The following is a 54405-nucleotide window of genomic DNA, read 5'->3' on the forward strand; positions in this document are numbered from 1 at the left end:
ATCACATGAACTTCCTGATGATGGCGGCGCACGATACCATCACCTCGTCGGCAAGCTCGCTGATCTGGCTGCTGGCGCGCCATCCCGAATGGCAGGATCGCATCCGTGCCGAACTGCTCGAGCACGCGCCTGCCGGCACGCCGATGCCTTATGATTCGCTGCCCAATCTCGAGCTCACCGAAATGGCGTTCAAGGAAGCGCTGCGGATGATCCCGCCCGTGCCCTCGACCCCGCGCCGCGCGCTGCGCGATTTCGAATTCGGCGGTTATCGCATTCCTGCAGGGACCCCGGTCAGCATCAGCGCGGCCTTCACCCACAAGCAGGAAGAGCATTGGCCCGAACCGCACCGGTTCGATCCGATGCGTTTCACCGCGGAAGCCACGCGCAACCGGCACAAATATGCCTGGGTGCCGTTCGGCGGCGGAGCGCATATGTGCCTGGGGCTGCACTTTGCCTATATGCAGATCAAGGTGCTGCTGCATCATGTGCTCAGTCAGCACCGGATCGTTACCGAGCCCGGCTATGCCCCCGAATGGCAAGCCTGGCCGATCCCGCAGCCGCGCGATGGGCTCAAGGTGCGCTTCGAGCGGATCTGACCGGCCGCAGCACACAAAACACTTCGTCACCCCCGCGAAGGCGGGGGTCCCGCTTCTGCGCGACGGTCGGTGAAGGTAGCGGGATTCCCGCGTTCGCGGGAATGACGATGAAGAAAACGGGGTTGCCTGTCGTGACCTCTGCGCTAAACGCGCACGCAATCGCAACAGGAGACGCCCGAAATGCCGCAGCTTGTCCTTATCCGTCACGGCCAGTCGCAATGGAATCTGGAGAACCGCTTCACCGGCTGGTGGGATGTCGACGTGACCGAAAAGGGCGCGGAAGAGGCGCGTGCGGCCGGTCGGCTGATGCGCGACAAGGGGCTCGATTTCGATATCGCCTTCACCTCGCTGCAGACCCGCGCGATCAAGACGCTGAACCTGGCGCTTGAAGAGATGCAGCGGCTGTGGCTGCCGGTCGAGAAGGACTGGCGGCTGAACGAGCGCCATTATGGCGGGTTGACCGGGCTCGACAAGGCCGAGACCGCGGCCAAGCATGGCGACGAGCAGGTCCATATCTGGCGCCGCAGCTTCGATATTCCGCCGCCGCCGCTCGACGCCGGATCGGAATTCGACCTGTCGAAGGATCGTCGCTATGCCGGGATTGCCATCCCCAATACCGAGAGCCTCAAGGACACGATCGCACGCGTGCTGCCCTATTGGGAAAGCCGCATCGCGCCCGAGCTCAAGGCAGGCAAGCGCGTGATCATCTCGGCGCATGGCAATTCGCTGCGCGCGCTGGTCAAGCACCTGTCGGGCATTGCCGATGATGCGATCACGGGCCTCGAAATCCCGACCGGCCAGCCGATCGTCTATCAGCTCGACGACAATCTGGCCGAGGTCGAGCGCTATTATCTCAGCGAGCGCTGAGGCCTACGATCAGGCGAAATGCGCATCATAAAGGTCGATCTCGGCCAGCAGATGCGCTTTCGCCGCCTCGTCGAGGAATGATCCGGTGAAGCTGTTCGCGGCGAGCGTGCGCAGCTCGTCGCGGCTAAGGTCGAGCGCTGAGGCGATCGCACGGTAATTCTCGTTCACATAGCCGCCGAAATAGGCGGGATCGTCCGAATTGACGGTTGCGCTGATCCCCGCGTCGAGCATGCGCTTGACCGGGCTCTGGGCGATGTCGTCGATCACGCACAGCTTGAGGTTCGACAGCGGGCAGACGGTCAGCGTCATGCCTTGGTCGGCGATCCGCTGGACCAGCCCTGCATCCTCGAGCGCGCGGTTGCCATGGTCGATCCGGTCGACGTTCAGGATGTCGAGCGCTTCGTGGACATATTCGGGCGGACCTTCCTCGCCAGCATGCGCGACGACCTTGAGCCCCAGCGAGCGAGCGCGGGCGAAGACGTTGCGGAATTTCGACGGCGGATGACCGACTTCGGAGGAATCGAGACCGACCCCCGCGATCCTGTCGAGATAGGGAATCGCCTCGTCGAGCGTCGCCTCGGCGCTGGCTTCATCCAGATGACGCAGGAAGCATAGGATGAGGCGCGACGTAATCCCCCATTGCTTCTCGCCATCGGCGAGCGCGTCGGAAATGCCGGTGATGACATCGGCAAAGGGCACGCCGCGTTCGGTATGCCCCTGCGGATCGAAGAAGATCTCGACATGGCGGACATGGTCGGCATGCGCGCGCTCGAGATAGGCCCAGGTCAGGTCATAAAAATCCTGCTGCTTGAGCAGCACGCCCATGCCTTGATAATAAATGTCGAGAAAGTCCTGCAAATTACTGAAATTATAGGCCTGTCGGATCTCCTCGACGCTGCCGAACGGGATGGCGACGCCATTGCGCTGCGCCAGATCGAACAGCATCTCGGGCTCGAGCGAGCCTTCGATATGCAGGTGGAGTTCGGCCTTGGGCAGGCGGGCGATATAGGCGTCACGCTGATCGGGTGTCATGCGATGAGGTTATGCCAAGTGGTGTGAAAGGGCGCAATTCCCATCGCCAACTTTCGTCACCCCTGCGCAGGCAGGGGTCCCGCTATTCCCACCACCGCCGACAGGAAGCGGGATTTTCGCGTTCGCGAAAATGACGATTGGATGAGCGCCCTTCATTCCCCCAAGATGATCCCCGCCCCCGGCTTGTGTGCGCGGATTTCTTCGACGCTGAGGCCAACGATCTCGTGCGGGAAGACCAGCCACTGCTCGGTCTCGTGGACGAAATAGTCGGGGGTCATGTCGGTCTGGTTGCGCGAGGGCTTGTAATAGACCGTCGCGATCCGCCAGTCATGCGGCATGTTGTAGCGGCATTTGGCGGCGAGTTCGTGGATGAAGGCCTGGATCGATTTGCCGCTGTCGAAAACGTCATCGACCACGAGCAGCCGGTCCTCGGGGCTCAGCGTGTCGACCAGATAGCCGAGCGCATAGACGCGCACGTCCTTGCTCTGCTGGTCTATGCCGTAATAGCTCGCGGTGCGGATGGCGATATGGTCCGCGTCGACGCCATGATATTCGAGAAGCTCCTGCACCGCGATGCCGACCGGCGCACCGCCGCGCCAGATGCCGACGATATGCGTCGGCTGGTACCCACTCTCGATCACCTGCATCGCCAAGCGATAGCTGTCCTCGAGCAGGCTATTGGCGCTGATATAGTGTTTCTGGGTAGTCATGATTGCGGGCCCCGGTCGCGAGATGCGTCCCGCCTTCATGCCAGCCGCCCCGCCCCGGTCAAGCCCTGCCGGCGCGGGTGATCACGACAGCCGCGATGGCGAGCAACAGGATCGCACCCGCCTCGAACAGGATCTTGTCGGGCGCCATGTCCTTGCCCTGGAGCACGATCAGCCGCGCGAGCGCGGTGATGGCGATGAAGATCGGATAGACGAAGGGCGATCCGCGCCCGGTGTAGAAGACCGCGATCATGCCGATAACCTCGGTATAGAGGAACATCAGCAGGATATCAGCGAGCGAAATGGTGCGCGCCGCGATGATGCCTCCGACCTCGATCCCCGCCGCCGCCATGGTCATCAGCGCGACCAGCACCAGCAGCAGATGCTCGATCAGATGGAAACCGCGCACCGCCAGGGTGTCATCGCCAAGCCGCGGGTTGTTCCCGTCGGGGCCAGATGGATCGGCCGGTTCCGTCATGCCGAAGCGTAACATGCGCGCGCTGCTGCGTCAGGCGTTAATCCACCATCGGATGGCATAGGCGACCGTCCCGACCACTCCGACCGAGATCAGCCAAAGCGCAGCCATCCATCCGAGCTTCTGGCCGAGCGGGCGGGCATCGCCGCGATCGGGATCGTCGCTGTTGCCGAGCATCAATGATAGCCCTCGTCCCCCACCTTGCCACGGAACACCCAATAGGCCCAAGCGGTATAGCCGATGATCAGCGGCACGATGAACAGCGTGCCGACCAGCATGAAGGCCTGGCTGCTGGGGTGCGTCGCCGCGTCCCAGATCGTCACCTCGTCGGGGACGACATAGGGGAACATGCTGATGCCGAGGCCAATCATGCCGAGCAGGAACAGCCCCAGCGTCAGCAGGAACGGCGCATAATCGTGCCGCTTCTGCAGCGAGCGGAACAGCAGGAAGCTGATGACAGCGACGAGCAGCGGCACCTGCGCCGAGAACAGCACGCTGGGAAAGGTGAACCAGCGCGCGAAATACTCGGCCTCCAGAAACGGCGTGTAGAGGCTGACCGCGCCCAAAGCGACGAGCGTTGCCGGGAACAGCTTCCAGCTCATCCGGAAGGCATGGTCCTGCACCGCACCTTCGGTCTTCATGAGCAGCCAGGTCGAGCCGAGCAGGCCATAGCCGATCACTGTGCCGATGCCGGTCAGCACCGAATAGGCGCTCAACCAGTCGAGCCAGCCGCCCGCATAGGCGCGCCCCTCGACCTCGACCCCCTGCAGCAGCGCGCCCAGCGTCACGCCTTGCGCAAAGGCGGCGACGAACGAGCCCGCAGTGAAAGCGAAATCCCAGAAAGGCTGGTGATTGGGGTCGCGCCAGCGGCCCTCGAATGCGACCCCGCGCAGGACAAGTCCCAGCAGCATCGCGATGATCGGCGGGTAGATCGCGGGCAGGATGATCGCATAGGCGAGCGGGAACGCGGCGAGCAGCCCTCCCCCGCCGAGCACCAGCCAGGTCTCGTTACCATCCCAGACCGGCGCAACCGAATTCATCGCCTTGTCGCGCTCCGCCCCGCGCCCAAGCGCCGGAAAGATGATACCGATGCCGAGATCGAAACCGTCCATCACGACATAAGCGAACACGGCGAAGGCGATGACGAACGCCCAGACGATGGTGAGGTCGATATTCATGCGCCCTCCTCCATCATCGTGCCGCTTCGGCCGCGTTGTGTGCTGTCGGCCGAGGCAGGCGTGATTCCGGCGCTACGCAGCGGGCCGGAGGCGGCCGCTTCCTCGTGCCCGGTGGCGGGTTTGCTCATCAGCTTCAGGATATAGGCGGTGCCTGCGCCGAACATGATGAAATAGGTCAGGATGAACGCAACCAGCGAGGCGCCGACCGCCGGTGCGGCAAGCGGTGAGACGCTGTCCGCCGTGGTGAGCAGGCCATAGACGGTATAGGGCTGGCGTCCGACCTCGGTCGTGATCCAGCCCGCGATGACCGCGACGAAACCCGATGGTCCCATAACGATCGCCAGCCGGTGCAGCCACGGCCAGTCGTAGAGCCCGCCCCGAACCCGCGCGAGCAGGCTGAACAATCCGATGCCGAGCATGGCAAAGCCGATGCCGACCATCACCCGGAACGACCAGAACACCATGCCGACCGGCGGGCGCTCGGCTTCGGGCACGGTATCGAGCCCGTTGAGCGGCGCGTTCAGATCATGCTTGAGGATCAGCGAAGAGGCCTTGGGAATTTCAATCGCATAATCAACGCGCTGCTCCGCACTGTTGGGAATACCGAACAGGATCAGCGGCGCGCCATCGGGATGGCTCTGATAATGGCCCTCCATCGCCATGACCTTGGCAGGCTGATGCTCGAGCGTGTTGAGCCCGTGCATGTCGCCCGCAAAAATCTGCAAGGGGGCGACCAAAGCGGCCATCCACATCGCCATCGAGAACATCCGCTGCGCGCGATGATCGGCCTTGTTCTTGAGCAGGTGGTAGGCGCCGACCGCGCCGACGACGAACGCGGTGGTGAGGTACGCCGCCATCACCGTATGGACGAGCCGATAGGGAAAGCTGGGGTTGAAGATTATCGCCAGCCAGCTTTCGCCCGGCACAAACTGGCCGTTGGCCGCGATTTCATAGCCGGTCGGCGTCTGCATCCAGCTGTTGACGCTCAAGATCCAGAAGGCCGAGATGAACGTCCCGACCGCGACCATCAATGTCGCGGTGAAATGCAGCTTGCGCCCGACCTTGTCCATGCCGAACAGCATGACGCCGAGGAACCCGGCCTCGAGGAAGAAGGCGGTGAGCACCTCATAGGCCATCAGCGGGCCGATCACCGGGCCTGTCTTGTCCGAAAAGACCGACCAGTTGGTCCCGAACTGATAGGACATGACGATGCCCGAGACGACGCCCATGGCAAAAGCGATCGCGAAGATCTTGCGCCAGTATTTGAACAGGTCGAGATAGGTGCTGTCGTTCGTCTTCAGCCACAGACCTTCCAGCACCGCGAGATAGCTGGCGAGCCCGATCGAAAAGGCCGGGAAGATGAAATGGAAGCTCACCGTGAAGGCGAACTGGATCCGCGCCAGCAATAGCGCGTCAAAACCGTCGAACATCGGCGCGATCTCCCGTCTCGCTCCGCCGCCGAACCTGTGGCGGGGCTAGCCGACCAAAGACTGGCCGGTCCCTGTCACATGCCTATGACAAGGGGCAGGATGCCACAATGCGACAGATTGTCCAAGCGCGCGCCGGCGCGCCGGCTCAGGCTTTCAGATATTTGGCGAAATGCGCCAGCGTCCGCTCCCAGGCGAGTTTGGCCGCCGCCTCGTCGTAACGCGGGGTGGTGTCGTTGTGGAAGCCATGGCTGGTGCCGGGATAGAAATGCGCCTCATAGACCTTGTTGTTTGCCTTGAGCGCCGCTTCGCAGGCGGGCCAGGTGGCGTTCACCCGCTCGTCATTCTCGGCGAAATGGATGAGCAGCGGTGCCTTGATCGCGGGGACCTCCTCGGGCTTGGCCTGGCGTCCGTAGAACGGTGCGGCCGCTGCCAGATCAGGATAGGCGACGGCCAGCGCATGGCAGACGCCGCCGCCATAGCAGAAGCCGGTGACGCCGACCTTGCCCGTGCTCTGCTTGTGATCGCGCAGGAATTCGAAGCCGGCGAAAAAATCCTCCATCAGCTTCGCAGGATCGAGCGAGGCCTGCATCGTGCGGCCCTCGTCGTCGGTGCCAGGATAGCCGCCCAATGACGTCAAGCCGTCAGGACCGAGCGCGAGATAGCCCGCCTTGGCCAGCCGCCGCACGACATCCTCGATATAGGGGTTGAGCCCGCGATTTTCGTGCACCACCAGCACGGCAGGCAGCTTGCCCCTGGCATCGGAAGGCCAGGCCATCAGACCTTTCACGGTGCCATGACCCTCGGGGCTCTTGTACTCGACCCGCTCGGTGCGGATCGCCGGATCATCGGGCGCGACCTGCTGCGCCAGCGCGTAATCCGGGCTCAACTGGCTCAGGATCATCGCACCCGTCACGCCCGCAGCCGCATAACGCCCCGCTTGCCGGATGAATTCGCGCTTGCTCAGCTTTCCGTGCACATAGCCATCGAAGATCTCCAGGATATGCGGGTCGAAATCGCTGGCGCGCATCCGGCGGGGGCTGACGGTGTCGGTCATGGAAATCCTCTCTCGATCAGGCAGGTGGCAGGTCGCCAAAGGCTGCAAGCGCGGCGCGGGCGATTTGTTCCCCCCATTCCTGCACGAAATGGCCGCCATCGGGAATGATCATCGGTTCGGGGCAGCCGCGAATGATCGCGCGCAGCCGCGCCATCGGCTCGGTGCCCAGCACGGGATCCGCCGCGCCAACGGCCATGAAGCTCTCGCCCGACCAGCGCTCGGACCAGAAGCGCGCAGCCGCCTTGCCATGCTCGACGCCCGGCATGTCGGGACTGACGGGCACCAGCGCGGGGAAGACCTGCGCACCAGCCTTGTATTCGGGCCCCGGATAGGGCGCGTCATAGGCAGCGATTTCCTGCTCGGTCAGATGCGGCGTGCCGCGCGCGATGATCCGCCCCACAGGCAGATCGGGCGTCGAGAGCGCGTAATTCTTCCACGCATCGAAGCCCGGACCAGGGCTTGTCCCCTGCCCGATCCCGGTGTTCATCACGATCAGGCGCGACAGGCGCGCCGCAAAACCGTCATCGACCGGCAGCGTCAGCCCCAACAGCCCGCCCCAGTCCTGTACCACCAGCGTGATGTCCCGGAGGCCCAGCCGCTCGACCAGCCGCAACAGATAGTTGCGGTGAAAGTCGAAGCTATAGTCCTCCCGCCGCACCGGCTTGTCCGATCGCCCGAAGCCGAACAGGTCGGGCGCGACCACCCTCGCCCCGCTTTCGAGAAACACCGGGATCATACGGCGGTAGAGGAAGGACCAGCTCGGCTCGCCATGCAGGCAGAGGAACGTGCGGCCCGCATCCGCAGGTCCGGCGTCGATCCAGGCGGCGCGCAGGCCCTCATAGCCGGGCAGATCATCAGCATAATGCACGGGATAATCGAAATCCGGCACATCGGCGAAGGCCTCATCCGGGGTGCGCAATGCTTCGATTGTCATGATCGCTCTCCTTCAGCTTGTCTGTCCGTCCTGTTTCGCGCCCCGATGCCGCGGCGTTACCGATCGGCGGAGTGGATGCTAGACCGACCGGATTTGGCAGTAGACCGATCCGTCTATGCACAAAAAACCCCGAAAAATCAGGCTATCCGCGATCCACCATGGTGCAAAGCATATCCGTGACCAGTGTGACGGGCGCCGCATCGTGACGGCTGCGGGCGAGCACCAGCGCCCCTTCCTGCGCCGCGATGATCGTCGCGGCCATGTCCCGCGCCCGCGCCACCGCGACACCTTCGGCCATCAGCCAGCGCGCTAGGCGCATCTCGATCCGCTGATAGGCGATGCGCACCGCCTCGCTGAGCGGTCCATTGGCCCCGCCCTGTTCCTGCCCGATCACCGCCAGCAGCGAGCCATCCAGCCAGTCGGTCCGCTGCAGCCAGGCTGCCGTGACCTCGGAAAGACGGCGCAAAAACCCAATCATATCAAGCCCGCTGCCGGATAGCCGATCGATCGCGGCAAGCGAGGATTCCGCTATCCGGGTGACACAAGCCTCGGCCAGTTCGGGTTTTCCGCCCGGGAAATGATGGTAGAGCGAACCCTTGGGCGTTTCCGACAGCGCCAGAATCTCGGCCAGGCCGATCGCATGATAGCCGCGCTGCTGGAAAAGGCGGGTCGCGACGCTGATCAGCCGCTGACGCGTGGGGTGCATGTCGGATGCCCCGTCGGCAGGGCCGGAAAGGGCGGCAGGATCGAGCAAAAAGGCGAGCATAGACCGACCAGTCTAGCGGCGGCTGCATGCCTGTCAAGCGGAGCCCTTTCTGGCCCTCATCGCAGCACTCGAACCGCCTCGCTCTAGCTCTCAGAACCTGCCAAAATGCGTGCATATTCCGTTAACCTTTGCTCTTGGCGCGTTTACTTTTCGGTAATTTGTTGGCGACCCGTGGTCACAAATCGGTAAGCCCAAGTTAAAATCAGAATAATGGGGCGACCGGTCCAAGACCGCCGGGATAAGCAATCAGGGGTCTTTCCAATGACTGACCTAGAAGCCAGCTCAGGGAGCGGGCGCAAGGCTCTGTTTTTACATACCTATTTTCAGGCTGCCGAGAAGTTAACAAAAGATAAATCCAGCCATTCTATCTGTTAACCTAGGTTTCCGGCTCCTTGACGAGTTTGGCTGGACCGAGCGTTCCGGCGCAAGCGGCTCGCAAACCGGATTTTCTGGTCCACCTGGTCCATTAACCTTTTGTCCATCGACCGGACGGTCCATTTGCCCGCTTTCCGGGTCCAAAATGGGCTCTGCTGACACCCGACACCCCCTTTGCGAGACCGGAATCGGTCGTTGGGACCGTGCATTTCGGCAGGTTGGGCTGGACCGTCCGGTTTGCCGCCCGACCGGACGGTCTCCGGAGAGCGCCACAATTGGACCGGTCGGTCCACCAGCCGTGTCTTTCGGTCGCCACCGCCAATCGGCCCAACGTCGCAGCCAGCCGCCCCACCCGTTCGGCCATTGCAGCGGGCCGTCAGCATGATACACCCAAAGCAGGACCCGGGGCGCCGACAGGGTCCACAACCAGGGGGCCACAGCATGACGCAATCCGATCGCCACATCACACTCGACGCCATTCGCGGCTTTGCGGTCATGGGCATCCTGCTGCTCAACATCGTCGGCTTTTCGATGCCCGACGCGGCCTATGTGAACCCGGCGGCCTGGGGCGGCACCGATCCGCTCAATGCGGGGGTCTGGGCGGTCAATTTCGTGCTGTTCGACGGCAAGATGCGCGGATTGTTCAGCGTCCTGTTCGGTGCGAGCATGCTGCTGGTGATGCAGCGCGCCGAGGCGGCAGGGCAGAACCCGCGCAGCGTCCACCTTAACCGCATGGCCTGGCTGTTCGTGATCGGAGCCGCCCATTTCATCCTGCTATGGTGGGGCGATATTCTGGTGCCTTATGCGATCTGCGGCACGCTCGCGCTGTTCTTCGTGAACAAGGACGTGAAGCAGCTGCTGCGCTGGGCCATCATCCTCTACGTGCTCTATTTTCTGCTGAGCCTGGTGATGGCTGGCGGCGGCTGGACGCAGGCGATGCGGGCAGCCGCACCGGGTGCGGATGCCGAACTGGTCAAGGCCTCGCAAGAGATGCTGGCAAGCTTCGGCAAGCCCGGCACCGAGCAGATCGCCGAGAGCCTCGACATCTATCGCAGCGGCTGGGCGGAGATCATGCGCGAGCACCTCTCGATGTTCCCGGAATCGCTGATCAACACGCTGTTCTTCTTCACGATGGATACGCTGGCCATGATGCTGCTGGGGATGGCGATGCTCAAGAGCGGCTTCATCCTGGGTCTCTGGCTGCCCGCGCTCTACAAAAAGATAGCCCTGCGCGCCTTTGCCATCGGCATCCCTCCCATGATCGCGCTGGCCGTCTGGGTGATGCTCAGCGGCTACGATACCGTCATCACCTTTGCCGCCTTTTTCAGCCTCTCCTTCCCCTTCCGCGTGGTCATGACCGTGGGATGGGCCGCAGGCCTGCTCTGGCTGGTGGTGACGCACCGTGACACTCCGTTGATCGCCCGCGTCGCGGCGGCGGGACGCGCGGCGTTCAGCAATTATCTCGGCACCAGCCTGGTCATGACGTTCATCTTCTACGGCTGGGGTCTTGGCCTTTTTGGCCAGATCGACCGCGCCACCGCGATGCTGTTCGTTTTCGCCGCCTGGGGAATCATGCTCATTTGGTCGAAGCCGTGGCTCGAGCGCTACCGGTTCGGGCCGGCCGAATGGCTCTGGCGGTCACTGGCCCGCAGAAAGCTGCAGCCGATGCGTTTGCGATAGAATCGCAAAAAGACTGTTGCGATGCGTTCTCAATATCGCTATCTCGGCGATCACAGGAGAGACGCATGGTTGTTTGCATCTGCAATGCGATTCGGGAACAGGACTTGAAGGACGCTCTGCGCGATGGCGCGGCCCGCCCGGCAGAGGTTTACGCCCGGCTCGGTCGGCGTCCCAAATGCGGCCAGTGCCTCTCGTTTGCGCAAAGCATTATCAGCCGGGAAACTGCGACCGCCTAGCAATAGCCCGCCAAAATCCGTCTAAAATTCAAGTATTTCCCGCGCTGCAGCGGCTTCCCTTCCCTAAAAAACGGCGCTATTGTGCGCTCCTGAAATCATCACACCTGCATGGCCCGGGACGAGCCAGCCGGTTACAGGAGTATCATCATGAAGGGCGACCCCAAGGTCATCGAATTTCTCAACGACGCGCTCAAGAACGAGCTGACGGCGATCAACCAGTATTTCCTGCATTCGAAGATGCTGGCCAACTGGGGCATCAACAAGCTCGCCAAATACGAGTACGAGGAATCGATCGACGAGATGAAGCACGCCGACAAGCTGGCGGATCGCATCCTGTTCCTCGATGGCCTGCCCAATTTCCAGCTACTCGGCCGCCTCAAGATCGGGGAGACGGTAGAGGAAATCCTGAAAGCCGACCTGGCGCTCGAGAACGAAGCGATCCCGCTGCTCAAGGAAGGCATCGCCTATTGCGAGAGCGTCCGTGATTACGGCACGCGCGACCTGCTCGCCTATATCCTCAAGAGCGAGGAAGAGCATGTCGACACGATCGAGGCGCAGTTCGACCTGATCGAACGCATGGGCATCCACAATTATATCCAGCTTCAGTCGAGCCCGGTCGAGGATTGACGAAAACGCGCGCTGCGCGGCGGCTCAGACCCCGCCCGCAGCGCCTTCGCGGCGAGCCAGGCCTTGGAACCGATCGGACGCCCGATGGACTCCGCCTTGCGCAGCGCAGCATAGCTCATCGCTTCATCGAAGGGCTCGCCCAGAAACGCCGCGAAATCACCCACTCGTTCGAGCGCAGGCGCGACCTTGATGACGTGGTCGTCCACACCCGCCAGATGCGCCGACGCGCTCGACCAGCGCCAGCCTTCCGCCCGCTCGACCAGTCGCGCGCGCACCGGGTTGAACGCGATATAACGGAAAGCATGATGCAGATGCTCCTCGTCCATCGCGACGGATGAAAACCGGCCCTGCCACAGATGCCCGGTCGTGCGCAGGCGCGCGTTGATATAGCCGGCATAATGGCGATGCACGAACCGGAAGGTCCGCCGCAATCCGTCCACATCTTCAGGCACGGCGATGATGTGGACATGGTTGGGCATCAGGCAATAGGACCAGATCGCGACCCGCGCCTGCCCAGCGGCTTGCGCCAGCAGATCGAGATACAGCGCAAAATCGCCATCCTCAAAATACGTCCGCTCCCGCCGGTTACCACGCTGCGTGATGTGGTGCGGGATGTCCGGAAGGACGAGGCGAGGTAGGCGGGCCATGATGCAGCAAGGCTAACTCAGATTGCGGGGCCCTTCAATTTGGGGGTTAGTGCACCTGTCACCGTAATTCTAATTCCGTAATTCCCAATATCAATTTGGCGCACTGTCACCGTAATTACATTTCAAAATTATAACTCCCTTACCTATTTCATAAACACCTATCGCTTTGAATTTAAACTCAATCCTATCAAATGGGGGATAAACTACTGCTTTTACGCCATTTCTTTCATCATCAACCACGGCGAACCTGACCTTGACCAAATTTATTTTATAGTAGTCACCCTCAGCTATACCGTCATACCAATAGTACCTGGCGTAATCACTCTTATTCAATTCACATTTGCTCAAATCAACCTCATTGTCAATCTGAAGAGCGTCCGCTAGGGTTATTACAAAGGGCGCATCTTCTGCCCCAGTAATTGTAGCCAAAATTGCAGGAGCAAGATAAATTAACAACGAAATTTCCTTCTATGAGATTCATCAATACCTGCCGACCAACAGCCCTCGACGCGTTCGTAGAAACATTAAGTAGTCTGGCATGTTTGTATCCGCAATCGACGGTCGAAACGCGTTAGCATAATTTCCAGGATGGGTATGAAACCTTGCAACAGGGAGGCCGCCGCCATCCATTTTCAAGTACTTTATAGTGGCAAATATTGAAACAGGCCTCCCTAACTGTAACCCGGTTGAAGTTCCATGTTTTGCATCCTTTCCAGGAACATACCCCGGAGAACCATTGCGATAACGATATATCCAAAAACCCTGCTCGTTGCCGCTTCTGATAGTATTTGCCCACGATTCTTTCATTCTCGATGTTACCCGAGCATCAGACAAAATATCTCGAGCGAGTTTCTGGTCACTCGAGGTCAGCGGCTTGAAATCCGTCGGACAGTCGTCGCCGGCACATTTTCCTTCAATGGCTGATCTCACTTCATCTAGAATACGGTTTGTAGCTCGCTCTACTTGCATTCCCATTAACGCACCGTCCGAACCAGTCGTGAAACCCCCAGTCGATTTGCAACTACCATCATCATTTTCAATGAGCGACCCGGTGCACGTCCCACTCGGATCAACAGAATTGACCGGATCATTCCCCACATAAGCATACAGATTGATCTGGTCCTCATAGCCGATCGGATCGGTCTGCAGGAACCGGCCCAATGTCGGCGAGTAGATGCGGGCTTTGTAATGGTACATGCCCAGATCCTCAAGCCAGGCTTGGCCCGTATACTGGAACCGCCCGATATTGCCCGTGCCAGGGATGCCGTATTCATCATAGCGGTTGATCGCGATGGTATTGCCCCAGCCATCGGCAATCGCGGTGACCGAGCCCTGGTGGTTGGTGAACAGGAAGCGGCGTTCGGATGCGCTGATCCCTGCGCCCTCGAACCACACCTGCAGCGTATCTGCGCCCTGCCCATGCACATAGCGCTTGAGCATATTGCCCCACTGGTCATATTCCGCGACCAGCGCATCGCCGTCGTAAAGGAACCTGCGGAATTCCTTTACCCCGTTGACCTCCCACAGGCGGCCGAGCGGGTCATACGCCCGTCTCCCGCGCAAATTCGCGATGGACCCGCTGTGCATCGCCGGTTAACCTCACGGTTAAACAGAACCGAGAGGGATTTGCCAGAATGACCGAAGCCGCCGAGATCGAACGCGAAACCACGAACGCGGATGCCCCGTTCGTCCGCCCGGACGTGGCGATGATGCTGGCGATGATGTCGGCAGCAGGCGCGCCTGCGATGAGCGAAATGGTGCCCGCTGACGCGCGCGAAGCCTATCGGATGATGCGGTTCATGGGCGATGCCGATCCCACGCCGCTGGCCATCATCCGCGACCTGACCTGCCCCGGACCACAGGGCGATATTCCGCTGCGCTATTACGACGCGCGCGAAACCCGCGAGGCGGGGCCGGCGATCATGTTCTTCCATGGCGGCGGCTTCGTCATCGGCGACCTCGAAACACATCACCCCTATTGCACCGAGCTCGCCGCCAAGCTGGACTTGCCAGTGATCGCGGTCGACTACCGCCTCGCCCCCGAACACCCCTTCCCTGCAGCACCCGAGGATTGCGAGGCGGCGGCGCGCTGGTTGGCGGAAAACGGCAAGGCGCTGGGCCTCGATATCACGGGCCTGGTGTTTACCGGCGACAGTGCGGGCGGAAATCTGACAATCGTGGTTACCCAGGCGCTGGTCGCTCGGCCCGCGGCCGTGCCGGTGATTGCCCAGGCCCCGCTCTATCCGGTCGTGGATTCGAGCCAGACCGGCGGGTCGTTTACCCAGTTTGCCGAGGGTTATCTGCTGACTGCAGACACGATGAACTGGTTCACAGACAATTACGCCGCGACGCCGGGCGATGTTCGCAACGACTGCATTCTGGGCGATCTGGCGACCCTCCCGCCGACGCTGCTGGTGACCGCCGGGCTCGATCCTCTGCGCGATCAGGGCCGTGATTTCGCTGCACGCTGCGTCAAGGCGGGTGTCGATGTCACCTATATGGAGATGCGCGGAACGATCCACGGCTTCATCTGCCTGCGCAAGGGCATTCCCTCGGCGCAGGACGATTGTGATGCCATCTTCCGCGGCATGAAGGCGATGCTGAACCGGTGAAACAGCGGCGCGCGATGGCCAGACGGACACTCCTCGCGGCGATCGCGCTGCTCGCCCTGCCCTTTGCCTTGCCGGATTCCGCAATTTCGCAAACTGCTCCACAGGTTCGCAACGCGCCCGACTTTGCAGACATCATCGGTGCCTATCGCGCACAGCGGACGACCGATCCGGAAAGCTGCTGTACCTATTCGGCCTCGGTATTCGGGCGCGAGGTGCAATTTCACGTCTTCGATACGTTCGAGCCCGCGTATGAGGCGAAGAACGACCGACAGATGATCGTGGAATTCGTGCCCAAGGGCGAAACGGTGGAGACCTGGACCCGGATGATCACCTTTTCAGAGTTCAAGGGTCCGGGCAGCGCCCCGGTTTCCACTGCCGAAATGCAGCAGCGCTTCTTCAACACCGGCCGGGGTTGCGAAGTTGCGAACTTCTCGCGCGTGATCGCCAGCGGAAGACTGGCCAACGGCGCCGAATACAACCTTTCCAGCAATGGCTGCGGCTCGACCGCCGCCGGCGGCTATCCCGGTGCCGTATCAGGGCGTGGCGAGCAGTTCATCGCGCTTTTGCTGCGGGACGATCAGAATGTCGCCGTACTCCACTATGCCGAGCGCGGCGCTGGATTTCACGCCGACAAGCCGCCGATCGGCGATGCTGCGGTCGAGGCGCTGATGAGCCGCTTTCGCTCCATCGCATTTTGCCGCAGCAAGGCGGTCAGCGGCGATTGCTCCATTGCCTTTTCCGCCCGCTGACAGCTAAGGCTGGACGCATGAGCGAATTTGACAGCCTTCCCTATCGTCCGTGCGCGGGCATCATGCTGGTGAACCAGGGCGGCAAGGTGTTTGTCGGCCAGCGGCTCGACAGCATGGTCGAGGCCTGGCAGATGCCGCAGGGCGGTATCGATCCGGGGGAAGAGCCGGAAGCAGCCGCCTATCGCGAGCTCGGCGAGGAAACCGGCATCGCACCGCATCTGGTCGAGGTCATCGCGCGTTCGCGCGACGAGCATCTCTATGATCTTCCGCCCGAACTGATGGGCAAGATCTGGGGCGGAAAATACCGCGGCCAGCGGCAGATGTGGTTCCTGATGCGATTCATGGGGACCGACGCGGACATCAATATCGAAACGTCGCACCAGGAATTCCGCAGCTGGCGCTGGGCCGATCCGGACAGCCTTGAGGGACTGATCGTGCCTTTCAAGCGACGGTTGTATCGCGCGGTGGTGGAAGAGTTCCGTCCGCTGATCTAGGCTCTCGGCTCGTTCTATCGACGGGAGGTCCCAAACAGATGCTGTTGCGCAGCGCCCTGACCAGCGCTTTTGTGCTGTGCGCCTGCGCGGCGCTTCCGCTGGCAGCGCAAACGCCCGAGCCGGTTGCAAAGCTGATCGATACCGCGTTGCAATCGGGCGATGCCGCAGGGCTGGACGCCGTCGTGCGCTATGCCAAGCAGGCCTATCCCCAATCTGCCGAGGCGATCGATGCCCAGGTGGCAGCCTTTCGCGCCGCCAATGCAGCCCCCGCGCCGACTCCAGCTCCAGCCTCTGACCCGGCGCCCGTCGTGACTGCCGCTGCCGAGCCCAAGACCGAACAGGCCAAGGTCGAGCAGGCAGCCGCCGTCAAATATTCGGGCGAAGGCGAGCTGGGCGCGTTCACCACTACCGGCAACGCCCCGGGAATCGGGCTGGCGGCGGGGCTCAAGCTGGTGGCCGAGGGCGAGGATTGGCGGCTGGGGCTGCTCGGCCGCGCCGACTATCAGGAAACCAGCAACGTCGTGGTGCGCGAGCAATATCGCGTGAGCGCCGAGCCCAATTACAAGTTCAACCAGCGCGGTTACGTCTATGGCCTGGGCCAGTACGAGCAGGATCGCTTCCAGGGCTTTCACGCGCGCTACAGCCTGTCCGGCGGCGTCGGCTACAGCATCCTGACCGGCGAAAATGCGCAACTGAGCGTGAAGGCCGGCCCCGCCTGGCGCTTCACGCGGCTGGTTACCGGAATGGATGAGTCGGTGCTGGCGGGTCTGGCCTCGGTCGATATCAAGCTCAAGCTGACCCCGACGATCCAGCTGACCGAAGCCGCCAGCGCCTATGTCGACGAGGAGCGCAGCACGCTCTTTTCGGTCGCCGCGCTCGATTCGCAGCTGATCGGCAAGCTCAAGGCGCGGCTATCCTACACCATCCAGTATGAATCGAACCCGGCGCTGGGCCGCGCGCCTACCGATACGACGAGCCGGCTGACGCTGGTCTATGGATTCTGATCGCGATCAGCGGCCGCCGCTGGCGACGATATCGACTTCGGTTCCGCCATTGGCCATGGGCTTGAGGAACAGCACATAGGCTGCATTGCCCTTGGTCCCTCCGAGAACATGATCGCCGCCGTGCAGCTGATATTCCGCAGAATAGCCACCGCGCTTCGCCTTGGTCCAATAGAAGTCGACGACATTCCTGACTGCCGCGGGCGTAGTGAAATTGACCACCCGGATGTTGCACTGGCCGTTGGCGACGCCGGCGGCTTCCTTGACGTTGGCGCGCGGATAGACCGCGAAATCGGCGGGCATGCGGCTCGCCCAGGTCATCGCGTAATCGAGCTTGCCCTGACATACGCCATTCTGCTGGCCGGCCTTGGCACCCAGCGTGCTGCCCTGATTGCAATCCTTGCAATCTTCGGTGGCCACCTTGGTCGGTTCGGGCGCCTTGATCAGCCCGCGCGGACCGATAGCCGCTGCGACAGCCTTTTCGGTCGCCGCGAGCTGGCCCTTGGCCGCCCCTGCCGACGGAACCGAACCATCGCTACCTTCGCCGAGCACGGCATTGCGATTGGATTTGTCGACCAGATCGGGGTCCACCAGGATCTGGTCTTCCAGCGCGCCCTTCATCGCAGGATCGGCCGCATCGGCCAGCAGCGCTGCGTCCTCGTTTTCCGCTGCCTTGTCACCGGCATTCTGGCACGCGGCCAGCGTCAGCGCGGCAGCGCCCAGCGCCAGCAGGTTGCGCGTCGTCGCGAAGGAAAGTCGGGCCATGGCTGATATCCTGTACAAGATCGGCTTCATGCCTCTCCATGCCAGAGAAGGCGTTAGCGTTACGTTAGCCATGCCTTGCGGCGTGCGAAACTGTCCCGCGCAAAGAGGGTTAACCCGCGCGCTTTGGCATGCCAGACCGTCCCAAATCGGGATTCATCGTTAAGTCGTTTCAAAACCGGACAAATTTCTTCCGGTTTTCCTGCCACTCAGCCTTGGTCTGACCATAGCGGTCGACCGGATGGTCCTGATAAGGCTCCGGCAACCGGGTTGGCCCCTGATTGTAAGAGCCCAGACGTTCGGCAAGCGCGATCGAGCCCTTGTTGTCGGGATCGATCGTGTGAATGATGCTGTCCCAGCCGAGCAGATCAAAGGCGTAATCGATCGTGGCGACGGCGGCCTCCAGCGCATAGCCCTTGCCGGCATGGCTGCGCAGGACGCCCCAGCCGACCTCCTCGCCGGGCCAGCCATCGGGATACCAGGGGCCGACGCGGCCGATCCATTCGCCGGTGTCGCGCGTGATCAGCGAGAACATCGCATATCCACGGATGTGCCAGGCACCCGCCATCGAGCAGAGACCGCGCCAGGCGACTGCGCGCGGCTGAACCCCGCCCAGAAAGCGCATCGTCTCCTCGTCCGCGCAGAATTCGGCCCAGCGCTCGAAATCCTCCGGACCCGGTGGGCGCAGGATCAGGCGTTGGGTTACCAATATCGGTCCGTTTATCATCGCGCCCTCCCGTTTTGTCCGTCTGCCGGGATAGGCAGGGGCTGACAGCTTGGCAAGCGCGGCGCACAAGCGAAACCCCTCCCCGCCTCGCGGCAAGAAGGGGTCTCCCCGTTCACCCTGCCGCGAACATGCGGCAGGAGCGACACCTCTTAGCGGCAGCGGAAGCCGTTGCCGCTGTTGCGATCGATCGAGCGACCCAGCAGCGCTCCGGCGATGCCGCCGATAACCGCACCCGTGGTGCGATCACCGCGGCCCGCAATCTCGCTACCGGCCAGAGCGCCCGCTGCGCCACCGATCAGCAGACCCGTGGTGCCGTTATCGCGGCGGCAATAATAGCGGCCATCATCGCCGCGCCAGGCCCGGCCGTTCCAGCCGCGCGCCTGGCGGCGGTCGAAACGACGGTCATAGCGGTCATCCCAGCGGTCGTTGCGGCCATAGCCACGGTCGTAGCCACGACGGTTCCAGTCATCGTCATAACCGCGCCACTGATGGGCAACCGGCGCGCGATAATCGACGCCATAAGACTGGGAAGCGCTGGGCGCGTAGCTGGCGACCGGCGCTGCCATGGCAGGGGCGGCCGAAATGGTGACTGCACCGGCGGCGGCAGCAGCAAGAATGAACTTCTTCATGATCTGTCTCCCTTGAGACCGGGACAGCGCCGATTCGCCATCCGTTGTGTTCATATTTAAGGGAGTGAAACTGAACGGACCGTGGGAAGGCTGTTCATCTGCCAGCAGGTTTTGATGAAGGGTGCGCCAGTGCATGCAATGTAAGGGCGGATCCATATTTCGTCACCCCCGCGAAGGCGGGGGTTCCGCTTCAGCTGCCCAAAGCTCGGAAAAAGCGGGATTCCCGCGTTCGCGGGAATGACGTGGAAGGGCGAGGAAGGCTGGTGCCCCCTCGCCCCGCTCGCTCACTTCTGCGGGCAGATCAGGAATTTCTCGCCGGTCGCCTTGGCATAATAGCGTGCCACGACATCCGCCTGCAGCGCCTCTTCCAGCGAAAGCTCATCGGTATAATGGCTCGCAAAGGTGGTCTTCAGCTCGTCGGCGACGCGCGCGCGAAGCCGCATGGCGACCTCGACACCTGCCTTGGCGAGGAAATTGGGAAGCAGCCAGCCACCGACGCCCCAGGCCATGCCATAGCCGCGGCTGAGCACCGTCGGCGACGTGTCGAGCCCGCCGTAAAGATAGACCTGCTTGTGATTCACCGAACCGTAGATGCTGTAAGCGCCGGGCGTCCGCGCCGCTGCGCCCTCCATCGCGGTCAGGATGTTCGAGGCGAGATTGCCGCCGCCGGTCGCATCGAAGGCCAAGGTCGCGCCGGTGGCGTGAATGGCATCGGTCAGGTCGGCCATGAAGCTATCGCTGCTGGAATCGACGATATGCTTCGCGCCCATGCCGCGCAGCAGCTCGGCCTGTTCGGGCTTGCGCACCACATTGACCAGCTCGACGCCATCAGCCTGGCAGATACGGTTGAGCATCTGACCGAGGTTGGAGGCGGCCGCAGTGTGGACCAGCGCACTATGGCCTTCCATCCGCATCGTCTCGATCATCGACAGCGCGGTGAGCGGGTTGACGAAACACGATGCGCCGTCGCGCGCGGTGTGGCCGTCCTGCAGCACCAGGCACATCATGGCAGAAGCCTTGCGATATTCGGCATACATGCCGCCGCCCATCACCGCGACGACCCTGCCGATCAGGCTTTGCGCATACTCTCCCGATCCTGCGGCGACCACGGTGCCCGCGCCTTCATTGCCGACGGTGAGCGCCTGACCGATGCGCGCCTTCATCACGCCCATGCCCTGAGGCGAGACCGGCGCCGTCAACTTCGTATCCTTGCCGCTACCGCTGCTCGTCGCCTTGGCCATGCTGGCCCAGCCGAACATCACGCCTTGGTCCGACGGATTGATCGGCGTCGCCTCGACGCGGATCAGCACCTCGTCCTCGCCCAGCTCGGGCATGGGCTTGTCGACCAGTTCCATGGTCAGCTCGCCCTCGGCGCTGACGGTCGAGATCATCTGCTTGTAGGTTGACGGAAGCGTCATGGCACGGCCTCTCTCTAAAGGGGTTGTTGTGTGATGCTCCCATGTGCCAAGCCTTGGACGACAAAGCCACCCATGACGCGCAGAAAGTGCCTTTTCCTTGCCCCGGCTGATCCTGTTCAACAAACCCTATGGTGTGATCTGCCAGTTCAGCGGCGATGGATCGCGGCCGACCCTGGCCGATTTCATCGACGTGCCCGGCGTCTACCCCGCCGGTAGGCTCGATCAGGACAGCGAGGGGCTGGTGCTGCTCACCGATGACGGCAGGTTGCAGGCAAGGATCGCCGATCCCCGCCACAAGCTCGCCAAGACCTATTGGGTGCAGGTCGAAGGGGCGATCAGCGACGAGGCACTTGCGAAATTGCGAAGCGGCGTGGCGCTCAAGGATGGCATAACGCGCTCTGCCCTCGCCCATCGGCTCGATCCGCCCGATCTGTGGCCCCGCGACCCGCCGGTGCGCTTTCGCAAGACTGTGCCCGATGGCTGGATCGCGCTCACGCTGCGCGAGGGGAAGAACCGCCAGGTGCGGCGGATGACGGCGGCAGTCGGCTTTCCGACACTGCGGCTGGTGCGCTGGCAGGTGGGCGACTGGACGCTGGAAGACCTCGCGCCCGGCGCCTGGCGGGCGCTCGACGTCCGCTGATCGGCGGCTCAGTCGTCCTCCTCAAAGGCGATAGCACCACGATTGGCTAGGTCGAGCAACAGCGCCACCACTGCGTCATCGATCTCGCCGACCTCGATTTCATGATTGGCGCACAAGGCCTCGGCAAAGCGTGCTGCCGCGCCGGTGCAGGGATAGGATTCGCCATCGACGAACAGCAGCAACCCGTCGTCTTCACGCACGAACACGAACCGGCTTGCGAAGTTGCGAAGCACACGGCGCCGCTTGGCCGTCTCGCGCACCTCCGCCATGGTCAGCGGCACCTCGGGGCTCCAATCCATGTCCGGATATTTGGGGGCGCTGTTGAAAGCGCCGAACCAGCGGGCAAATTCGGTGCGATCGGCGAGCTTTTCGAGCACCATCGCCTGCAATCGCTCCAGCGCCTCGCCGGTGATCTCCCCGGGGTGCGCCTGTAACGGTAACATGGGATCGGAATAGCGGTCGTCCTCGCCCAGCCCGTCGAGCACATGATCGCTCCAGCCGGTGATCAGTTCGGCCTGCGAAGGCGCGCGAAAACCGATCGACAGCGTCATGCAGTCATCGTCGAGCGCAATGCCGTCATGCGCGACGCCCGGCGGCACGTAAAGGATGTCACCAGGCCCCAGATCGTACACCGCCTGCTCGTCGAACTCCGCCAGCAGCCGCAGGTCCTGATGGGACCGCAATGGCGTTGCGTCGTCGCAATGCTGCCCGATCCGCCAGCGCCGCCGCCCTCGCCCCTGGATCAGAAAAACGTCATACTGATCGAAATGCGGACCGACCCCACCACCGGTCGTGGCGAAACTGATCATCACATCGTCGATCCGCCAATCGGGCACGAAGCGAAATTGCGAAAGCAGCGCCGCGACTTCGGGCACCTGATGATCGACCGCCTGCACCAGCAGCGTCCAGGGCTGTCCGCCCAGGTCCGCAAAGCGCTCAGCATCGAACGGCCCCTGCTCCAGCGCCCAGTTTTCCGGGCCCTGCTGCACGATGAGCCGCGATTCCACCTCGGGCTCGCACGCCAGCCCCGCGAGCTCGTCCGGATCGATCGGGCATTCCCATTCATTCCACGGATTGCAAATCAGCAAAGGCGCCTGTTGCCAGTGCGAGGCGAGAAAGGCGGCGGGATCGAAGCGGGCAAGTTTCATGCGCCTCCCATTTCAGCGCTGCGTACCGACGTCCAGCTATTTCACCCCAGAAGATCGTGCTTTTTCAGGCAGTGGCGCAGCTGGTCATAGCTAAGGCCGAGCGCCTTGGCGGTCTGGCGCTGGTTGTAGCGGTGGCGGGCGAGCGCGGCCTGCAATATCCGCTTCTCATGCGCATCGACCGCGCCGCGCAGATCGTCGATCGCGTCAAAATTGAGCGTGTGCTCCATCGTCGCGCGCACGCCTGGATCGGACAAGGCGGCGTCGATCACCTCGTTGCAGGGCGATTGCCCGCCTGAAGGCGCGCCCGAGCGCGTCATCGGCTTGGGTTTCCACGGCGATTCGAACGGATCGAACACGATATGGTCGACCGGCCGCTCGAAATCGTCCCAGCGATAGACCGCACGCTCGACGACATTGCGCAGCTCGCGAACGTTGCCGGGCCAGTCGTGCCGCTGCATCGCCTCGGTCGCCATCGGGCCGAACCCGGGCCAGCGGTCCCAGTCGAGCTCTGCGGCCATGCGCCGCCCGAAGAAATCGGCGAGCACCATCACATCGCCTTCGCGCGCGCGCAGCGGCGGCAGGGTCACCACCTCGAACGACAGCCGGTCGAGCAAATCGGCGCGAAAGCGGCCCTTGTCCACCAGCTCGGGCAGATGCTCGTTGGTGGCCGCGACGATGCGCACATCGACCTTGATCGAGCGCGACGAGCCGATGCGCGTCACCTCGCCATATTCGACCGCGCGCAGCAGACGCTCCTGCGCGCCCATGCTGAGCGTCGCGAGCTCGTCGAGAAACAATGTGCCGCCATCGGCCTCCTCGAACCGGCCCTGGCGCGCGCGCGTCGCGCCGGTGAACGCACCGGCCTCGTGCCCGAACAGCTCGGCCTCGATCAGCGTCTCGGGCAGCGCGGCGCAATTCAGCGTGATCAGCGGGCCATCCCAGCGCGACGACAGGCGGTGGAGGCGCTCGGCAATCAGCTCCTTGCCCGTGCCGCGCTCGCCGATGACCAGCACCGGACGGTTGAGCATCGCCGCGCGGCTGGCGCGTTCGACCGCGTCCAGAAACGCCCCTGATTCCCCGATGAACTGACTGCCCCGTTCCATGCACCAAGAGATAGTGCAAATTCCCAACTGGTGGCAATCCTAACCAACAGCTTCGTTCATGAAAATTTTCAAACCATTGATATTCCATTATTTTTCAAATTGGCACGCTCTCTGCAACGCTTTGGACAACACCGACACAAGGCGGTCCAAGGGAGAAAGACAGTGAAAACCACCAACGCTTCGAACGCGAACAGCCAGGATCAGGACAATGTCCTCAAGTCCACGCTGATCACCACGGTCGCAGCACTGGCGCTGATCACCACGCTGTTTCTCACCGCCTTTGCGAGCATCGAGGCTGCCGCCTCGCCCGTCCATCATGATGGAGATGCCCGCGCACTCGTTTCCGTCCGGTACCTTGCCTGACGGATTTGGCCGGGACGCTTACCCCCCCCTTGCCCCGTCCCGGCCAATCACTTTCCACTAGAATGCAAAAGGGGGTAAGGTGGACGCCGGATCCAGTCCGCCTGAATTTACGAAACGGAGTTTTGGCCATGGGAATTTTCTCTCGCACCCGCGATATCATCGCAGCGAACGTTACCGAACTGCTCGACAAGGCCGAAGACCCGGCAAAGATGATCCGCATGATCATCCTGGAAATGGAAGAGACGCTGGTCGAAGTCCGCGCTTCGGCTGCCCGCACCATTGCCGATCAGAAGGAAATGAAGCGGCATGTGAACAAGCTGGAGCAGCTGCAGGCCGACTGGACCGACAAGGCGGAACTCGCGCTGTCCAAGGACCGCGAAGACCTGGCCCGCGCCGCTCTGCTCGAGAAGAAGAAGGCTGCCGATATGGCCGATCAGCTCAATGTCGAAATCGCGGTGCTCGATGATGCCCTTCGCGCTTCGGAACAGGATATCGCCAAGCTGCAGGCCAAGCTGCGCGAGGCACGGATGCGCCAGAACAACATCATGAGCCGCCTGGAAAGCGCCGAAAACCGCGTCAAGCTGCGCACCATGTACAATGGCGACAAGGTTCGCGAGGCTTTCAGCCGCTTCGACCTGCTCGAGCGCCGCGTCGACATGGCCGAGGGCCGCGCCGATGCGCTGGGCATGGCCGAGGATGAGCGGAGCGAACGCAAGGCGCTCGGCCAGCGCAGCCTGGACGACGAATTCGCCGCGCTCGCCGACAGCGACAAGGTCGACGAGGAGCTCGAAGCCATGAAGCGCGCGCTGAAGAAGGAGGGCTGAGGCGATGGAAGATATTCTGGTTCCCATCTTCGTCGTCGGCATGTTGTTCATCGGCCTGCCCTGGCTGATTTTCCACTATATCACGAAATGGAAGACCGCCGCGACATTGACCAATTCGGACGAGCACCTGCTTGAAGAACTGCATGCGATGGCCCGCCGTCTGGACGATCGCATGGACACGGTCGAGCGGATCATTTCCGCCGACAATCCCGACTGGCGCCCGGCGCGGCTGACCAGCTCGGACGACCAGGACGACTATGGCCTGGAACAGGTTGAGCGCCTGCTGAAGGAAAGGGTGAGGAAATGAGCCGGCTGGACAAGTATAAGTATGACGCCCCTGCTCCGCGCAAGACGAAATTCTATCGCGACAAGCAGAACGGCAAGTTCATGGGCGTGTGCGCCGGGATTGCCGACTATACCGGGATCGATGTGGTCTGGATCCGCGTTGCGGCGGTCCTGCTGACGCTGATGACCGGCTGGGCACTGGTGGGCTATTTCGCCATGGGCATGTTCGCCGACAAGAAGCCCGCGCATCTCTATGCCGACGACCAGGATCGCAAGTTCTGGCAGGGCGTGCGCCAGTCGCCCACCCGCACCGCGCGCGACGTCAAGGCCCGGTTCCGCGAGATCGACCGCCGCCTGGCCGATGTCGAGCTGTTCTACACTGCCAAAAACACGCGTCTGGCCGACGAGATCGAAAGCCTGCGCTGATCAAGGCCGGGCACAACTAAAAGGTATCAGGAGAATATCATGAGCTGGGGTGGACCGGGTTTCGTCCTTACGATCATCATGCTGTCCATGGGAGCCTGGGTCATCACCACCTGGATCCGCGCCAAGCATGGCTATCCGCTCGAGGATCAGTGGACGGGCAAAGTCATTGAACGAAGCGATCCCGACGCTGATCGAAAAATATCGCTGCTCACCAATGAAAACGAGCAACTGACAGGCAAGATCGGACGGCTGGAAGAGCGGATCGCGGTGCTGGAACGCATCGCCACCGACGCCAACAGCTCCAGTGTTCGCCTGGCCGATGAAATCGAACGCCTGCGCATCGAGAAGGACCCCGCATGACCGAGAAGATGATGTTGTTCCAGACGCTGGGCCCGATCATTTCGATCGTGGTGGCCATCGGCACCGCCGGATGGGTCGCCAATACCTGGCTGCGGATCAAGAATGGCTATCCGCTGGAAAGCAGCTGGGGCAAGCCGATCTATCCCAAGGCGGACCTGGAATCGGTCGAGCGGATCAAGCTGCTGAGCCAGGAAAACGCGCAGCTGCGCGCCGAACTGGGATCGATCAAGGACCGTCTGGGCAATGTCGAGCGCATCGTCACCGATGATGCGCACCGCCTGACGCACGAGATCGAAGCGCTTCGCGACAAGCGGGCCAATTGAGCAACACTCGAGGATAACGGGAGGTCATCATGCCGGACTGGGTTGTGTTTTTCATGATTGTCGTCGGCCTGCCGGTTCTGGTTGGCACGATGGGCGATGCCTATAAGCGGCACCTGAAGTTCAAGGAAAAGCAGCTCGAGGCGTTCAACAAGGAAACCGCGGAAAAGGCGGCACGCTATGCGGCCCAGACCGAGCGGCTCGAGCAACGGGTGCGGACGCTCGAACGGATCATCACCGATGGCCGCAGCGACCTTGCCCAGCAGATCGAGGATCTGCGCGACGCTCCGCTGAACTGACAGAATATACGGGGGTTTTTGAAATGTTCGATCTTGATGCGCTGCTGGTCCTCATTCCGCTGGCTCCGTTCATGCTGGGCGGGCTTGCGATCTGGACCAAGCATCAGCGCAAGACATTGGAATTGCAGATCGAACTGGCCAAGGCACAGGCCGCAGTCCGACCGCCTGTCGATGACCGAACGGAGCAGCGCTTGCGCACGCTCGAGCGGATCATCACCGATGGTCGGGGCCGCGACGACCTATCCCAGCAGATCGAAAATCTTCGCGCCAAACAGCTGAGCTGACAGCAAGGGATCACAGAATGTTCGACAATCCTTTTTCCATGGTCGTCGCGATCGTCTTCATCGTGATGATCGCGAGCGTGCTGAAGGCCCGGTACAAGGCGCAGCACGGCATCGTCGAGGACGCGATGGGCAACCAGAAGCGCACCACCCTGGCGGACAATGCCGAAACGCAGCGGCTACGCGAAGACGTCCGCGCTTTGAAGGAGCGCGTTCAGGTGCTGGAGCGCGTGATTACCGATCAGCGTCAGACCAGCGATTTGAGCCTTGAAATCGAGAAGCTGCGCGACCGCTGAGGCGGACACGCACATCACCAACCGGGCGGCGGGGGCCGTAAAGGGAAGAAGATGGAAAGCGCCTATCTGTACATGACCGTGGCAATGTCGGCCTTGCTTGGGGTTGCCCTGGTATCATCGACCATGCTGCGCGGCTGGCGCGAATGGCTGGCGTTCAAGCGCCACGAAATGGAGGCGCATGCGCCGCGCTATGACGGCGGTTCGCCCTCCACCCATTCGCGGATCGAGATTGCCGATCTCAAGGAACGCATCCGCAAGCTTGAAGCGATCGCCGCCGGCGTGGAATTGTAATTTGTGCGCGGCGGGGTGACTTTGCCCCGCCGCCTCGCTATCTGCGCGGCCATGACGAGCGCACCTGCAAGCATTGCCGATCTGGCGGAAGAATACGAATTTCTCGATGCGGATGACCGCTATCGGCTGATCATCGATCTGGGCCGCACGCTCGATCCGATGCCCGATGCGCTCAAGACCGACGCGACGCTGGTCCGGGGCTGCTCGGCCTCGGTCTGGGTCTATCCCACAAGGCTCGACGACGGCCGACTGCATTTCCTTGCCGATAGCAACGCCGCGATCACCAAGGGCATTATCGCACTCGTGCTGCTCACCGTTCAGGACAAGTCACCGGATGCCGTCGCGAGCGCGGATATCGAAGCCGCGCTCGCCCCGTTCGATCTCAGGAACCAGCTTTCGTCCAACCGAACGCAGGGCATCCCCAACATGATCGCCCTGATCCGCGAGACGGCGGGACGTTATACGGGTTAGCCTGTGGCCTGCCCCTTTCGTCACCCTGAACTTGTTTCAGGGTCCATTCATCGTCTTGGAGCTTCGGCTGATGGGGCAAGATGGATCCTGAAACAAGTTCAGGATGACGGGTTGTGGCCGAGTGCAGTTTGACGCCTCGACATCTCGACACCATATAGCCGCCCATGAGCACCGCCTTCGACACTCCGCCCGTCCATTTCACCCTTCCCGGCCAGGATGCGCGCGGGCGGTTTGTGCGGCTGGACAGCGTGCTGCGCGAGATCCTCGCTGCGCACGATTACCCCACCTGTATCAAGCTCGTCCTCGCCGAGGCGATCACCATCTGCGCGCTGATCGGGTCGCTGATGAAGCAGGATGGCGGTCAGGTGACCATCCAGGCGCAGACCGAGGGCGGCATCGTCGAGCTGCTGGTCGTCGATTATCGCGGCGGCGAGCTGCGTGGCCATGTGCGGTTCGATGCCGAGCGACTGGCACGGCTGGGAGCAAACCCTTCGCTGTTCGCGCTGTTCGGCAAGGGCTATCTCGCGCTCACCTTCGACCAGAGCTTTGGCAAGGGCCGCTATCAGGGGATCGTGCCATTGGACGGGGATTCGCTCGCGCAGGCGTGCGAGAGCTATTTCACCCAGTCCGAACAGGTGCCGACGATGATCCGTATCGCGATCGAGAGCGATGCCACCGGCTGCCGCAGCGCCGGGTTCTTGGTCCAGCATCTGCCCGAGGGCGAGGAAGGCCGCGAGCGGCTGCACGTGCGGCTCGACCACCCCCAATGGGAGCATGTCTCGATCCTTGCGGGGACGCTCAGCCATGGCGAGATGCTCGACCCCAACTTGAGCGGTCGCGATATCCTGTGGCGGCTATTCCACGAGGAGGACGAGGTCCGCACGGTCGATGGCGCGCCGCTGGTCAAGGGCTGCCGCTGCAATATCGACCATATCCGCGATGTCATCGGCCGTTTCCCGGCTGAGGAACAGGCCGAGATGGTCGGCGAGAGCGGCACGATCGCGGTCGATTGCGCGTTTTGTTCGCGCATCTTCCATATCGAGCCGGTCACGCCTGCAGGCTGATCGACGCATCATCTGCGTCGCAAACCCGCCACAATTATCGGATGATTTTGCCATCATCGCGGGCTAAGACTGTTGCATTGCCTGGGGCAAGAAACCTGAATCGGGTCGCACGCCATTGACTGTGCCTGCCGCGCTGAACGGCAGGAGCCAACGACAGGGTTTACCCGAATGAATGCTTCCCCCACCCTTTTCAAACTGCTTGTCGTGCCCGCCATCGCGCTGGGGCTTGCCTCGGTTTCCACGCGCGCCGAAGCGCCCGAACTGGCGATGCTCGGCAAGCTGCAACCGGGCTTGTGGAACCTGAAGGAACGTGGCAGCACCGATGCCAGCGACAAGCTGTGCGTGCGCGATCTGCGCAAGCTGCTGCAGCTGCGGCACCGCGACCAGCAGTGCAGCCGCTTCGTCGTTTCGGACCTTCCCGATGAGGTAACCGTGACCTATCGCTGCCCCGGCGGCGGATCGGGCCGCACCACGATCAAATATGAAGGCCGCGGGCTGATCCAGATCGACTCGCAGGGTATTGCGCAGAACTCGCCCTTCGCCTTCGCCATGGAAGGCCGTTATGCCGGCGCCTGTGACGGCTGATCGTTAGCGCGGCTGCACCATTTCTTAACCATCGCCGGGTTATGACCGTCGCGTGCCGGACTCGGTACGCTTTCCTCCATTCAGGTCGAGAGACCTCACTGGGCCGCCGGACCTGTCCGCGCGGCCCGATTTTTTTTGAATTGCCCGCACCGCGGCGGCGCAATATGCGCGAGGCATGACTGATCTGCGAAAAACCGCTGTCGTGCTGCTTTCCGGCGGCCTGGACTCCATGGTCTCTGCCGCCCGAGCCAAGGAGCAGGGCTTTGACGTCGCTGCGCTGACCATCGATTACAACCAGCGTCATCGGGTGGAAATCGAAGCTGCGCGCACGATTGCGGCACATATCGGCGCGGTACGGCATATCGTGCTGCCGCTCGATCTGCGCCAGTTCGGTGGATCGGCGCTTACCGACGATATCGACGTGCCGAAGACGGGCGTGGGCCAGGACATTCCGGTGACCTACGTGCCCGCACGCAACCTCATCTTCCTCTCGCTGACGCTCGGCTGGGCCGAGGCGCTGGGCGCGCGCGACATCTTCATCGGCGTCAACGCGCTCGACTATTCGGGCTATCCCGATTGCCGTCCCGAATTCATCCAGGGCTTCGAACGGCTGGCGGACCTTGCCACCAAGGCGGGCGATCAGGGCGAACCGTTCACCATCCATGCGCCGCTGCAATATCTGGGCAAGGCCGAGATCGCGGCCGAAGCGGTGCGACTGGGGCTCGATCCGGCGATGAGCTGGTCCTGCTACGACCCGCTGCCCGATGGCCGCGCCTGCGGCTTGTGCGACAGTTGCCGCCTGCGCAAACAGGGTTTTGCCGATGCCGGGTTGACCGACGGAACCGTGTACGCGGCTTGAAGCACCGTGCATTCCCGCGCTCACGGGGATTCCGCTTTTGCGCAGTCGCTGAAACAGGTAGCGGGCCCCCCGCCTGCGCGGGGGTGACGGCAAAACGTCGCGGATTTACTCCGCGATCGAGCCTTCGAGCTCCGGTTCGGCAGGCCTGGGCGCCGGTGGCGCTGGCCTGGGTCTCTCGGCAGGCTCAGCTTCCGCATCCACCGCCGCCGGTGCGACCGGCGCGGCAACACCCGGAACCGGTGGCAGGTCCGATGGATCGGCGAGCGGCGCGTCGTTGGGCAGCAGATCCAGATCGGGCAGTTCGTCGCTGATCGTGCCTTCGGGGGTGCTGCCCTGCGCGACCGCGGTCTTGTCTGCGGCTTCCTTCTGGCAAGCGGTCAAAGTCAGCGCCGCCAGCGCAATGGCAAGGACTGCAGGCTTCAGCGTCATTCGGTTCCCTTTCCGTTGGCCCCGCTTTGGCATGCGCCGCCCAAAGCTGCAAGAAACGCGTCCCGGTGCTTCTCCAGTGCTGCGTCGAGATCGGCCATCGTGGCGTTCACCCCCAGATCGGCCAGGCTAGTCACCGGATATTCGGCAATGCCGCACGGCACGATGCCGCCGAAATGCGCGAGATCCGGGTTCACGTTGACCGCGAAGCCGTGCATCGTCACCCAGCGGCGCACGCGGACGCCGATCGCGCCGATCTTGGCCTCCTGCCCAAGCCGATTGTCGGTCCAGATGCCGACGCGCCCCTCGGCCCGGCGCGCCGACACGCCCAGATCCGCCAGCGCCGCGATCACCCAGCCCTCGACCGCATGGACGAAACAGCGCACGTCCTTGCCGCGCCGACGCAGATCAAGCAGCACATAGCCGACGCGCTGGCCCGGCCCGTGATACGTGTAGCGCCCGCCGCGCCCCGTATCGAAGACCGGGAATTGCCGGCTCAGCAACTCGGCCGGATCGGCACTGGTGCCTGCCGTGTAGAGCGGCGGGTGCTCCAGCAGCCAGAGCAGTTCGCCCGCCTCGCCGCGCTCGATCGCCTGGTTGCGCGCCTCCATCTCGGCCAACGCTTCGGGATAAGGCGTCAGCCCGGACGACACGCGCCATTCGGGGGCTGCGATCGCCCCGGTTTCGACATCGCTCAAGCCTGGTGCCATATGTCCTGCCCATTGACGCGACGGATGGTGCGGCAAATGCCTTGCGCAGCATCCGTACGGCGTTTAGCGCAGGCCTTTAGTCGCTTTAGCCAGTGAGGCCAATCCCGCCATGACACGCAAGCTCGATCTTTCCGGCTGCTGGAACGACGTGATGCAGCTTTTCCGGACGCATCGCGAACTCCTGCTCAGCGTGGCGGGGGTGTTCATCCTGCTGCCCGGCCTGGCTTTTGCCATGTTCGTGCCGCCGCCGCAAAGCCCGCCCGATGCGGATCTGACGACGATCTATGCGAACATGCAAAGTTTCTACCAGGAGAATTTCGGCTGGATCATCCTTATCGGGCTGTTGAACGGTTTTGCCACCATCGTCATGCTGGTGCTGATGCTCGATCCCAGTCGCCCCAGCGTCAGCGAGGCGATGCGGCGCGGATTTTCGATCATCCTGCCCTATTATGCGATGGGCGTGCTGAGCGGCGTGCTGACGTTTCTCGGCTCGCTGGCATTCATTCTGCCGGGGATCTACATCTTCGTGAAGCTGATCGTCGCAGGACCGGTGATGGTGGCCGAGCGCGCCCACACGATCATCGCGCCGATGCGCCGATCCTGGGCGCTCACCAAGAACAATAGCGGGCGCATCTTGGTCTTCCTGCTGGTCGTCGCGGTGACAGCATTCTTCGTCTATATCACCAGCGTCACGGTGTTCGGCATCGTCATCCGGCTGGCTCTTGACGGCGAAATTGCCGGGACGCTGGTCACCCTGGTCGACGCGGTGATCAGCATGCTGCTGACCGTGCTGATGGTGTGCGTCTATGCCGGCATCTATCGCCAGCTCGCCGGCCCGGGTCCCGAGGATATTGCACGCGAATTTGCCTGACCGGGTGGAAACTCGGCACATGCTCCCTAAGTTGCCGCCATCACGATCAAAGGGGTTTTTCAACATGCGCGCATTTGCAATTTCGCTTTCCGCTCTTGCCCTCGCCACCGGCTCTGCTGCGATACTGGCCGAGGCCCCTGCCCTGGCTGCGGACGCCGGCAAGATCGCGATCGGCGGCAAGGCCCCGATGTTCACCACTACCGGGGCAAAAGCGGGCAAGGCCTACAAGCTCAGCCTCGCCAGCGAGCTGAAAAAGGGCCCGGTTGTCCTGTATTTCTTCCCCAAGGCCTTCACCAGCGGCTGCACCGCCGAGGCGCATGAGTTCGCCACGCGCATGGCGGACTTCAAGAAGGCGGGCGCGACCGTGATTGGCCTGTCGGCGGACGGGATCGACGAGCTCAAGAAATTCTCGACCGAGGCCTGCCAGAGCAAGTTCACCGTCGCCCAGGCCACGCCCGCGATGATCCAGGCCTATGGCGTCGGACTTGCGGGTCGCCCGAACATGACCGGACGCACCAGCATGGTCGTGGCTCCCAACGGCCGTGTCACCTTCGTGCACGACGACATGGACTATCGCGATCATGTCAAACTGACGCTCGGCGCGGTCCAGTCGATGGCCAAGAAAAAGGGCTGATATTCGTGCGTGACCGGCGGGAGCTGCCGCGCTAGCGTCGGCCCCATGAGTTGGCAGGAAGAGATCGACGAGCTTGCCCGGCGCCGTGCGCTGGCCGAGAAAATGGGCGGGGAAGACAAGGTCGCGCGGCAGCATGCGCGCGGCAAGATGGACGCGCGGGCGCGGATCGACGCACTGCTCGACCCGGGTAGTTTTCGCGAGATCGGCAAGATCGCCGGGCGCGGCAGCTATGATGAAAAGGGCGATCTGGTCGATCTCGCTCCCTCCAATTTCATCTTCGGGCGCGGCGATGTCGAAGGCCGTCCTATCGTCGCCAGCGCCGATGATTTCACGGTGCGCGGCGGTGCCGCCGATGCGGCGCTGCACCGCAAGTTCGTCCAGTGCGAGGCGATGGCGCACGAACTGCGCCTGCCGCTGGTGCGCATGATCGATGGCACCGGCGGCGGCGGATCGGTCAAGACGCTCGAGACGATGGGTTATACCTATGTGCCGATGGTGCCGGGTTGGGAGCATATCGTCACCAATCTGGAAACGGTGCCGGTGGTCGCACTGGCGCTCGGCCCGACCGCTGGCCTGGGCGCGGCGCGGACGGTGGCGAGCCATTATTCGGTGATGGTCAAGGGGCTGTCGCAGCTGTTTGCCGCCGGTCCCGCCGTCGCTGCCGCGATCGGCGAGACGGTCGACAAGGAGCAGTTGGGCGGCACGGAGATCCATTGCCGCAACGGCGTGGTCGACGAGGAGGTGGCGAGCGAGGCCGAAGCCTTTGCTGTCGCGCGGCGTTTCCTCAGCTATCTTCCTTCCTCGATCGACAGTCTGGCAGCGCGCACGCCTTGCGACGATCCTGCGGACCGGCGCGAGGAGGCGCTGCTTTCCGCCGTGCCGCGCGATCCGGGCCAGGTCTATGCTATGCGCCGCGTGCTGGCCCAGGTGTTCGATCACGGCAGCGTGTTCGAGATGGGCCGCCGCTGGGGCCGCGCGGTCATTACCGCATTCGCGCGCCTCAATGGCTGGCCGGTCGCCGTACTGGCGAGCGACCCCAGCTATCTGGGCGGCTCGTGGGAGGCGAAAACCAGCGAAAAGGCCGAACGCTTCGTCAAGCTCGCCGATCAGTTCCGCCTTCCGATCATGCATCTGGTCGACAATCCCGGCTTCATGATCGGCGCCGATGCCGAGCGCGCGGGCACGATCCGCTATGGCGTCAACGCGATGAACGCAATCTATCGTGCCAGGGTGCCGCTGGCCTCGGTCATCGTCCGGCGCGCCTATGGCATCGCGGGTTCGGCCATGTCGAATGCCGAACGCTTCCAGTATCGCTTTGCCTGGCCCAGCGGCGACTGGGGATCGCTGCCGATCGAGGGCGGGGTGGAGGTTGCCTACAAGTCCGAGCTTGAAGCGAGCGCCGATCCTCAGGCGCATCTTGCGGCGATCCGCGCCCGGCTCAACAAGGTGCGCAGCCCGTTCCGCAGCGCCGAGCATTTTTCTGTCGAAGATATCATTGATCCGCGCGACACGCGGCCGTTATTATGCGAGTTCGCGGACCTAGCCTGGGCAAGACTCTCGGCAGGTCGGGCATAGCCACCAGGCTTTGCGATATGCTTAACGCGGCGCATGCCAGTTTCTTCAAGCCCGCCTTAACGCCGGCCATGGCATCTTCAGCCTGAAAAACTATCAGGACCCCCGTGCCATGATCAACAATTCAGACCCCCCAGGCTCGCCGACGATGCGGACGGTCTATATCCGTCCGAACTATCAGGCGAATGATGTCGCGCCGCGCAATACCGACCCTGCCCCCGCACGGCCGGTGAACGACGGCGTCATCAATCTCATCAACCGCCCCACGGCGCCCAGCGGCGCGATGGAGAGCCTTGCCAAGGCCGCAGCGGCTGCCGAGCTTCCGCAAAAGCTTGACGATTTCGCACGTCAGGTCGCCAAGTCGATGCTGGGCGATCCCGAACAGGCGATGCGGACCTTGCGCCCGCCTACGGCAGAGCAGGTCACCGGATTGCTCGGCGCCGCCTGACACCTGCACTGCATCAGCTGTTCTTGTCCGCGCGCCTTCGGCCGAAACGCATGCCGCGTTCCAGCCGGGCGCGCAATTGCGTGTAATAGGCCTCCAGAAACGCGCGCTCGTCGCCGACCGGCGCTGTCCAGCCGATCTTGCTGCAAATCGTCGTCGCCACCGCCTGCATCGACTCGGCATTGGCCGTCCGCAGAACCTGTTCCAGCGTCTGCAGTTCGTATTCGCCATAGACCGCAAGCTCGGCTTCGGTGAACCGGTAGCGATCGGAAGGAAGCGCTGCGATCAGGTCATTTTCGGGCACCCCTGTCGCCACCAGTCCCGCCAGCTGCGCCTTTGGCGCCTGCACCACCCAGGTTCCCGCGATCAGGTCGCCGCAGCGCAGCCGATCCTTGTTGAGCAGCGGGAACAGCGCGAAACTGCCGACCCAGAACAGGCCCGCCCAGGCCGCGAACTCGCTGAGCGAGCCCTGAATTCCGCTCGACGTCATGAACATCACCGGCAGGAACAGCTCGATATCGCGAAGCAGGTTGCGCGCGATCACCGCCTCAGCGGTCAGCCGCCCGCCATCACGCACAGCGACGCGAATGCCTAGTGCGCGCTTGCCCCAGGTCGCCGCGCGCTGGCCCAGCTCAAAATACAGGAAATAGGCGTTCCGCGCGAGAAACGTGCCGATGATGAACAGCACCACGAGAAAGCCGCCGATGCTGTCGGGTATGGATGGCAGATTGGCGCGTTCGAACATCCAGACAGTCAGCACGAGTGCCAGGATGAAGGCGATATACATCCCGAACAGAGCGGCCAGATCGATGAGCAGCGCACCCGCACGCGCGCTCGCCGATGCCACCTGGACATCGAGCGCGACGCCCTCGGGCGTGATCAGGGTGCGCTGAAGCCTCGCATCCCTGCCCCGCGTCCGGCCCAGATCGGCAGCGCCCGCCATCAGGCCCGCCTCGGGCGGAAAGCGAAGAAATAGGCGAGCCACAACGCCAGGATGCCATAGCCGATGGCATAACGGATCGCCGTCGACTGAATCAGCTGACGGCCAAAGCCCTCGAGCAAGCCGGCGCAGATCAGCATCACGACAACACCCGCCATGACTTGCGCAGCAGTCCGCCCCGCCTGGCTGAGCGCGACCATATGGCTGCGCTGCCCGGGAAATCCGAGGGCACGGCCGATATGCAAGCCCGCCGCCCCGGCGAGCAGGATCGCAAGCAATTCGGTCGTGCCGTGGATCGACAGCCAGCCGATGAACTCGACCGCAAGCCCGCGCGAGGCGAACAGCCAGACCATCGCGCCGAGCCCGACCATGTTGTACACGAGCAACAGGATCGACGGTACCCCGAAGGCGAAACCCAGCGCGAAGGCCATGATGGCCACCTGCGCGTTATTGCTGAACAGATAGGCGGCAAACACCCCCAGGCCATCGCCATCGGTCTCGCCGAACAGCGTGCTCAGCAGCGCCTCGCGCGAGGCGCCAGGCACACGGACATCGCTGAACTGCGCCGGGACGAGCCGGAAATACCAGTCGGTCTCGGCATCGACGAGGAAGAAGCCGAGTACGGCACCTGCCATCATCGCTGCCAGCGCAACCAGCAGATCGGGCCAGATGGCACGCACAGCGCGGCTGAGCCCACCGCCGAAAAAGCTGCGGCACCAACCGCCAAGGCTGGTGCGGGTGCCATAGACCATGAAATAGGCGCGCAGCGTCAGCGATTCGAGATAGGCGATCAGCCCGGCGTCGAGCGAGCTTTCGCGGGCAATCGACAGGCTGGACAGCAGGTTGCGGTAGAGCACCGGCAGCGCCAGCACGTCGTCATCGGACAGCTTGCGGAGCTTGCCTTTCTCCATGGCGGTGACCATCGCATCGAGCCGCTGCCAGTCGCCCTCGCGTTCCAGCCGGAAGCGGTCGCTGCGCAGCGCGGCGGCCGCCACCGCCTGTCCGCCTGGGGATTTCATCACCGCCTCGCTCATAGCTGCCCGCGGCGCTTGATCTTGAGATAGGCGTTCATCAGCCGCGTGCCGATCTCGTCATGCCGCCCCTCGATCACATCGATGCCCATGTGCCGCAGCCGCGTGATGACCAGTCGCCGCTGCGCCAGCAAGCTGGCAGCGGCAACGCTTTCGGCCACCTTCTCGCTCGTCGCGGGCGCCTGATCGACTATCGACAGCAGTTCCTCATCCTCCATCGCGACGAACAGAAGCAGATGCCGGTCGATCAGCCGCCCGACCGATTCAAGCATCAGTTCGGCGCTGGTTGGGTCGGTAAAATCGGTGAACACCACGATCAGCGATCGCCGCTGCAGCTGCGCGGCCAGCGTCGACAGCGCCAGCGTATAGTTGCTTTCCTCGAAGCGATAATCGATCCCCGCCGCCTCGGACTGCAGGCGGAAGAAATTGCGGCTCCCGGAAATGAACGGTGTCGCGCGCTCGGGCTGGGCAGCAAAGGAAAACAGCCGCACCTGATCACCCGCCTTGAGCGCGACATAGCTGGTCAGCAATGCTGCGGAAACAGCACGATCGATGCGCGGCAGGCCCGCGACCGGCTCGCACATGTCCGATCCGCTATCGAGCGCGAAAACGATCTGGTTGTTGCGCTCGGTATCATATTCGCGCGCGAGCAGCTTAGAATGGCGCGCCGAACTTTTCCAGTCGATCGAACGGCGGTCGAAGCCGGGCTGATATTCGACCAGAGCCTCGAACTCGCTCCCCTCGCCGCGGATTTGGCGCGCCAGGATGCCGTAGATCGCCTCCTTGATGAAAACCTGCAAAGCGGGCGCGCGCACCGCCGCGATATCGGGCAGGATGGCGATGGTCTCTCCGCTCGGGCGCACGTCCTGCCGCCAGCCCAGACCCAGCGGCCCCTGCCAGCGCAGCCATAGCCGCTCGATCTCCAGCGCGCCGCGCCGCACCGGCGACAGCGCGAATTCGCCGCGCAGCGCGGCCTCCGGTCCCGATCTTTGCAAACTTGCAAAGCCCCTGCCGCCGGGCACGATCCGGCTGGTCACCGCCAGGCTCGCCTCGGCGCGCGCGATCGGCACCTGCGCGGCCAGTTCGGCCTCGATCGCGATCCGCACCTCGCTCCCCAGTTCGCTGCTGGCCGGCACGATCAGTTCGACATGCCGTGCCTTGCCCGCGATCAGCGCATCGAGCAGCGCGAGCAGCAGCACCGCGCCCGACCAGGCCGGGCCGAGCGGCCACAACCCGGGCGCGAACGCCGCCAGCAGAATCGCCAGCGGCGCCCCGCCCGCGATCAGCAGGCCCGCGCGCAAGGTGGGATAGGCTCCGATCAACGCGGCGCCTCGGTGCGTTCGACCAGATCGGCGACGATGGTCTCCACCCGGCGACCTTCGATCTCGGCGGCGGGCGACAGCAAGGTGCGATGACGCAGCACCGAGGCAGCGAGCTGCTTGACATCATCGGGGATCACATAATCGCGCCCCTGCAGCGCTGCCCGCGCGCGCGCCGCATTGGCGAGCATGATCGCCGCGCGCGGAGAAGCGCCGCTTTCGAAATCCGCAGTTTCACGCGTCGCGCGCACCAGCCGCACGATATAGGCGACCACCTCGTCGACCAGCTTGACCTCGCTGACGGCGGCGCGCGCTGCACTCAACGCATCGGGCGTCACCTGAGGCTGGATGGCAAAGGCATCGGGCCGCTGCACGCCGCTGCGCTTGCCATATTCGGCGACGATCCGCGCCTCTTCGTCCGCATCGGGATAGCCGACCAGCAGCTTGAACAGGAAGCGATCGAGCTGCGCTTCGGGCAGCGGGTAGACGCCCTGCTGCTCGATCGGGTTCTGCGTCGCCACCACCATGAAATGCGAGGACAGCGGGTGCCGCGTACCGTCGAGCGTGACGCTGCGTTCCTGCATCGCTTCCAGAAGCGCCGCCTGGGTCTTGGGCGGGGTGCGGTTGATTTCGTCGGCCAGCAGCAGATCGGTGAAGATCGGCCCGCGCGTCAGCGTGAACTGGCTGGTCTGGAAGTTGAACAGGTTGGAGCCGACAATATCCCCCGGCATCAGATCGGGCGTAAACTGGATGCGCCCGTAATCGAGCGACAAGCACGCGGCAAAGCACTGCGCCATGAAGGTCTTGGCGGTCCCCGGCGGGCCTTCGAGCAGAACATGGCCGTTCGAGAGCAGCGCGATCAGCAGATGATCGATAATCTCGTCCTGGCCGATGATCGCCTTGGCCATCTCTGCGCGGATACGATCCCCCAATGCGTTGATATCGGCCAAGTTCATCCCATTCTTTCCTTTTTCCAGCGATAGAAGGCGCGCGCTGCGGCCGCGATGGCCGGACGGTCGCGCGCGCTTCGCAAATTTGCAATGAGGGTCTCGTAATCGCGCCCGTCGCTATCAGCGGGCACGAGGGACAGTCGCGCATCGACCTGCTCCGCCGGCAGCGCCGACGGCAGACCCAGCGCGCGCGCCGCCCTGTCGCGCAGCAGATCGGCATAGGCCGGTCCGATAAGGTGCTCGCGCCCCAGCCTGCGCACCAGAGACGCGCTGCCCTTGACGAGCGCCGTCTTGCCAAAGCCGAACGGCGGTTCTTCGGAGAGCGACGGGCCGAAGCGGAAGAACGCCATCCAGGCAAAGGCGATCGCCGCCAGCACCAGGCTCGCCACCGCGCCGACAAAGGGCGGACGAAACGCGACCGAAAGCAGGTTCTCCGAGGCGCCGAGGCCGTTTTGGGTCAGGTCGAACACCACGCCCTCCCCGCCGCCGGACCAGGCCGAATCGATGATGTTCAGCGCCTGTTCGGCCGTCTTGCGGTTCGCAAGACCCAGATTGTTCATCAGATCCGCATCGGCGACAATGACGACCGGGTAGCGCCCCTGCGCTATGCCGGATGCCTGGGGCGCTTCGTCGGGCGCGTCGGGATCGAGCGAGGGATACCAGCCGCCATCGTCGATCACCGCCACCCGCGCCGCGCCCGTCTCAGCATCGGCGAGCACGGTCTTGAGCTTGTCGCCGCTGATCGTGACGCGCGACTTGAGCGCCTGTTTGAGCATCGCGTTCTTCTGATCGGCACTGTCGGGCTGGACGAACAGCATCGAAGCAAGCCGACTGTCGACGCCTTCGATCCGGGTCTTCACGGCGACCAGCCGAGCCAGCACCTGCGGCGCCTGAAGCGCTGCAAAAGTCGAATCAAGCTGGACCCAGCCCCGCTGCATCCCATCGAGCGGCGTCACCTGCCATTTGGGCAGGATGATGATCGTCGGCCCGGTGAAGGCGCGCTGTTCCACCATGGCCTGCAATTCTTCAGGATCGCTGCTCAGCTGCGGCGTGACGATCAGCAAATCCTGCTGCGAAGCGGCGGCCGGATTGCGGCCATAGCTGACCGGCGTGCCCGTCTTTTCGAGCAGATGCGCCAGCGCCGAATAGCCGACCAGGCTCGACGATGCGCCATGCGCCTGGCCATTATTGCCCGATTTGAGCGCACCCTCCGCGCCCAGCGCGTAGAGCAGTGCGATGAAGGCTGCGAAACCGATCGCGAACATCAGCAGCACCGTGCCGCGCGCAAAAGGGTTGGCGTTGGTTTCTGTCGCCATTTCAGCCGCCGTCCAGCGCAAAGGCGCGATAGGCTTCGCGCGAACTGTCCCAGGCGCTTCGATCGAGCGGACGCCGGGCGAAGAAGCTCGCTTCGACATGTCCCGCGATCACGCCGAATGCCTGGCGCGCGCGCTGCGACAGCGCATCGAACGCGCCGATCTCGCGCGTGGTCGTCGAAGGCCGCAGCAGGTCGGGGCGCTTCTCGGCAATATCCTCGATCGACCGATAGAGCAGCAGATGCGCGGCCTCATCGAAGCGACCTTGCGCAGCCAGCCGGTCCGCCTCTTCGAGCAGCGCGCGAGCCTGCGTCTGATCGGGCACCCAATCGGGCTGGGCCGCGCCGCGCCGCTCGCGCCAGTCGGCGATATAGGGGACGAGGATCACCCACAGCAACGCCAGCACGCCGACGACCAGCGCCACCAGAAGCAGCTTGCTGAGCCACGGCCAGGCGGCAGCCAGCGCCTGAGCAATCGGTTCGAGTAACTTGGCTAGCCAGCGCGAGACATCCTCCCACCATTGCGGCGGCGGATCGGCGGGCTTTGCGAATTCGGGGGCGAACTGAATGCTGGCATCCCCACGCACCTGCTCATAGGCCGCATCAAAGCCTTCGCGGCGGGGTGCATCAAGGACGGGGCCAGCGGTCACGCCGGTTTGATCGCAGAAGCGATGCGCATGGGCAAGGAAGTTTGCATATGCCGAACCGCACTGGACCTGAATTGTTCTGGTGTTAGGCTGTGGTCAGAACAAGAAACGGTCGCTTGGGACATTCAACGGGAGATTTGACATGGCCAGCCAGCCAGCCGAGTTCAGCATATCCAATGTCTTCAATAACACCTTCGGCGTGATTGGACGGAATGCGGCGATCTTTTTGGGGCTTTCGCTGGTCATTGTCGGCCTGCCGCAGTTGGGCATAGGCATGTACGTGACGCCTGCCGCTAGCGATCCGACTGCGCTTTTCACCAGTGCCGGGGCGATCGTTACCAGCATTGTCGGCTATTTTGCGTTCCTGTTTCTCTCGATCATCCTGCAAGCCTCGCTGATCGTTGCATCGGCGAACGACATTGCCGGAAAACCCGTCAATTTCGGTGAATGCGTCAGCCGAGCTGTCGCCAAGCTGCTGCCGCTGATCGGTCTCGGAATCGTCGTCGCCATCGGCATCAGCATCGGCCTGGTCATGCTGATCGTTCCCGGCATCATCCTCTATCTGATGTGGATGGTCGCCGTACCCGCAATGATGGTGGAGAATCTAGACGTCAGCGGCGCTCTCGGCCGCAGTGCTGCCCTGACCAAAGGCTCACGGCTCAAGCTCCTCGGCCTGATTATTGTGTTCATCATCTTCAGCTGGATCATTGCCATCCCCATCGGCCTGGTCTCGATGATCAGCCCCAGCCTGTCGATCGTGACCAGCGCGCTGCTGAGCACGGTCAGCGCTGCCGTGGGCGCAGCGGGGATCGCCGCCGTCTATATCGAATTGCGCGCCACCAAGGAAGGCGCGAGCACCGAACAGCTCGCCAGCGTCTTCGCCTGATGCGATGTCCGGGCACTGCCGCCAGCGCCCGGACGCGGGACGTCAGCCGAACAGTCCGGCCAAATCCTTCTTCAGGATCTTGCCATTGGCGTTGCGCGGCAGCGTCTCCTTGCAGAACACGATCCGCACCGGCACCTTGAACGCGGCGAGCCGCTCGCGCACCCAGGCCTGAAGCTCCGCCTCGCTCGCCTCGGCACCGGGGGCGAGATGCACCACCGCGGCCGGCTCTTCGCCCAAGGTGCGATGCGGCAGGCCGATCAGCGCTGCGTCGGTGACCGCAGGGTGATCATAGAGCACGTTCTCGACCTCGGACGAGTAGATATTCTCGCCGCCCCGGATGATCATGTCCTTGGCGCGATCGACGATATAGCAGAAGCCCTCCTCGTCGAGCCGCGCCAGGTCGCCGGTGCGCACCCAGCCATCGACAAAGGTCGCCGCTGTCGCCTCGGGCTTGTTCCAATAGCCTTTCACGATCTGAGGGCCCCGCGCCCAGAGCTCGCCCACCTGCCCCACGGGCAGTTCGGTCTGGCCATCGGCGTCCATGATCTTGAGGTCGCTCACGGGGACGGCGGGGCCGCAGCTGTCAGGACGGTTGAGATAATCCTCGGCCGTGTGGCTGGTCACGGTCGCCATCGTCTCGGTCATGCCCCAGCCATTGCCGGGCAGTGCGCCGAACACCTCGCGAATCTTGCGCACCAGCTCGGGCGCGGACGGCGCGCCGCCATAGGAAATCGACTTGAGCGAGGACAGATCGTACTTGTCGCGATCGGGATGCTCGATCAGCTGCCAGGCGATGGTCGGCACACCGCCGGTCGCCGTCACCTTCTCGCGCTCGATGATCTCCAGCGCGCGCGTCGCATCCCATTTGTGCATGAACACAAGGGTCGATCCGGCGAACATTACCCCGGTCATGCCCGCGCTGCACGCGGTGACATGGAACAGCGGGATGACGGTGAGCAGCACCGCAGGTTCGGGCGCGGGCGGCGACTCGCCTCGGCGCAGCGACGAACGCACCCCGGCATAGGCGGTGGTGAGGATATTCGTCGTCATGTTGCGATGGCTGCCGAGCGCACCCTTGGGATTGCCGGTGGTGCCCGAAGTGTAGAAGATCGTCGCCGCATCGTCGGGCGCGATTTCGACTGGCGGAAGCTCGGCCGGGGCCAGCTCGGCATAGGCGGGCGGCGCGCCGATCACGTCCTCCAGCGCCTTGGCCCCATGCCCCAGTTCGCCCTGGCTCCGGCTGATCAGCATCGCTTGGAGCGCGTCCAGTTCAGCGAGATGCGGCGCGATGCGATCCAGCCGCTCGGCATCGGCGATCATCAGCTTCGCGCCCGAGTCCTTGAGGCCGTACGCCAGCTCCTGTCCCGTCCACCAGGCGTTGAGCGGCACCGCGATCGCGCCGATGCTGACGATTGCGAAAAAAGCGACCGGCCACTCGGGCAGGTTGCGCATCGCCAGCGCTACACGGTCTCCCTTGCCGATCCCCGCTTCGGTCAGATGCTGCGCCAGCGTCGCGGTGGCACGGAACCAGGCGTCGTAGCTGACCCGCTCGCCCTCATAGATCAGGAAGGTCTTCTCACCGTGGCTGCGCGCGATCTGCGCCAGCGCGGCAAGGCTTGGCGGCGCGTTCTTCCAGCAGCGCGTGGGCACGCCTTCCACCTCGACCGTTTCCATCTCGAACGGCTGGCCGGGCGCGCACAGCATCGCCTCGATCTGTTTCAGCGACAAGGCGGGCCAGCCTTCCGGCGCGCTCCAGCTCTGGCTGGTGGCAACGGGGCTGGTCGGGCTCTCGGTGAGCATGGGCAAGCGATCCTCTCGTTTTTGAATTTACGTTTGCGTCAAGTCTATGGAATTGGCCGCGACACGCAATGGCTGATTTTCAGGATCATTTACCCTGCTGGCGCGTACCTGGTTTTTGCGGGAGTCATTGCAAATATAACATATGTTAATAACTTGATTCTGCTGGATATTTGTAGCTGCACGCCTAAAAGCACGCGTGCCGAGTATGAGACCAGGTTGAATTGACGGGGCGGTTCGGCGGGTCGGCTGGACGCCCCTATCTGCAGGAGCCCGACCATGTCAGACAGTTGTTTCGTTGTCCGGCTGAACCGTTATCTTGACCTTACCCCCACCGAGAAAAAGGCTGTCGCCAGCCTCGAGCGCGAGCCTCGCGACTATCCGTCGGGCAGCATGCTTTGGCAGGAAGGCGATGATCTTTCCGAGCTGCTGATCGTGCATCAAGGCTGGGCGCTTTCGGAAAGCAGGCTGCCCGCGGGCAAGCGACAGATCCTGCGCTTTCACTTTTCGGGGGACATGATCGGCGCGTCCGGCATCGCGTTTCGCGATGCGCCGTCGAGCATCGTCGCGGCGACCGACATGGTGGCATGCCGCTTCCCGCGCCGCGCGCTGGGCGAGACGTTCATCGAGCATCCGCGCCTTGCCGCCTTGTTCTTCTCGATCAGCCAGATGGAAAGCATTGACCTGTACGACCGGTTGCGCGCCCTGGGGCGCAGCGAGGGCAAGGCGCGGCTTGCCAACCTGTTCCTGTCGATCGCCGCGCGGATGCGCGCCGTCAGCGGGCAGCACAATTCGGTAATCCGCATTCCGCTGACCCAGAGCGATCTCGGCGATGCGGTCGGACTGACCCAGGTGCACGTCAATCGGCTGATCCGGCAAATGACCGAAGAAAAACTGATCACACGGAACCGCAGCACCGTCACATTGGTTGACGAGCCGAAGCTGATCGAGCTCGCCCGGTTCGTAGATCGCTTTAGTGCGCTCGATTCCAGCTGGTTCCCATCGCCTCGAGGATAGTCGAGGCACCCAAATTGCACTTTGGCGGGTCGGTCCGCTAGAAAGCTGATCGATGTCTGAACTCGACTTTCTCGCCCACGCCTTCAAGGTTACTCGCGCCAACGGCGCTGACAACGGCGAGAACGGGGTCGTCGATGCCCGCGACACGCTGCAACGGATGAACTCCGCGTTCCGCATCCTGACCGACGCGATGCCGCAGATGGTGTGGTCGACCCTGCCCGATGGCTATCACGACTATTATAACGCTCGCTGGTACGAGTTCACCGGCGTTCCCGCCGGATCGACCGACGGCGAGGGCTGGAACGGTATGTTCCATCCCGACGACCAGGACCATGCGTGGAGCATCTGGCGGCATTCGCTGGCCACCGGCGAACCTTATGAGGTGAACTATAGGCTGCGCCACCATAGCGGCGAATATCGCTGGACGCTGGGCCGCGCGCTCCCGTTGCGCAATGCCAAGGGCGAGATCGTCCGCTGGATCGGAACCTGCACCGATATCCATCAATCCAAGATGATCGCCGAGGAAAACGAGGTGCTCAGCCGGGAACTGAGCCACCGGATCAAGAATATCTTTGCGGTCATCAACGGCCTGATCGGCATGTCGGCGCGGCAGAACCCGGAATTGCGACCGATGGCTTCGGAATTGCAGGATCGAATCGCCGCGCTGGGGCGCGCGCACGAATTCGCCCGGCCCCACAGCGAACAGTCGCGCCCTGTCACCATCGAATCCTCGCTCAGCGGCTTGCTCACCGAAATCCTGGCGGCCTATCCCGCCCTGGGCGAAGGACGGCTGACAATCTGCGGCGACGACCCTCAAATCGACGACCGCAGCGCCACCCCCATCGCGCTGGTATTCCATGAGCTCGCCACCAATTCCGCGAAATACGGCGCCTTGTCATCAGTCACAGGTTCGGTTGCGATCCAGGTCGCGCAGGATGACGATATGGTCTCGATCAACTGGATCGAGACGGATGGCCCCGCAGTGGCGGGAGAGCCGGCAGCGACCGGGTTCGGTACGCGCCTCGTTCAGCTTGCGATCACGCAGCAGCTTGCGGGCTCAATCGAGCGTCATTGGCTGCCACAGGGGCTGCGCGTCGACATGCGCGTTTCGGCTGGCAGGCTGAAGCGCGCCGAGGGAGCGCCGGTCTGACTTGCGAAGCCTGGTACGCCGGTCCCGACGGATATCAGTGTGAAAGCAGCGTCAGCCCCGCAGGCGGCGTCGGCGTCGGCCCGCCATCGCGCGCGGCCAGCGCAAAATCGACGGCTTCAACGACCTGGCGGCTGTCCGCGGGCTTGATCATCACGCCCAGCGCGCCGGGGATCGGGACATCGATCTGGCGCGGGTTGGCCGTCACGAAAATCACCGTGCAGCCGATCTCCTTGCCGAGCCAGGCACCGATCGAAGGGCCGGTTGCGCCATCGCACAGGTTGATATCGACCAGGGCGACAGTCGGCGCCCGTTCAGCCAGGCGCATCGCCGATTTCCAGTCATCGCCGACGCCAACGACCTCATAACCTGCATCCTCGAGCCCGACCTGCATGTCGAGCGCGACGAGGAATTCGTCTTCAATGATGAGGATACGGGCAGTCATGGTGATAGCGTTGTCATCTTCCTGGGGACCGGGCCAATCCGGTCGGCTTCTGGGACATCAAACCATTGGCGTGGCATAAAGTTTCATCGATAAGTTGATCCATGTTAATCGAGCGCATCAATTCATCGCGCTTTTCCGTGCTGGCTTTCCACGAACGCTAGCTCCGGTTCGACCAGCGGATAACGGCACGATTGCCGCACGGTTAATCGCGTGTTAGCGGCATCGTATACGCTCCCGTCCCAAGTCAGGGGCCGATGGCGCGCTCATACAAACGGGGAATTTCTTCACATGCCATCCTTCCGCCAGACCATGCTGCTGCTGGCCAGTGCCGCGCTTGCCGCGCCGCTCGCAACCACGCCCGTGCTCGCGCAAAACCCGACCCAGGCTGCCCCGCAATCGGAGGATGCGCGGCTGACCGCGCTGTTTGCCGCCGACGACGAAGCGAGCCTGAAGCGCAACCCGCTCAACGGCCTCTTCCGCGGCGATACCCGCTATGCCGATCGGCTCGGCGATTATGTCACCGACGCTTATTTCGATGGCGAACGCAAGGCGGCCGAGGACAATCTGGCAGCGCTGGCGAAGATCGATCGGGCCAAGCTGACCGCAACCAATCAGCTGGCCTATGACATTTTCGAGCGCAACCAGAAGGATACGATCAAGGGTCTGTCCGCCGACTATCTGCCGCTGACGGTGGTCCGGCCGATCAACCACTTTTTCGGCTTTCACACATTCTACCCGAATTTCGCATCGGGCACCGGAACTGCGCCGTTCAAGACCGTCGCCGATTACGAGAACAACCTGAAGCGTCACAAGGAGTTCGTGACCCTGCTCGATCGCTCGATCGAGCGGTTCAGGCAGGGCCAGGCCTCGGGCGTGGTCGAGACCAAACTCACCATCCGCAACGTGATCGAGCAGCTCGACACGCAGCTCGCGCAGAAGCCCGAGGAATCCCCCTATTTCGGCCCGGTGAAGCAGTTTCCAGCCGATTTCAGCGAGGCGGACAAGGCGCGTTTCACCGAAGCCTATGCCAAGACGATCACCGACGACATCTATCCGGCCTACAAGCGGCTGCGCGATTATCTCGCCAACGAGTATCTGAAGGATGCACGCGAGGGCGTCGGCCTCAAGTACATGAAGGGCGGCGACAAGCTTTACGCCTATCTGATCGAGCAGACCACCACCCTGCCCCTGACTGCAGATGAGGTCCACAATCTGGGGCTGAGCGAAGTCAAGCGCATCCTGACCGAGATGGAAGCGATCAAGACCGAGGTCGGTTTCAAGGGCACGCTGCCGGAATTCTTCAACTATCTGCGCACCGACCCGAAGTTCAAGATGCCGACCCGCGAGGCGCTGACCCAGGGCTATTACGATATCGGCAAGAAGGTCGATGCGGTCATTTCGACCCAGTTCAAGGTGCTGCCCAAGACCCCGCTGGAAATCCGCCCCTATGAGGAATTCCGCGAGAAGTTCGAGGCGGGCGGCAGCTATCAGTCGGGCAATCCCGATGGGTCCCGCCCGGGCATTTTCTATTTCAACGCCTATGACCTGCCCAGCCGCACCACCCCGGGCATGACCACCTTGTACCTGCACGAGGGCGCGCCGGGTCATCATTTCCAGATCAGCCTGGCACAGGAAAACGAGGCGCTACCCGCGTTCATGCGCTTCGGCGGCAACACCGCCTATGCCGAAGGCTGGGCGCTCTATGCGGAGAAGCTGGGCTATCCGATGGGGCTGTTCACCGATCCGTATCAGCGCTTCGGTCATCTCGACGACGAGATGCTGCGCGCGATGCGGCTGGTGGTCGACAGCGGCATCCATTCAAAGGGATGGACCCGCGAACAGGCGATCAAGTACATGCTCGACAATTCGTCAATGGGCGAGACCGACGCGACCGCCGAGGTCGAACGCTATATCGCGATCCCCAGCCAGGCGCTGGCCTACAAGATCGGCGCGCTGACCATCCAGCGGCTGAAGGCCAAGGCCGAAAAGGAACTGGGCCCGAAATTCGACCCGCGCGAGTTCCACGACCAGGTGCTCAACACCGGCGCACTGCCGATGAGCGTATTGGAAGCGAAGATCGACCGCTGGATCGCCGCAACCAAGGGCTGACATCCCCTGCCTGCGTCACAAGCTTCGCAAGATCACAAGGCCCCGCCCTGGCGCACCGTGCCGGGCGGGGTCTTGCTGTTTGTGCGAGCGACGCCGCGCGCGAACCGCAGCATGGTGGCGGGCGTCGGTCAGGACGCCGATGGGCGGCCGGTCTTGCAGCTTCGGATCGCCGCACCGCCCGTCGATGGAGCCGCCAATGCAGAATTGATCGCGCTGATCAGCACGGCTTTGCAAGTTCGCAAACGCGATGTGACGGTGCAATCCGGCGCTACCGGCCGCGCCAAGCAATTGGTCGTAAAAGGCGACAGTGCCAGGCTGATTGCGCGATTGGAGAACTTGATTCGGGATGACGCCGCCAGATCGGCGCAATAACATTTGCCAGCCTGCCGCATCTTATGCAGTGTTTGCCCCGTAGCTGGCACAGGTTCAGCACTGGGGGCAGGCACATACGATCATGGACATCCAGCACGACGCTTGGCCACCGCGCACCGATGACCGTCCGCCTACGTTTCTTTCCCGCATCGTGCGACGGTTGCTGCTGCTGCTCTATCGCAGCCATGGCTGGCGCGCCGAGGGCGTGGTGCCCGAGCCGCGCCGCTTCGTCATCATCGCCGCGCCGCATACGAGCAACTGGGATTTCCTCTACTTCCTCGGCTTGACCGGCGATCTCGGCATCAAGGCGCATTTCATGGCCAAGACCTCGCTGTTCCGCTGGCCGCTCGGTCGGTTCATGCGCGACATGGGGGGCGTGCCGGTCGAGCGCAGCTACAATCGCGGCCAGGTGCAGCAGATGGTCGAGGAATTCGCGCGGCGCGACGAATTCATGCTGACCATCGCACCCGAGGGCACGCGCGGCAGCGTCCGCCAGTGGCGCACTGGCTTCTACCAGATCGCGCTCGCCGCGCGCGTGCCGCTGGTCTGCGGGCTTATGGATTATGGCCGCAAGGTCGGCGGACTGGGCCCCGCGATCATGCCTACCGGCGATTATGCCGAGGACATGAAGAAGATCATGGAATTCTACAAGAGCGTGACCCCGCGCCACCCCGATCGCGCGGGCACCGACATCATCAAGGACAGCCGCCTGTGAGCCCCGTGACCGACGCCATTCCGCTGTTGCTGCACAATCTGGTGCTGATTTTCGGCGTCATGATCGTGCTGTGGGGCGTTGCCGTCGCGATCAAGGACGTATCGTTCATCGATGCCGTGTGGCCGATGGGTATGGTGCTGCTCGCGGCCACCACCTTCTGGCTGAGCGGCGCGGCCTCGCCGGTGGCGGTGATGCTGCTTGCCCTGACCGCGATCTGGGGACTGCGGTTGGGGCTTCACCTGTTCGTGCGCTGGCGGCGCAATGGCGTCGATCCGCGCTATGCCAAGATCATCGCTTCGGCGAAGGATAAAAAGGGCTGGAGCTTTGCCAAGACCGCGCTGCTGCAGGTCTTCCTGCTTCAGGGACCGCTGCTGTTCATGGTCTGCCTGCCCGCGCAGGTCGGGATCTGGCGCGGAGGCGAGCTGGGACCTCTGGCGCTGCTCGGATGCCTGATCGCGCTTGTCGGCATCGCGTTCGAGACCATCGGCGATGCGCAGCTCGAGACATTCCGTGCAAACCCGGCCAACAAGGGCAAGGTGCTCAACACCGGCCTGTGGCGCTACACGCGCCATCCCAATTATTTCGGCGACGCGTGCACCTGGTGGGGCATCTGGCTGGTCGCCGCCTCGACCGGCTGGGACGTGGCGCTCGCCAGCCTGGTCGGGCCGCTGTTCCTCAATTTCACCCTGGTCAAATGGAGCGGCGCCGCGATGCTGGAACGCGGCCTGAAGAAGACGCGCCCCGATTATGCCGACTATATCGCGCGCACCTCGTCCTTCTTTCCGATGCCGCCACGCGGAGAGTGAAATCGCCCTGTTGATTACCCACTCTTAAGCCTTGTGCGATAGTGTCTGTCGCGAAGCGAAATTGCAGGCAGCGCCAATCCATGACCAGACCGCTCGACGATGTATCCGCGATGATCGCCCAGAGCCGCGCGCTTGGGCCGGACGAGACGCTCGCACTGCGCCGCGTGGTGTGGCCCGATGGCCGGATCAGCGCGAACGAGGCCGCCATCCTGTTCGAACTCAACCGTGCCAGCAGCGCGCCGAGCAGCGAATGGGTCGATTTCTTTGTCGAGGCCATCACGGCCTATGTCGTCGAGCAGGCCGAGCCGCGCGGCTGTGTCAGCGATGAGAATGCCGACTGGCTGATCGCGGCGATCGATCAGGACGGCCGGGTCGATACGCTGGCCGAGCTCGAACTGCTGGTGAAGGTGTTGGAAAAGGCCGAGAACGCACCCGAACGCCTGAAGCGCTATGCGCTCGACCAGATCCGCTTCGCCGTCCTGAACGGCGAAGGTCCAACGCGCTGCGGCGGAGGTCTGACGCCGGGCAGCATCGGCACCACCGAGGTGCGGTTGCTCCGCCGCGTGCTCTACGCGACCGGAGGCCAGGCGCCTGCGCATATCAGCCGCGAAGAGGCCGAACTGCTGTTTGCGATCAAGGACGCCACGCTTGCCGGCCAGAACGCGCCCGAATGGCAGACGCTGTTCGTCCAAGCGATGCGGCTGCATCTGATGACCGACCAGCGCTTCCGTGCGCTCAGCCGCGAGGATGCGGTACGTCTCCATGCGTTCATGGCCGATACCAGGGCCGGCATGGGAAGCTTTTTCGGGCGCATGTTCCGGTCGCTGGGCGATGCCCCTGCCCGGCCGGCCATGGCGACGCCTTTGCCGGTCGCGGAGGAAGGCATCAGCGCAGAAGAGGACAGCTGGCTGCAGGCGATGGTCGAGGCCGACGGCGCGCTCGATCCGCTCGAACGCGCGCTTCTCAAGGCTCTGGCCGAGGATTGACGCCATCGCTCTTGCGCTGAGCGCCCGCTGCTGACAGTTTGGACGGACAAGCCGGAAAGCATATCCGGCAAAACCCCTGTCATCTGCGGAACTGTCGCCATGCATCACGATGCCGCGCTCGAGAAACTGACGCACGATCATGTCTTTGCCGGGGCCCGCGCCGACGAGAGCGAGCGCCGCACCTGGTATGTCGTTGCGCTGACCGCTGTCACCATGATCGCCGAGATTGCTGGCGGCTGGTGGACCGGATCGATGGCGCTGCTTGCCGATGGCTGGCACATGGGCAGCCATGTCGCGGCGCTGGGTCTTGCAGGTTATGCCTATCATTTTGCGCGCACCCATGCCGATGACCGGCGCTTCTCGATGGGCACGGGCAAGGTCGGATCGCTCACCGGGTTCAGCAGCGCACTGCTGCTGGGCGTGGTCGCGCTGCTTATGGTCTGGGAATCGGGGCACCGGCTGCTCGATCCGGTCGCGATCGACTATCGCGCCGCCATCATCGTCACGGTGATCGGCCTGGCGGTCAATGTGGCCAGCGCCTTCCTGCTCGGCGGGCACGAGCACCATCATGGCCACGAACATGGCCATGAAAACGGGCATTACGATCATGACCATGACCATGACCATGATCACGGCCATCACGATCACGCACATCATGCCCATCATCATGACCACAACCTTCGCGCTGCCTATGTCCACGTGCTGACCGACGCACTGACCTCGGTGCTGGCGCTGGTCGCACTGGGCGGCGGCTTGTGGCTGGGCCTGGCCTGGCTCGACCCGCTGATGGGGATCGTCGGCGCAGCCGTCATCCTGTGGTGGGCGGCAGGGCTGGTGCGCCAGTCGTCGCGCGTGCTGCTCGACATGGAAGCCAACCCGGCGATCGCGCAGCAGATCCGTCAGCGGATAGAGGCCGATGCCGACAATCGCGTCGTCGATCTGCACCTATGGCAGGTCGGCACCGGGCACCTTGCGCTGATCGTCTCGCTCGCCACGCATTTCCCGCGTCCGCCCGCGCATTATCGCGCGCTGCTGGGCGACATGCCCGCATTGTCGCACTGCACGTTCGAGATCATCCCTTGCGACGATGCACGCTGCTCGCCCGCACCGGGGTGACAAGCATCCTTTTCGCCTGCCTTTATCGATGCTAAGCGCGCCGCCATCATGAACCAATATTCCTCCGATCTGCTCCGCCTGCTCGATGCGCGCGGCTATATCCACCAGCTGACCGATGCAGCCGCGCTCGACGCGCTGGCGACAAAGCAGGTCGTGCCCGGCTATATCGGGTTCGATCCGACCGCGCCGTCGCTGCATGTCGGGTCGCTGGTGCAGATCATGCTGCTGCGCCGCCTGCAGCAGACCGGGCACAAGCCGATCGTCGTCATGGGCGGTGGCACCGGCAAGATCGGCGATCCCAGCTTCAAGGACGAAGCGCGGCGGCTGCTGACCACCGACACGATCGCGTCGAATGTCGCGTCGATCAAGCGCGTATTCGAGCGCTTCCTGACCTTTGGCGACGGTCCCACCGACGCGATCATGGTCGACAATGCCGAATGGCTCGACAAGCTCGAATACATCCCGTTCCTGCGCGACATCGGCCAGCATTTCTCGATCAACCGGATGCTGAGCTTCGACTCGGTGAAGCTCAGACTCGACCGCGAGCAATCGCTGAGCTTTCTCGAGTTCAACTACATGATCCTTCAGGCCTATGATTTTCTGGAGCTGTCGCGCCGCGTCGGTTGCCGGTTGCAGATGGGCGGGTCGGATCAATGGGGAAATATCGTTAACGGCATCGAGCTGGCGCGCCGTGTCGACGGCACCGAGGTCTATGGTGTGACCACGCCGCTGATCACGCTCGCCGATGGCGGCAAGATGGGCAAGACCGAGAAGGGTGCGGTCTGGCTCAACGAGGATGCGCTGCCCGCTTATGATTACTGGCAGTTCTGGCGCAACACCCAGGATGCCGATGTCGGCAGGTTCCTGCGCCTGTTCACCGATCTGCCGCTCGACGAGATCGCAAGGCTTGAAGCGCTGCAAGGTTCGGAAATCAACGAAGCCAAGAAGGTGCTCGCGGATGCGGCGACCGCTATGTGCCGCGGGTCCGAAGCTGCGAAAGCTGCAGCGGAAACCGCACGCGCGACGTTCGAACAGGGTCAGGCAGGCGGCGATCTGCCCAGCATCCGCGTTCCCGCCGAAGGGATGTCGATCGTCCAGGCGAACACCGCGCTCGGCTTCACCGCATCGAACAAGGAAGCCAAGCGCAAGATCGAGGAGGGCGCCGTCAGGGTTAATGGCGAGAAGGTGCAATCCTTTGAATTCATGGTTAAAGCCGGTGACAAGGTGAGCCTGGGCCAGAAGAAGCATGGACTTGTGCTGGCCGAGGATTGACATGCCGAGCCCCAAGTAACCGGTGGCACCATTTACACTTTGTTGGTAAATTTGCTCGAAGGTGACCTTCAGCAAACATGCTTCAACGGGTGGAAAATATGTCCAGGGGTGCGAAACTAGCCGTCGTCGAAAAACGCCAGGCGGCGCGACATGTCGTCAGTCATCCGACGATCGCGGAGCATCGGCATCTGGGCGATATCAAGACGCATATCGTCAACATTTCCGCGAACGGTTTCATGACCGAAGGCGAAATGCCGCTGGCCAAGGGC

General features: G+C 63.1%; 66 protein-coding genes and 1 pseudogene (2 of these 67 only partly in view). 39 read left to right on the top strand and 28 right to left on the bottom strand.

Features of this window, described 5'->3' with window-relative positions:
- Together OPU69_RS13840 and gpmA are read left to right on the top strand one after the other, a co-directional pair.
- On the top strand, window positions 1-596 hold the end of the coding sequence (locus OPU69_RS13840) for a cytochrome P450 (RefSeq protein ID WP_060978851.1). Its footprint begins 811 nt before the window's first position; the window shows 596 of its 1407 coding nt (coding positions 812-1407); its start codon lies off the left edge, out of view; the stop codon is at window positions 594-596.
- 180 nt (window positions 597-776) lie between these two features.
- Window positions 777-1463, top strand: a complete 687-nt coding sequence (gene gpmA / locus OPU69_RS13845) for a 2,3-diphosphoglycerate-dependent phosphoglycerate mutase (RefSeq protein WP_066284392.1) — start codon at window positions 777-779, stop codon at window positions 1461-1463.
- Window positions 1464-1472: 9 nt separating this feature from the next.
- Here gpmA and OPU69_RS13850 read toward each other — a convergent pair whose 3' ends face one another.
- The 9 genes from OPU69_RS13850 to OPU69_RS13890 all read right to left on the bottom strand — a co-directional run bounded on the left by OPU69_RS13850 (window position 1473) and on the right by OPU69_RS13890 (window position 9039).
- Entirely contained in the window at window positions 1473-2495 is a 1023-nt protein-coding gene (locus OPU69_RS13850) for an adenosine deaminase (protein WP_498511824.1), read from the bottom strand.
- 152 nt (window positions 2496-2647) lie between these two features.
- Window positions 2648-3205 carry a phosphoribosyltransferase gene (locus OPU69_RS13855; RefSeq protein WP_060978915.1) on the bottom strand — a complete coding sequence of 186 codons (558 nt, stop codon included), beginning with the start codon at window positions 3203-3205 and terminating at the stop codon, window positions 2648-2650.
- A gap of 58 nt (window positions 3206-3263) precedes the next feature.
- The gene (locus OPU69_RS13860; RefSeq protein WP_498511826.1) at window positions 3264-3680 is read right to left on the bottom strand and encodes a phosphate-starvation-inducible protein PsiE; all 417 of its coding nucleotides are present in this window, start codon (window positions 3678-3680) and stop codon (window positions 3264-3266) included.
- Between the two features lie 30 nt (window positions 3681-3710).
- A complete protein-coding gene (locus tag OPU69_RS13865) occupies window positions 3711-3854 on the bottom strand; it encodes a DUF2474 domain-containing protein (RefSeq protein WP_498511828.1) in 144 nt (47 codons plus the stop codon).
- Complete coding sequence (gene cydB, locus OPU69_RS13870) at window positions 3854-4855, bottom strand: cytochrome d ubiquinol oxidase subunit II (protein ID WP_060978847.1); 1002 nt, start codon at window positions 4853-4855, stop codon at window positions 3854-3856. Before cydB ends, OPU69_RS13865 begins: the two co-directional genes overlap by 1 nt.
- The gene (locus OPU69_RS13875) at window positions 4852-6285 is read right to left on the bottom strand and encodes a cytochrome ubiquinol oxidase subunit I (protein WP_498511830.1); all 1434 of its coding nucleotides are present in this window, start codon (window positions 6283-6285) and stop codon (window positions 4852-4854) included. Before OPU69_RS13875 ends, cydB begins: the two co-directional genes overlap by 4 nt.
- A gap of 145 nt (window positions 6286-6430) precedes the next feature.
- Entirely contained in the window at window positions 6431-7339 is a 909-nt protein-coding gene (yghX, locus tag OPU69_RS13880) for a YghX family hydrolase (RefSeq protein WP_498511832.1), read from the bottom strand.
- Between the two features lie 16 nt (window positions 7340-7355).
- Window positions 7356-8273 (bottom strand): haloalkane dehalogenase, encoded by a 918-nt coding sequence (locus tag OPU69_RS13885; RefSeq protein WP_498511834.1) that lies wholly within the window; start codon window positions 8271-8273, stop codon window positions 7356-7358.
- 142 nt (window positions 8274-8415) lie between these two features.
- On the bottom strand, window positions 8416-9039 hold the full coding sequence (locus OPU69_RS13890) for a TetR/AcrR family transcriptional regulator (protein ID WP_060978843.1): 624 nt from the start codon (window positions 9037-9039) through the stop codon (window positions 8416-8418).
- 816 nt (window positions 9040-9855) lie between these two features.
- Between OPU69_RS13890 and OPU69_RS13895 the strand changes: the two genes are divergently transcribed.
- The 3 genes from OPU69_RS13895 to bfr all read left to right on the top strand — a co-directional run bounded on the left by OPU69_RS13895 (window position 9856) and on the right by bfr (window position 11957).
- Window positions 9856-11094: a DUF418 domain-containing protein gene (locus OPU69_RS13895; protein ID WP_498511836.1), complete on the top strand. Its 1239-nt coding sequence runs from the start codon at window positions 9856-9858 to the stop codon at window positions 11092-11094.
- 65 nt (window positions 11095-11159) lie between these two features.
- On the top strand, window positions 11160-11330 hold the full coding sequence (locus OPU69_RS13900; RefSeq protein WP_066271165.1) for a (2Fe-2S)-binding protein: 171 nt from the start codon (window positions 11160-11162) through the stop codon (window positions 11328-11330).
- Between the two features lie 147 nt (window positions 11331-11477).
- The gene (bfr, locus tag OPU69_RS13905; protein WP_066284375.1) at window positions 11478-11957 is read left to right on the top strand and encodes a bacterioferritin; all 480 of its coding nucleotides are present in this window, start codon (window positions 11478-11480) and stop codon (window positions 11955-11957) included.
- Here the strand turns inward: bfr and OPU69_RS13910 are convergent.
- From OPU69_RS13910 to OPU69_RS13920, 3 genes are all read right to left on the bottom strand, one after another.
- Window positions 11933-12604 (bottom strand): transposase, encoded by a 672-nt coding sequence (locus OPU69_RS13910; protein ID WP_498511839.1) that lies wholly within the window; start codon window positions 12602-12604, stop codon window positions 11933-11935. The two genes, bfr and OPU69_RS13910, sit on opposite strands and share 25 nt — an antisense overlap.
- Window positions 12605-12694: 90 nt before the next feature.
- Window positions 12695-13060 (bottom strand): hypothetical protein, encoded by a 366-nt coding sequence (locus OPU69_RS13915; protein ID WP_498511841.1) that lies wholly within the window; start codon window positions 13058-13060, stop codon window positions 12695-12697.
- Between the two features lie 24 nt (window positions 13061-13084).
- On the bottom strand, window positions 13085-14191 hold the full coding sequence (locus tag OPU69_RS13920; protein ID WP_498511843.1) for an RHS repeat-associated core domain-containing protein: 1107 nt from the start codon (window positions 14189-14191) through the stop codon (window positions 13085-13087).
- Between the two features lie 47 nt (window positions 14192-14238).
- Between OPU69_RS13920 and OPU69_RS13925 the strand changes: the two genes are divergently transcribed.
- Genes OPU69_RS13925 through OPU69_RS13940 form a run of 4 tightly spaced genes read left to right on the top strand, consistent with a single transcriptional unit; the run spans window position 14239 to window position 17463 of the window.
- Window positions 14239-15216 (top strand): alpha/beta hydrolase, encoded by a 978-nt coding sequence (locus OPU69_RS13925; protein ID WP_498511845.1) that lies wholly within the window; start codon window positions 14239-14241, stop codon window positions 15214-15216.
- 14 nt (window positions 15217-15230) lie between these two features.
- Window positions 15231-15965, top strand: a complete 735-nt coding sequence (locus OPU69_RS13930) for an HI_0983 family protein (RefSeq protein WP_498511846.1) — start codon at window positions 15231-15233, stop codon at window positions 15963-15965.
- Window positions 15966-15982: 17 nt separating this feature from the next.
- A complete protein-coding gene (locus OPU69_RS13935) occupies window positions 15983-16459 on the top strand; it encodes an RNA pyrophosphohydrolase (protein WP_498511848.1) in 477 nt (158 codons plus the stop codon).
- A gap of 38 nt (window positions 16460-16497) precedes the next feature.
- Window positions 16498-17463, top strand: coding sequence for a DUF481 domain-containing protein (locus OPU69_RS13940; RefSeq protein WP_498511849.1), 966 nt, complete (start codon window positions 16498-16500; stop codon window positions 17461-17463).
- 6 nt (window positions 17464-17469) lie between these two features.
- Here the strand turns inward: OPU69_RS13940 and OPU69_RS13945 are convergent, their stop codons facing one another.
- From OPU69_RS13945 to OPU69_RS13960, 4 genes are all read right to left on the bottom strand, one after another.
- Entirely contained in the window at window positions 17470-18225 is a 756-nt protein-coding gene (locus tag OPU69_RS13945) for a hypothetical protein (protein ID WP_498511851.1), read from the bottom strand.
- Between the two features lie 169 nt (window positions 18226-18394).
- On the bottom strand, window positions 18395-18949 hold the full coding sequence (locus OPU69_RS13950) for a GNAT family N-acetyltransferase (RefSeq protein ID WP_060978260.1): 555 nt from the start codon (window positions 18947-18949) through the stop codon (window positions 18395-18397).
- 149 nt (window positions 18950-19098) lie between these two features.
- Window positions 19099-19578 (bottom strand): glycine zipper 2TM domain-containing protein, encoded by a 480-nt coding sequence (locus OPU69_RS13955; protein ID WP_060978259.1) that lies wholly within the window; start codon window positions 19576-19578, stop codon window positions 19099-19101.
- Between the two features lie 284 nt (window positions 19579-19862).
- A complete protein-coding gene (locus tag OPU69_RS13960; protein WP_498511854.1) occupies window positions 19863-20996 on the bottom strand; it encodes a zinc-binding dehydrogenase in 1134 nt (377 codons plus the stop codon).
- Window positions 20997-21093: 97 nt separating this feature from the next.
- On the opposite strand from OPU69_RS13960, the gene OPU69_RS13965 reads away from it, so the two are divergent.
- Window positions 21094-21636, top strand: a complete 543-nt coding sequence (locus OPU69_RS13965) for a pseudouridine synthase (protein WP_498511856.1) — start codon at window positions 21094-21096, stop codon at window positions 21634-21636.
- An 8-nt stretch (window positions 21637-21644) separates the two neighbouring features.
- On the opposite strand, the gene OPU69_RS13970 is transcribed toward OPU69_RS13965, so the two are convergent.
- Both OPU69_RS13970 and pspF read right to left on the bottom strand, forming a co-directional pair.
- Complete coding sequence (locus tag OPU69_RS13970) at window positions 21645-22784, bottom strand: JmjC domain-containing protein (protein ID WP_498511858.1); 1140 nt, start codon at window positions 22782-22784, stop codon at window positions 21645-21647.
- 41 nt (window positions 22785-22825) lie between these two features.
- Window positions 22826-23887, bottom strand: a complete 1062-nt coding sequence (gene pspF, locus OPU69_RS13975; protein WP_498511860.1) for a phage shock protein operon transcriptional activator — start codon at window positions 23885-23887, stop codon at window positions 22826-22828.
- 162 nt (window positions 23888-24049) lie between these two features.
- On the opposite strand from pspF, the gene OPU69_RS13980 reads away from it, so the two are divergent.
- The 14 genes from OPU69_RS13980 (at window position 24050) to queC (ending at window position 30611) form a co-directional block, all read left to right on the top strand.
- Window positions 24050-24250 carry a hypothetical protein gene (locus OPU69_RS13980; protein WP_060978254.1) on the top strand — a complete coding sequence of 67 codons (201 nt, stop codon included), beginning with the start codon at window positions 24050-24052 and terminating at the stop codon, window positions 24248-24250.
- A 128-nt stretch (window positions 24251-24378) separates the two neighbouring features.
- Window positions 24379-25074: a phage shock protein PspA gene (gene pspA, locus OPU69_RS13985; protein ID WP_060978253.1), complete on the top strand. Its 696-nt coding sequence runs from the start codon at window positions 24379-24381 to the stop codon at window positions 25072-25074.
- 4 nt (window positions 25075-25078) lie between these two features.
- Entirely contained in the window at window positions 25079-25381 is a 303-nt protein-coding gene (gene pspB, locus OPU69_RS13990) for an envelope stress response membrane protein PspB (protein ID WP_060978252.1), read from the top strand.
- Window positions 25378-25785: an envelope stress response membrane protein PspC gene (pspC, locus tag OPU69_RS13995; RefSeq protein ID WP_498511863.1), complete on the top strand. Its 408-nt coding sequence runs from the start codon at window positions 25378-25380 to the stop codon at window positions 25783-25785. The genes pspB and pspC overlap by 4 nt, the downstream gene beginning before the upstream one ends.
- A 39-nt stretch (window positions 25786-25824) precedes the next feature.
- On the top strand, window positions 25825-26145 hold the full coding sequence (locus tag OPU69_RS14000; RefSeq protein ID WP_060978250.1) for a hypothetical protein: 321 nt from the start codon (window positions 25825-25827) through the stop codon (window positions 26143-26145).
- Window positions 26142-26468 carry a hypothetical protein gene (locus OPU69_RS14005; RefSeq protein WP_208597918.1) on the top strand — a complete coding sequence of 109 codons (327 nt, stop codon included), beginning with the start codon at window positions 26142-26144 and terminating at the stop codon, window positions 26466-26468. The genes OPU69_RS14000 and OPU69_RS14005 overlap by 4 nt, the downstream gene beginning before the upstream one ends.
- Window positions 26469-26497: 29 nt before the next feature.
- Window positions 26498-26764 carry a hypothetical protein gene (locus tag OPU69_RS14010; protein WP_060978249.1) on the top strand — a complete coding sequence of 89 codons (267 nt, stop codon included), beginning with the start codon at window positions 26498-26500 and terminating at the stop codon, window positions 26762-26764.
- A gap of 23 nt (window positions 26765-26787) precedes the next feature.
- The gene (locus OPU69_RS14015; protein WP_060978248.1) at window positions 26788-27048 is read left to right on the top strand and encodes a hypothetical protein; all 261 of its coding nucleotides are present in this window, start codon (window positions 26788-26790) and stop codon (window positions 27046-27048) included.
- Between the two features lie 17 nt (window positions 27049-27065).
- Window positions 27066-27341, top strand: coding sequence for a hypothetical protein (locus tag OPU69_RS14020; RefSeq protein WP_066043630.1), 276 nt, complete (start codon window positions 27066-27068; stop codon window positions 27339-27341).
- A gap of 51 nt (window positions 27342-27392) precedes the next feature.
- On the top strand, window positions 27393-27632 hold the full coding sequence (locus OPU69_RS14025; protein WP_498511867.1) for a hypothetical protein: 240 nt from the start codon (window positions 27393-27395) through the stop codon (window positions 27630-27632).
- Between the two features lie 51 nt (window positions 27633-27683).
- Window positions 27684-28103 (top strand): SufE family protein, encoded by a 420-nt coding sequence (locus tag OPU69_RS14030; RefSeq protein ID WP_060978246.1) that lies wholly within the window; start codon window positions 27684-27686, stop codon window positions 28101-28103.
- 164 nt (window positions 28104-28267) lie between these two features.
- A complete protein-coding gene (hslO, locus tag OPU69_RS14035) occupies window positions 28268-29167 on the top strand; it encodes an Hsp33 family molecular chaperone HslO (protein WP_060978245.1) in 900 nt (299 codons plus the stop codon).
- Window positions 29168-29335: 168 nt separating this feature from the next.
- Window positions 29336-29752, top strand: coding sequence for a DUF3617 domain-containing protein (locus OPU69_RS14040; RefSeq protein ID WP_060978244.1), 417 nt, complete (start codon window positions 29336-29338; stop codon window positions 29750-29752).
- A 175-nt stretch (window positions 29753-29927) separates the two neighbouring features.
- Window positions 29928-30611: a 7-cyano-7-deazaguanine synthase QueC gene (queC, locus tag OPU69_RS14045; RefSeq protein WP_060978243.1), complete on the top strand. Its 684-nt coding sequence runs from the start codon at window positions 29928-29930 to the stop codon at window positions 30609-30611.
- Window positions 30612-30716: 105 nt separating this feature from the next.
- On the opposite strand, the gene OPU69_RS14050 is transcribed toward queC, so the two are convergent.
- Entirely contained in the window at window positions 30717-31040 is a 324-nt protein-coding gene (locus OPU69_RS14050; protein ID WP_498511870.1) for a hypothetical protein, read from the bottom strand.
- Entirely contained in the window at window positions 31037-31747 is a 711-nt protein-coding gene (lipB, locus tag OPU69_RS14055) for a lipoyl(octanoyl) transferase LipB (RefSeq protein WP_498511872.1), read from the bottom strand. Before lipB ends, OPU69_RS14050 begins: the two co-directional genes overlap by 4 nt.
- Before the next feature lie 109 nt (window positions 31748-31856).
- Between lipB and OPU69_RS14060 the strand changes: the two genes are divergently transcribed.
- From OPU69_RS14060 to OPU69_RS14075, 4 genes are all read left to right on the top strand, one after another.
- The gene (locus OPU69_RS14060) at window positions 31857-32618 is read left to right on the top strand and encodes a glycerophosphoryl diester phosphodiesterase membrane domain-containing protein (protein ID WP_060978240.1); all 762 of its coding nucleotides are present in this window, start codon (window positions 31857-31859) and stop codon (window positions 32616-32618) included.
- 64 nt (window positions 32619-32682) lie between these two features.
- A complete protein-coding gene (locus OPU69_RS14065; protein WP_060978239.1) occupies window positions 32683-33252 on the top strand; it encodes a peroxiredoxin in 570 nt (189 codons plus the stop codon).
- Window positions 33253-33297: 45 nt separating this feature from the next.
- Window positions 33298-34827, top strand: coding sequence for an acyl-CoA carboxylase subunit beta (locus OPU69_RS14070; RefSeq protein ID WP_498511875.1), 1530 nt, complete (start codon window positions 33298-33300; stop codon window positions 34825-34827).
- Window positions 34828-34936: 109 nt separating this feature from the next.
- The gene (locus OPU69_RS14075) at window positions 34937-35272 is read left to right on the top strand and encodes a hypothetical protein (RefSeq protein WP_060978237.1); all 336 of its coding nucleotides are present in this window, start codon (window positions 34937-34939) and stop codon (window positions 35270-35272) included.
- 13 nt (window positions 35273-35285) lie between these two features.
- Here the strand turns inward: OPU69_RS14075 and OPU69_RS14080 are convergent, their stop codons facing one another.
- The 6 genes from OPU69_RS14080 to OPU69_RS14105 are packed head-to-tail and all read right to left on the bottom strand — an operon-like array spanning window position 35286 to window position 41471.
- Window positions 35286-36212: an RDD family protein gene (locus OPU69_RS14080; RefSeq protein WP_060978236.1), complete on the bottom strand. Its 927-nt coding sequence runs from the start codon at window positions 36210-36212 to the stop codon at window positions 35286-35288.
- Entirely contained in the window at window positions 36212-37228 is a 1017-nt protein-coding gene (locus OPU69_RS14085; protein WP_498511877.1) for a stage II sporulation protein M, read from the bottom strand. The genes OPU69_RS14080 and OPU69_RS14085 overlap by 1 nt, the downstream gene beginning before the upstream one ends.
- A gap of 11 nt (window positions 37229-37239) precedes the next feature.
- Window positions 37240-38562 carry a DUF58 domain-containing protein gene (locus tag OPU69_RS14090; protein WP_060978235.1) on the bottom strand — a complete coding sequence of 441 codons (1323 nt, stop codon included), beginning with the start codon at window positions 38560-38562 and terminating at the stop codon, window positions 37240-37242.
- Window positions 38559-39515 (bottom strand): AAA family ATPase, encoded by a 957-nt coding sequence (locus OPU69_RS14095; protein ID WP_498511880.1) that lies wholly within the window; start codon window positions 39513-39515, stop codon window positions 38559-38561. Before OPU69_RS14095 ends, OPU69_RS14090 begins: the two co-directional genes overlap by 4 nt.
- On the bottom strand, window positions 39512-40825 hold the full coding sequence (locus tag OPU69_RS14100) for a DUF4350 domain-containing protein (protein ID WP_498511882.1): 1314 nt from the start codon (window positions 40823-40825) through the stop codon (window positions 39512-39514). The genes OPU69_RS14095 and OPU69_RS14100 overlap by 4 nt, the downstream gene beginning before the upstream one ends.
- A 1-nt stretch (window position 40826) precedes the next feature.
- Window positions 40827-41471 carry a hypothetical protein gene (locus tag OPU69_RS14105; protein WP_498511884.1) on the bottom strand — a complete coding sequence of 215 codons (645 nt, stop codon included), beginning with the start codon at window positions 41469-41471 and terminating at the stop codon, window positions 40827-40829.
- Between the two features lie 139 nt (window positions 41472-41610).
- Here OPU69_RS14105 and OPU69_RS14110 point away from each other — a divergent pair, with 139 nt between their 5' ends.
- On the top strand, window positions 41611-42354 hold the full coding sequence (locus OPU69_RS14110; protein WP_498511886.1) for a hypothetical protein: 744 nt from the start codon (window positions 41611-41613) through the stop codon (window positions 42352-42354).
- 42 nt (window positions 42355-42396) lie between these two features.
- Here OPU69_RS14110 and OPU69_RS14115 read toward each other — a convergent pair whose 3' ends face one another.
- Window positions 42397-44154 (bottom strand): class I adenylate-forming enzyme family protein, encoded by a 1758-nt coding sequence (locus OPU69_RS14115; RefSeq protein ID WP_498511920.1) that lies wholly within the window; start codon window positions 44152-44154, stop codon window positions 42397-42399.
- A gap of 276 nt (window positions 44155-44430) precedes the next feature.
- Here OPU69_RS14115 and OPU69_RS14120 point away from each other — a divergent pair, with 276 nt between their 5' ends.
- Both OPU69_RS14120 and OPU69_RS14125 read left to right on the top strand, forming a co-directional pair.
- Complete coding sequence (locus tag OPU69_RS14120; RefSeq protein ID WP_060978229.1) at window positions 44431-45168, top strand: Crp/Fnr family transcriptional regulator; 738 nt, start codon at window positions 44431-44433, stop codon at window positions 45166-45168.
- 169 nt (window positions 45169-45337) lie between these two features.
- A pseudogene (locus tag OPU69_RS14125) lies at window positions 45338-46318 on the top strand (sensor histidine kinase); the annotation flags it as partial.
- A 34-nt stretch (window positions 46319-46352) separates the two neighbouring features.
- On the opposite strand, the gene OPU69_RS14130 reads toward OPU69_RS14125, so the two are convergent.
- Window positions 46353-46760 carry a response regulator gene (locus OPU69_RS14130; RefSeq protein WP_060978227.1) on the bottom strand — a complete coding sequence of 136 codons (408 nt, stop codon included), beginning with the start codon at window positions 46758-46760 and terminating at the stop codon, window positions 46353-46355.
- A 288-nt stretch (window positions 46761-47048) separates the two neighbouring features.
- On the opposite strand from OPU69_RS14130, the gene OPU69_RS14135 reads away from it, so the two are divergent.
- The 8 genes from OPU69_RS14135 to OPU69_RS14170 all read left to right on the top strand — a co-directional run.
- On the top strand, window positions 47049-48869 hold the full coding sequence (locus tag OPU69_RS14135) for a DUF885 domain-containing protein (protein ID WP_498511889.1): 1821 nt from the start codon (window positions 47049-47051) through the stop codon (window positions 48867-48869).
- A 72-nt stretch (window positions 48870-48941) separates the two neighbouring features.
- A complete protein-coding gene (locus OPU69_RS14140; RefSeq protein WP_498511891.1) occupies window positions 48942-49241 on the top strand; it encodes a DUF167 domain-containing protein in 300 nt (99 codons plus the stop codon).
- Between the two features lie 82 nt (window positions 49242-49323).
- A complete protein-coding gene (locus OPU69_RS14145; RefSeq protein WP_060978224.1) occupies window positions 49324-49956 on the top strand; it encodes a lysophospholipid acyltransferase family protein in 633 nt (210 codons plus the stop codon).
- A complete protein-coding gene (locus tag OPU69_RS14150; RefSeq protein ID WP_498511893.1) occupies window positions 49953-50762 on the top strand; it encodes a DUF1295 domain-containing protein in 810 nt (269 codons plus the stop codon). Before OPU69_RS14145 ends, OPU69_RS14150 begins: the two co-directional genes overlap by 4 nt.
- An 80-nt stretch (window positions 50763-50842) precedes the next feature.
- Window positions 50843-51748, top strand: a complete 906-nt coding sequence (locus OPU69_RS14155) for a hypothetical protein (RefSeq protein ID WP_498511895.1) — start codon at window positions 50843-50845, stop codon at window positions 51746-51748.
- Between the two features lie 99 nt (window positions 51749-51847).
- Window positions 51848-52864, top strand: a complete 1017-nt coding sequence (gene dmeF, locus OPU69_RS14160) for a CDF family Co(II)/Ni(II) efflux transporter DmeF (protein ID WP_498511897.1) — start codon at window positions 51848-51850, stop codon at window positions 52862-52864.
- A 48-nt stretch (window positions 52865-52912) separates the two neighbouring features.
- On the top strand, window positions 52913-54136 hold the full coding sequence (gene tyrS, locus OPU69_RS14165) for a tyrosine--tRNA ligase (RefSeq protein WP_498511898.1): 1224 nt from the start codon (window positions 52913-52915) through the stop codon (window positions 54134-54136).
- 98 nt (window positions 54137-54234) lie between these two features.
- On the top strand, window positions 54235-54405 hold the 5' portion of the coding sequence (locus tag OPU69_RS14170) for a PilZ domain-containing protein (RefSeq protein WP_060978220.1). 168 nt of this gene lie beyond the right edge of the window; only the first 171 of its 339 coding nucleotides appear in the window; it begins with the start codon at window positions 54235-54237; its stop codon lies beyond the right edge, outside the window.

It is taken from the genome of Blastomonas sp. 34TW, assembly GCF_059803595.1.

Coding starts and splice junctions, on each gene's coding strand:
- gpmA (WP_066284392.1), top strand. CDS start 777: ATGCCGCAGCTTGTCCTTATCCGTCACGGCCAGTCGCAATGGAATCTG.
- OPU69_RS13850 (WP_498511824.1), bottom strand. CDS start 2,495: ATGACACCCGATCAGCGTGACGCCTATATCGCCCGCCTGCCCAAGGCC.
- OPU69_RS13855 (WP_060978915.1), bottom strand. CDS start 3,205: ATGACTACCCAGAAACACTATATCAGCGCCAATAGCCTGCTCGAGGAC.
- OPU69_RS13860 (WP_498511826.1), bottom strand. CDS start 3,680: ATGACGGAACCGGCCGATCCATCTGGCCCCGACGGGAACAACCCGCGG.
- OPU69_RS13865 (WP_498511828.1), bottom strand. CDS start 3,854: ATGCTCGGCAACAGCGACGATCCCGATCGCGGCGATGCCCGCCCGCTC.
- cydB (WP_060978847.1), bottom strand. CDS start 4,855: ATGAATATCGACCTCACCATCGTCTGGGCGTTCGTCATCGCCTTCGCC.
- OPU69_RS13875 (WP_498511830.1), bottom strand. CDS start 6,285: ATGTTCGACGGTTTTGACGCGCTATTGCTGGCGCGGATCCAGTTCGCC.
- yghX (WP_498511832.1), bottom strand. CDS start 7,339: ATGACCGACACCGTCAGCCCCCGCCGGATGCGCGCCAGCGATTTCGAC.
- OPU69_RS13885 (WP_498511834.1), bottom strand. CDS start 8,273: ATGACAATCGAAGCATTGCGCACCCCGGATGAGGCCTTCGCCGATGTG.
- OPU69_RS13890 (WP_060978843.1), bottom strand. CDS start 9,039: ATGCTCGCCTTTTTGCTCGATCCTGCCGCCCTTTCCGGCCCTGCCGAC.
- OPU69_RS13895 (WP_498511836.1), top strand. CDS start 9,856: ATGACGCAATCCGATCGCCACATCACACTCGACGCCATTCGCGGCTTT.
- OPU69_RS13900 (WP_066271165.1), top strand. CDS start 11,160: ATGGTTGTTTGCATCTGCAATGCGATTCGGGAACAGGACTTGAAGGAC.
- bfr (WP_066284375.1), top strand. CDS start 11,478: ATGAAGGGCGACCCCAAGGTCATCGAATTTCTCAACGACGCGCTCAAG.
- OPU69_RS13910 (WP_498511839.1), bottom strand. CDS start 12,604: ATGGCCCGCCTACCTCGCCTCGTCCTTCCGGACATCCCGCACCACATC.
- OPU69_RS13920 (WP_498511843.1), bottom strand. CDS start 14,191: ATGCACAGCGGGTCCATCGCGAATTTGCGCGGGAGACGGGCGTATGAC.
- OPU69_RS13925 (WP_498511845.1), top strand. CDS start 14,239: ATGACCGAAGCCGCCGAGATCGAACGCGAAACCACGAACGCGGATGCC.
- OPU69_RS13930 (WP_498511846.1), top strand. CDS start 15,231: ATGGCCAGACGGACACTCCTCGCGGCGATCGCGCTGCTCGCCCTGCCC.
- OPU69_RS13935 (WP_498511848.1), top strand. CDS start 15,983: ATGAGCGAATTTGACAGCCTTCCCTATCGTCCGTGCGCGGGCATCATG.
- OPU69_RS13940 (WP_498511849.1), top strand. CDS start 16,498: ATGCTGTTGCGCAGCGCCCTGACCAGCGCTTTTGTGCTGTGCGCCTGC.
- OPU69_RS13945 (WP_498511851.1), bottom strand. CDS start 18,225: ATGGCCCGACTTTCCTTCGCGACGACGCGCAACCTGCTGGCGCTGGGC.
- OPU69_RS13950 (WP_060978260.1), bottom strand. CDS start 18,949: ATGATAAACGGACCGATATTGGTAACCCAACGCCTGATCCTGCGCCCA.
- OPU69_RS13955 (WP_060978259.1), bottom strand. CDS start 19,578: ATGAAGAAGTTCATTCTTGCTGCTGCCGCCGCCGGTGCAGTCACCATT.
- OPU69_RS13960 (WP_498511854.1), bottom strand. CDS start 20,996: ATGACGCTTCCGTCAACCTACAAGCAGATGATCTCGACCGTCAGCGCC.
- OPU69_RS13970 (WP_498511858.1), bottom strand. CDS start 22,784: ATGAAACTTGCCCGCTTCGATCCCGCCGCCTTTCTCGCCTCGCACTGG.
- pspF (WP_498511860.1), bottom strand. CDS start 23,887: ATGGAACGGGGCAGTCAGTTCATCGGGGAATCAGGGGCGTTTCTGGAC.
- pspA (WP_060978253.1), top strand. CDS start 24,379: ATGGGAATTTTCTCTCGCACCCGCGATATCATCGCAGCGAACGTTACC.
- pspB (WP_060978252.1), top strand. CDS start 25,079: ATGGAAGATATTCTGGTTCCCATCTTCGTCGTCGGCATGTTGTTCATC.
- pspC (WP_498511863.1), top strand. CDS start 25,378: ATGAGCCGGCTGGACAAGTATAAGTATGACGCCCCTGCTCCGCGCAAG.
- OPU69_RS14000 (WP_060978250.1), top strand. CDS start 25,825: ATGAGCTGGGGTGGACCGGGTTTCGTCCTTACGATCATCATGCTGTCC.
- OPU69_RS14005 (WP_208597918.1), top strand. CDS start 26,142: ATGACCGAGAAGATGATGTTGTTCCAGACGCTGGGCCCGATCATTTCG.
- OPU69_RS14010 (WP_060978249.1), top strand. CDS start 26,498: ATGCCGGACTGGGTTGTGTTTTTCATGATTGTCGTCGGCCTGCCGGTT.
- OPU69_RS14015 (WP_060978248.1), top strand. CDS start 26,788: ATGTTCGATCTTGATGCGCTGCTGGTCCTCATTCCGCTGGCTCCGTTC.
- OPU69_RS14020 (WP_066043630.1), top strand. CDS start 27,066: ATGTTCGACAATCCTTTTTCCATGGTCGTCGCGATCGTCTTCATCGTG.
- OPU69_RS14025 (WP_498511867.1), top strand. CDS start 27,393: ATGGAAAGCGCCTATCTGTACATGACCGTGGCAATGTCGGCCTTGCTT.
- OPU69_RS14030 (WP_060978246.1), top strand. CDS start 27,684: ATGACGAGCGCACCTGCAAGCATTGCCGATCTGGCGGAAGAATACGAA.
- hslO (WP_060978245.1), top strand. CDS start 28,268: ATGAGCACCGCCTTCGACACTCCGCCCGTCCATTTCACCCTTCCCGGC.
- OPU69_RS14040 (WP_060978244.1), top strand. CDS start 29,336: ATGAATGCTTCCCCCACCCTTTTCAAACTGCTTGTCGTGCCCGCCATC.
- queC (WP_060978243.1), top strand. CDS start 29,928: ATGACTGATCTGCGAAAAACCGCTGTCGTGCTGCTTTCCGGCGGCCTG.
- OPU69_RS14050 (WP_498511870.1), bottom strand. CDS start 31,040: ATGACGCTGAAGCCTGCAGTCCTTGCCATTGCGCTGGCGGCGCTGACT.
- lipB (WP_498511872.1), bottom strand. CDS start 31,747: ATGGCACCAGGCTTGAGCGATGTCGAAACCGGGGCGATCGCAGCCCCC.
- OPU69_RS14060 (WP_060978240.1), top strand. CDS start 31,857: ATGACACGCAAGCTCGATCTTTCCGGCTGCTGGAACGACGTGATGCAG.
- OPU69_RS14065 (WP_060978239.1), top strand. CDS start 32,683: ATGCGCGCATTTGCAATTTCGCTTTCCGCTCTTGCCCTCGCCACCGGC.
- OPU69_RS14070 (WP_498511875.1), top strand. CDS start 33,298: ATGAGTTGGCAGGAAGAGATCGACGAGCTTGCCCGGCGCCGTGCGCTG.
- OPU69_RS14075 (WP_060978237.1), top strand. CDS start 34,937: ATGATCAACAATTCAGACCCCCCAGGCTCGCCGACGATGCGGACGGTC.
- OPU69_RS14080 (WP_060978236.1), bottom strand. CDS start 36,212: ATGGCGGGCGCTGCCGATCTGGGCCGGACGCGGGGCAGGGATGCGAGG.
- OPU69_RS14085 (WP_498511877.1), bottom strand. CDS start 37,228: ATGAAATCCCCAGGCGGACAGGCGGTGGCGGCCGCCGCGCTGCGCAGC.
- OPU69_RS14095 (WP_498511880.1), bottom strand. CDS start 39,515: ATGAACTTGGCCGATATCAACGCATTGGGGGATCGTATCCGCGCAGAG.
- OPU69_RS14100 (WP_498511882.1), bottom strand. CDS start 40,825: ATGGCGACAGAAACCAACGCCAACCCTTTTGCGCGCGGCACGGTGCTG.
- OPU69_RS14110 (WP_498511886.1), top strand. CDS start 41,611: ATGGCCAGCCAGCCAGCCGAGTTCAGCATATCCAATGTCTTCAATAAC.
- OPU69_RS14115 (WP_498511920.1), bottom strand. CDS start 44,154: ATGCTCACCGAGAGCCCGACCAGCCCCGTTGCCACCAGCCAGAGCTGG.
- OPU69_RS14120 (WP_060978229.1), top strand. CDS start 44,431: ATGTCAGACAGTTGTTTCGTTGTCCGGCTGAACCGTTATCTTGACCTT.
- OPU69_RS14130 (WP_060978227.1), bottom strand. CDS start 46,760: ATGACTGCCCGTATCCTCATCATTGAAGACGAATTCCTCGTCGCGCTC.
- OPU69_RS14135 (WP_498511889.1), top strand. CDS start 47,049: ATGCCATCCTTCCGCCAGACCATGCTGCTGCTGGCCAGTGCCGCGCTT.
- OPU69_RS14145 (WP_060978224.1), top strand. CDS start 49,324: ATGGACATCCAGCACGACGCTTGGCCACCGCGCACCGATGACCGTCCG.
- OPU69_RS14155 (WP_498511895.1), top strand. CDS start 50,843: ATGACCAGACCGCTCGACGATGTATCCGCGATGATCGCCCAGAGCCGC.
- dmeF (WP_498511897.1), top strand. CDS start 51,848: ATGCATCACGATGCCGCGCTCGAGAAACTGACGCACGATCATGTCTTT.
- tyrS (WP_498511898.1), top strand. CDS start 52,913: ATGAACCAATATTCCTCCGATCTGCTCCGCCTGCTCGATGCGCGCGGC.